We start from the raw sequence: 53,597 nt of genomic DNA on the forward strand, positions 1-53,597 counted from the left end.
GGCCGCCGCCCAGGCCGCCGAGGCTCCCGCAGCCGACGCCCCGGCTCCCGCGAACCTGCTCCAGCTGTGCTCCGAGGCGCTCATCGCCGCCGGTGCTTTCCCGTCTAAGTCCCCGTCGAAGCTGGCCACCGCGCTGGGCGACTCCGTGGACAACGTGCCGCTGCCGCCGAGCATGCGCGAGTCCACCGTCGAGCCGGGCTCCGCCGCCGCGGCCGTCATCGCCGCACTGCAGACCAACCGCGACAAAATCATCGAGTACGACCCCAAGGTCCGCGCCAACGAGTGGGACTCTGTCCACCAGATGCGCGTGGCCACCCGCGAGCTGCGCAGCCACATGGAGACCTTCCATGGCATCGTCGAGGGCCCGCAGATCGCGCACATTGAAAGCGAACTCAAGTCCCTCGCAGGCCTACTCGGTGTCGCACGCGACGCCGAGGTCGTCGAGGAGCGCTGGCAGTCCCTCCTCGCGTCTGAGGATTCCGACGTTCTCGACGAGGCCACCCGCGACCACATCGCCCACGACATGGGCCGCGAATACCGCCGCGCCCACCGCCACGTGATCGGCGCCCTCAACTCGGATCGCTACCTGGGCCTGCTCGAAGAACTCGACCAACTCCTGCTCGATCCGCCGGTCGTCGCAGACACCCCCGCCGAGGACACGACTACCGAGGACACCGCTGCCGCAACCCCCGTGCCTGAGGACGCACAGCTCGAGGCTGAGCCCGCCGCCCACGAGCAACCCGCCCACGACATGGAAACCGTCATGGCCAACCACCTGGGCGAGGCCTATGCGAAGCTGGTCAAGCGCCACAAGAAGGCCGTGAAGAACTGGAGCAATGACGAGCTCCCGCTCCACGAGCGCGAGAACTACTTCCACGACATGCGCAAGGCCGCAAAGAAGCTGCGCTACGCCGCAGAGGCCGCCGGTTCCGCCACGAACCTCAAGACGAAAGCACTCTACAAGGCCTGCAAGGATATGCAGTCCGTGCTCGGCGACTTCCAGGATTCCGTCACCTCGCGCGACAAGCTCCTCGAACTGGCTGAGGCCGCCCGCCGCCGCGGCGAGGACACCTTCGGCTACGGCCTGCTCTACCAGCGTGAGCGCATGATTGGTCTCGAAGCCCTCGCGGACTACCACGAAGCGTTCAAGGCTATTAAGTCCTCCTTCAAGCCGCTGCGCAAGAAGATGGACGCCTAACCGCGCGCCGAGCCGCAACGCAGAAACGGCCGCCGCCCCCATACGGGGACGGCGGCCGTTCGCACAGATAGGCGCAGCGCGGCTGCGCGCGGGAGTTAGTCCTCCCAGGCCTTATCGGCGGCATCGGCAGCAGCGTTGCGCTCTGCAGCGAGCTTGAGGGCGTTTTCGGCCTCTTCGCGGGTATCGTACGGGCCCATGCGATTATCCCAACCGGACTCGGGGCCTTCGGTCACCTGGCCGGTAGCAACGTCGTAGTACCACTTGGTGTTGCCTGCGTTCGTCATTGTCTTTGCTCCTTGTCTGCCGCGACGGGGACGTCGCGGCGCGTTCGTCGTAATCTGTGCCACCCAGGCTACCGCGAAACGCGGGCCGTGCGACCGGTAGAATGTCGACTGTTCCGCTTGGTCTCCCCGCAGCGCGCGCCTATCGCGCAGCGCTGGGGAGGCATGCACCCCAGTCCAAAGGAGTAATTCTTCATGCCGATGTGGCACCACCCCGACTCCCCCGCCGCTGACCGTGCCCGTGAGCTGCACACGCGCTTGACCGGCGCGCAGCCGCAGGCGGTGGCCAGCGCTCCTGCGACGTGGAATGTCATTGGCGAACACGTGGATTACTACGGCGGCGTGACCGTCATCGGTCTGGTGGATCTGCGCGCCGCCGTGGCCGTGAGCCCCCGCACGGATGACGTCATTCGCGTGACCATCGCAGAAAACAACGAGGAGACCACGGAGGACTCGTCCCTCGAGGCCCTCGCCGCCTTGGCAGCGGCGCAACAGCCCACCACAGATTCGGAGGGCCGCACCATCGTCCCGCCAGCGCCCACGGGCAACACGCACACCCGCGTGGCAGGCATGGTGTGGATGCTCATCAACCGCCAGCTCCTCTCCCGCGAGACCTCCGGCATGGACATCACTGCCGTCTCGGATATCCCACCGCACGCTGGCCTCGGCGCTCGCTCGGCCATGGACGTCGCCACGGCCCTCGCCCTCATCAGCGACCACGAGGAGCTTGCCGATGCCCCCATGCGCGCCCGCATCGCCGATGTATGCGCCCAGGCTGTCACTTTGTTCTCCGAGGTCCCACCCCTGCGCGCCCGCCACACGGCGGCGCTGCGCGGTGCCGCGGAGACCGTCTCCGTCATCGACTACGCGGATAACTCGGTCACCCAGGCGCCGCACCCGCTGGGCAAGGAGATGAGTGGCTTCGTCGTCTCCGCCCCCGCCGCGGGCGATATCGCCGCCCCCGTAGCCCACATTCGCGCCCGCCAGCGCTTCGTCCACGACGCCTGCCACGCTTTCGGCACGGACTCGCTGCGTCTGCTTCCCGATGCTGCCCCGCGCGTCGTCGACTGGCTCACGGCCGTCCACGAAATCGACGGTCCCGAAGGCCAGCCCACGCTTCCCGATGCCCGCAACTGGCTCGCTTTCTTCGATGATGAGACCACCCGCGCCCAGGGCGTCGCCCGGTCCCTGCGTTCGCGCCGCGGCACGGAGCTCCTCTCCGTCCTCGGGTCCTCGCAGACCGAACTCGCTGCCATCTACGGCCTGGAAAATGCGCAGCAGATCGCGGAACTTTCCGCTCTACGCGGCGCCGTCGGCACCCGCGCCGCCTCCGCCGGAATAGCTAACGCCGTCGTCGCCTACGTCCCCGCAGTCAAGGCAGACCACTTCGCCGACGATCTCTCCGAGGCTGGCCTCGATGTCATCGCCCTCCACCCCGGCGAGCCCGCCCGCCCCGAATAAACCGTGACGCACGAAGACCCCGAGCACCGCTCGGGGTCTTCGTCTAAAGCGGACACGCACGTTTAGTCGCGCACCCACGCTCCAATTACGCCCGGCACCGACGGCGGCACCTCACCGAGCAGCGCCCGCCGGTTCTGGTCTTGCTCCACCGCCGTCGTCACGGTCTTTACCTTCCCCCGTTTGTCTCCTTGACCGTGACCAGCGCCCATCATCGGCATCATGCCGCGATGCGCAGCGCCAGCACCACCGCCGACACCGCCCGCACGCACCCCAGCGCCCGTCGAACCCACGCCCGCAGCACCAGCACCTGGCGCGCCACCGGCCGCGACTCCACCTGCACCAGGCAGCCCAACGCGTCCTACACCCGCGCCGAGTCCCCCCGCTGCCGGCATGCCTACTCGGCTTCCGATGCCACCGCGCACACCTCCGCCACGACCCGCAGCCCCAGCCGCACCGCCGCCAGCGCCTCCGAGCGCACCCATCGGTGCGGCACCGATGCCTGAGCCACCCAGCCCTGAGTTCATTCCCCCACCCAGTCCTGCTGCCGCTCCAAGTCCCGATGCACCACCGAGATTCGCTGGCGACGCTCCTCCGCCCGACAACGCCCCGATACCCGGCGCGCCACCCGACAATCCACCCGCGGCACCACCCACTCCGCCGGGCAGACCTGCAGTCAACCCCGCCGCGCTCGGCAGCGTTCCGACCGATGCCGGCGTCGTCAGCGCCTGCGACAGCTCCGGCAATCCAGCTGCGTCATAAATCGCCGGAACGTACGTTTGCGCGGCCCTATTGAGCTGCGCCAGGTCCTCCGCCGACAACCCGATATCATTGACCGGCCGCAGCTGCCCATCGACAATCTCGAAGGACCCTGGTCCCACCGCACCACGCACAACCGCTTCCTCAAAGGACTTCGGCCATTCCACCTCATCGGTCGACAGACCAAACCCGCTCGCGTTGACCGCGTCCATGCCTGCCGTGAAGTCTCCTCCCGAGGCACGCATCTGCGGCTGCGCGATGCTCGCCACCGGCGGCAGCGAGACATCCACCATCGACTGCAGCGCGTTCTGCATCATGACCAGACCCGACTGCTCGACGGCTTCCCGGCTCACCGGATCCATCGGCAGAGACAACGTCGACGCCATGGACAGCGCCATCAACTTCGATACCTGGGACAATCCCAACATCGCACCCGTGCGTCCAGCCATCGCCCCTGCATTCGCCGCAATCTCCGAGCCCGTCCCTGCAATCTCACGGATCTTCGCCACCGCAGCGTCAATCGACTCGCCCTCGTTCGACTCTTCGAGCGATGCCGCCATCGCCTCCAACTGCGCCGCAGCTTCCCCTGCCGACGCGGAAACAGATTGCCACTGTTGTTGGGTCGCTAAGATGCTTGAGCCATCAAGTCCCAGGACTTCAGCGATGACCGACGGTGCATCCATTCCAACCGCCACTAGCGGCTTCACGAAATGAACCGTGCCATAGCTCGCATCAGGCTGCGGGTCCAACATGAAAATCTCATCCGGAGAAATCCCGCCCGTCTCAACGGCTTCTAGCGAATGCGCCGCAAGCACATCCTGGGCAATTGCTCCAACAGCAAACTTTCTTAGCTGTCCCCCAATCCAATCAACCTGGTCCGTGAGTTTATCAATCAAGGCTTTTGCTGAAGCCGGATCGTCTCCCAAGAGTCGACCATGGATCATCCCAGTTTCCCTAACGCCGCTAATCGATGACAAATTTGCAGACATGCCGTTCGACAGGCGCAATCCGTTGGCGTCAAGCAACATCGTGATGCGCTCTGCAGCACTTGCATCAGCAGAAATACGTTGAGTATCGAGTTTCACTTTGCATCACTTCCCTCAAAAAGATTTTCAAGGATTCGGATGGGCACGTCACAGAAGGTTTCACCACTGCCTTGACCCAAGCTATTGACATAGTTGACGGCAACCGTTCCTCGGGGAGTTTCTATCGCTGCGAAACAGGTAGTCTGCGTATCACCGCCGGTCTGCTGCATTACACGTGCATTACTCAATCTCGGAACAGTCTCGTCGGTCAGCTCAAATCGCCCCTCTTGAAGTTGACTAAGAGAGGCGCCGTACGAAGTAATGAATAGCAATCCAGAGTCATTCTTTATTTCCTGTTGCTCCACCAAATCGCATGTATAAGGTTGAACATCGGTAAGATTCATTGCCTTCTTTTTAAAGCCGAGTTGGGCCACGACATCTTCGGGCAGTTCCTCACATGGTTTGAATGGATTCTCGTAATACTCCCGCCAATCAAAAGGTCCCGGTTCAGGCATCGACCAGCCACCCAAATCAATCGATGCTTGGTCCTCTGACGCGTCGTCGTCACCGGTGTCTGGTGCAGGCGACGCGGGGCTTGCGACGGCGGCAGTTCCGACGGCAGGCTGTGGCTCGGCGTCGCTGACGGTGCAGCCTGCGAGAAAGGCTGCAACTATGCCAAGGCACGCCACATTATGCAGTGGTCTTAACATGTATTTTCCTTAAAACTTCGATCAACAAATAAACGTTGGGGAGTTCAAGGAGTTCAACGCCGTCGGCTGGGGCCCGAAAGGCGTCCCCCTCTGCCCACCAAGCATGCCCGAAACTCGATGATTTGTCGCGTTGGAAACCAAAAATTCACTTTGCGCCGACGGAAGGCTGAGCGGATACAAAGAAGCGTGGGACGAACACGTCGTTCGTCCCACGCTGTTGCACGCTGGCGTGGATGATTAGAAGAAATTCTTGTAACGAATCTGGAATTCTTCCTCGGTTTCGCACTCGCCGTCGCCGTTCATTTCCCGCATGCCCTGTTCAAGGATGGCGTCGTACTCATCGGGGTCGTCGGGCACTGGAATGGGCGTGATGGTGGCCAGACGGTTCTCATGGGCGCGGCGCTGGCGTTCACCTTCGACGACCTCGTCGATGTACTGAGCTTGGACCACCTCACGGGCCGCGGTCTCATTCATGCCAGTGGCGACAAGCTGGTTAAACGCGCCGCGGACGGTCTGCCGATACTCATCGACTTTGCTGTCATCACCGTAGAGTGCGGTGCATGCTTTCACGAGGCTGGCCGCAGATACTGGATAGTCCATCATCAATCCGGTCCTTTCTACTCGATGGGTAGATGGACCGACAGGCTAACAATCGCCCCTGACACGAAAGCCGGAAAGCTAATCCGCAGGCCAGGCGAAGGCAACAGAGCGCTCGGCGGGATTGGCGCGTACGAGGGAAATGGCCGTCTCGGCGCCCGGCTCGGGCGCACCGATGACGTCGGCGACGATGGGCGGCGTGGGGACGAACGCGCGGGCCTTGGACTTTTCCGGAGTCGAGTCGAGAATGATCGAATCGAAGTTGGTGCCCACCCACGGGGCGAGGACAGTGGCCTCGGTGAGCTTGAGACAGGCGCGGTCGACTTGGGAGGCGCCGGAGGTCGTGCGCTTCATTGTTTCCAGGAGATCATCTGCGCGGGAGGAGACCCATTCGGGCAGAGGTTCGCCGGCAGAAAGGGCGAGGCAGACCTCGGTGGCGAAGCGGTCCGCGAGACGGCGCAGCGGCGCGGTGACGTGAGCGTAGTAGCCGCCGATACCCGCGTGGACCTTAGGCTCCTCGTCAGGGGTGAGCCACTGGTAGCCGGCGCCGCGCAGGAGGTACTGGGCTTCGCGCATCGCAGCCATGCCACGCGGGGTATCGGGATCGACACTGAGCAGAAATTCCGAAATCGACTGGTCCGTGAGGTCGAAACCGAGTGCGGCGACTTCGGAGCGAAAGGAAGCCTCGGACTCAGGCGAAGCAGCCGGCAGGGTGCGCAAGAGCCCGACGCCGTGGGAGGCCATGAGCTGGCCCGCGCACATGCCGGTAAGAAGGGAGATCTCCGAGTTGAAGTCCATAACCTCATAGCGCGGCTCGGCGACCAATTCGAAAACAGTCTCGCCAGCCTCGGTGGTGGTCTCCTCCACGGACTGGGAGGGCACGCGCAGGTTGATGGCGGAGCGGCGCAGGCTCGAAGCCTGGCGCAGGGCGCCGACCTCGGGCAGGAGCGCGATGGAAGAATGCAGGTGGCCCGCCACGAGATCGGCGTGGACGCCCTCGTAATCGAGGCGGGCGCGGGATTGGACGAGGGCGCGCTCGACGTCGAAGGAGGATACCTCGCCGGCGGAGTCGAGCTGGAAGGTCCAGAGGACGGCGGGGCGGGGTGCATCGGGAAGCAAGCTGGCGGCATCCTCAGACAAGGCTGCGGGATGCAGGCGTGCAGGCTCATCCGGCAGGTAGATGGTTTGGCCGCGCTTGAAGCCCTCGACTTCCAGCGGCGAGCCCGGCGCGATGAACGCCATAACGTCGGCAATGGCGTAGTGGACGGTATAGCCGGTGGCGGTGGCCTCGATGTAAACAGCCTGGTCCAAGTCCATGGAGCCCGCCGGGTCGATGGTCACGAGAGGGATGTCGCGCGCGTCGCGACGGGTATCGGCGAAGCGGTCGTGCGCGTTGCGGGCCGCCTCCTCGACAGCGGGCGGGAAGGCACGCTCGATGCCGAATTCCTCGGCGACAGGGTGGAAATCAAGTGGGGCGGCATACAGCTTCATAGTGAGCCAGCCTAGCCGTTAAAAAGAGCGAATGAGTCGACCAGGCCCGCCCCAGAAGGTAGACACCTTAGGGTGAACAAAATGTAGGTGTGAGCCTATCAGACCTTAAGCGGCTTGGGACTCAAACTCGTCGGAAGTTTGGTACCCGCACCCAAGTGTGTCGGCGACACGTGTTGTAGCGCACGCGCCAGCGGAATACATCCCTAAGGCAGATCAGCTGATTGGCGAACGTCTTCATATCTTTGAGGACCTCTCGCTTCAACGCTGCGTTAAACGACTCAGCGAGCGAATTATCCGTGCTGGTTCCCACCGCGCCCATCGACTAGGAAACGCCCAAGCGCCTGCATGTTTGCCTGTCCCCTTCCCAACCGCACTGGCGGGAATCAGAGGTGTCTACCTAACGGGGATCAGGCCCCCTCCCCTCGTGTGGTGTCTTGTTCCGGTCGTGAGCCGGTGGCCACGCCCGTGGGTGTTAAAATCCGTGAATTGGATAGTTGGGGTTGGGTGGCGACAAGACTGGTTAAAACGACGAATACCCCGCCGGTGGCGGTTTAAGGGACATTTGTCCCTTAAGCCGCGGTGGCAGGGTATAAGTTGTCGTCGCGTCGATTATATTACACAGCGGGACAGGGAAACTTTTATTCTTCCGCATCTTCAAGGAGGTTTGACAAGTCTTCCAATTTAAGTGAAGTAATTTCACCAGGCTTCAACACACGATGGGCTTCAACGCTAAACGAAGGCTGCCGTCCCGGGATTACGCTCTTGTCAACCAGAACTACAATTCCAATCTTTTCTCTAACCCTAAATTCGGCTACGTCTGCGACTTCGTTGGGAATTGAGACTGCCACAACGTTGGGGAAATCGGCCGGAAAATCTTCTCCATGCCGCTTGTCCGTCAAGCGCAACTCAATTTGTTCCGGGGTTACACTAGAAATTTTTTGAATAGTTCCTTCAATGACTGCCACGTGGTTCGTAACATGAATGGATTCGAGCATTCGCCTGATTTGAATAGAGCGCCGCGAATCAAACTGGAGCCTAGTAGCACTGACCCCAGGGACCCTCCATTTGAAATCTAAGTCGATACGATTAGCCCCAAGTTCCGCGGAGAACATTGACATAGCGTTTGCTACGCGTGGTCCCAGCTCGTCGATTCTGGATACTACCAAGTCCGACCATTCAGAATCTTCAGAATCTTCTAGCTTAAGAAGGTTTACAAATTCACCGATCGCACGTTCAGCGAGGGGTGTGCTTTCATCGGCAGCAGCATCATCCACCCCTATTTCGAGTGATGTCTGAGACTCTTCTGCAACAAAACGGCTTTCCAAGCTACTCATCGGTGAGAAGTTCAAAACAACAGAACCCGGAGCTGGGGCAGCATCCAACAACATCTGTGTTTCTTGGACAACGAACTTCGGCAGCTTTCCTCGCGCCGACTTCTTCCCCTCGAGCGACGCACCTAATGAAGTAATAACAGCTTGAAAATTCTGCAAAATATTTCCAACAGCCATGAGCGAAACTGAGTTGCCGACCACTCCATCGCCTGTAAGACGTAAGGCCCCACTTGACGACTCAACGAAATCGGAACTGGTTTGCCTAAAGTGGCTTGCAATGTTAGCTTGAGCAACGTCTAAAGCATCACTAAAATTGGATGGCTCATTTTCAAGTCCTTGAGATGCAAGGTACTCAGTAAGATCAAGGGCAATTGCTGGTTTTTCGTTAGCTGTACCCATTAACAATCACCTCCAGATAGCCTTGCCTCGGTGCCGTCCAAGTTAGGTCAGGGTTATCCATTTTTCTTCCTTGACGTTGGCGTTGCCACCAATCGTCCCAATACCCTCGCTGTTGATTGTAGACGTTGGTATCTTCGCTTGGCTTACCGGTAATTAATGGATTCCAAGGCAAGAAATAGGCATCAATACGCAAGGCATTCTGCTTCAGGAATTCACGAAGGACAGCTTGATCTAAAAATGATACTCGCGGATCGCAAGCCTGAATCAATTGATTGATTGTCGCCCCATCAACGAGAACTGTGACATCAATATCTCCTGGAGAAGGTTTCGTTGTTAGAAAGCTTCCGCCTATCCAGATAGACCTGATATTAAATACGTTCTGAAAAGTCGCAGTGAACGTCCTTAACTCATCAAATAGTTCAACTCGATCAGAGGTAAATAGATATCTATTTGAATCAACATTATTCAGGCCGGAAACCATTACCCGACCAGCTGGATCAATCGGCGGAAAAACCCCAAACTTATTGGGCTGAGTCACTAGCTCTCACCCACTTTCTATCTACAATCGATTCAACTAACGAGTCTTCATGACTTTGACTGAGCAACACAAGCATATACCTCAGAATGAAGATAGATAGCTCTTCCACACTGATTTTTGCGACACGAGATCTTTTTCCGTCCGCCCCATTTTCTTAGTAATTCAGAGGTAACCGTATGTCCTTGTTGTCGGAATTTGTGGCAGATGGTTCGGGACCTGACCCCTGTTTGGTGGACACCTGATATCCAGCCCGGTTGGGTTGGGAAGAAAGGTAATCTACCACCATGCCTAGGTACTCCGAACAGTTCAAACGTGATGCTGTGGCCCTCTATGAAAACAATGAGGACCTTTCACTTCACGCGGCTTCAGCAGAGCTTGGAGTCAATCGTTCCTCGCTTTTCTCCTGGCTTCAGCAATACGGCACCGGCAAACGTGCCCGCACGAAGGCCATGCGCGACAACGCCAAGGAGACGACTGATTCCGAGCGAATCCGCCAGCTAGAAAAAGAGAACGCGAAGCTGCGCGAAGAACGCGATATTCTGCGCAAGGCCGCGAAATATTTTGCCGAAGAGACACGCTGGTGATCCGCTTCCAGTTTGTCTATGACCACCGAACCGAGTATTCGGTCAAGCGGATGTGCCATGTGTTAAAGCTCAATCGCTCCTCGTTTTATAAATGGGTCAACACCCGCGAAAATCGCAGGTTAAAGATGTATTCCGATGCCCTTATTGGTGCAAGAATCAAGGCCATCTTCGATGATGAGAACGGGCTTTATGGTGCTAAACGCATCGCTGCAAGCCTCAACGACGATACGGACTTCGGCCCGATCAACCATAAGAAGGTCGCACGCATCATGAAATCCATGGGGCTAAAAGGCTTTAGCAAACGGCGTCGATGCATCACCACTAGGCGTAAGCCTGGTCACCGTGTCATGCCAGATTTAGTAGGCCGTACATTCACCGCTGACGAGCCGAACCGTGTGTATGTCGGCGACATTACCTACCTGCCGTGTAAGGGCGGTAAGAACATGTACCTTGCCACGGTCATTGACACCTATTCACGAAAACTTGCAGGTTATGCACTCGCAGACCACATGCGTGTCTCACTGGTCATCGAGGCTTTGTCCCATGCCAGCACAGTCCGCGGAAGCCTTGACGGGGCTATTTTCCATTCTGATCATGGAAGTGTGTACACCTCACAGGCGTTTAGGGACCACTGCGCCCAACTTGGTGTGCGCCAATCCATGGGCGCGGTGGGAACTAGTGCCGATAATGCCCTGGCAGAGTCATTTAACGCCACCTTAAAACGTGAAGTGCTACGTGATCGGAAAGTCTTTGATAATCCCATTATCTGCCGGCAGGAAGTCTTCCGATGGTGCATGCGCTACAACACACGCAGACGACACTCCTGGTGCAACCTTCTAGCCCCCGATGACTTCGAAGCACTCACATCAGCTACACTGACCCAAGCAGCATAGCTAACCCCCGACGTGTCTACTTTCCAGGGGTCAGGCCCTCGTGCGGTGAGCCAGACTTCCCCATCGTCGTCCGCTGATGCTGGGGCATCGTGTGATCAGCAGTGACACCGATGACGCGCACCTGGTGCTCGAGTTCGTCCATCAAGTCCGATGTCCAGTCGAGTTCCGAGATGGCTTGGGTGTGGAAGGCAAGCTTGGCGCACAGGTCGACGGGCCCAGTCTCATTTTCACGTATTTTCACCCGCACATCACCAAGGGCGTTGAAGGCGACTTCGCGCAGGAGTGTGGATTGGTCGAGCCAGCATGCGACGTAGAGCCAGTTGCCGGGGGGATTTTGGTCCGGGTGTTGGCTTCATGGTGCGGACTTCGGGTGGTGCAGGCCGTGAGTATTTGAGGCTGTCGAGTTCGCGGTAGAGGTTGGCGAGGTCGCGCGCCAGCTGGCACTGGGGTTGCTCGTCGGTCTTCATGAGTTCTCCTCGATCTAGTTCTCGATGACTCGGCCTTCGGCTACGAAGAGACCGCGGGCTTATTGTTTGACTTCGTTTGGGCATACTCCGTTTTCGATGAGCAAGGCTAGGAATGCGGCGATGAGGCTGCTGCCGATGCCGGGGATTCGGGTGAGGCCGTTTTGCGGCGTTCACAGGTGTCGGGGGTATGCGGTAGCAATTAGGCGGTTTTGTGCGACAATCGCGCTTCTGGCCGGGTTTTCCGACGGGCAGGGTGTGGTCGCATTTGTAGGCCACTGGAGCTTTTGCTGGTGTGCCGGTGCCGGACGTGGCGCGGGTGCTGGGTCATACGCCGGCGCAATTATTGAAGACCTACACGCATGCGTTGCCGGGTAGTGGGGATCGTGTGGCGGCTGCTATCAGTGCGTCTGTGGGGTGCGGGATTTCTGCGGGATCGCCGGGCTTGCGGGTTGTGGGATAGTGACTGTGAGCTGGCCATTTATGTAGTTTTGGGAATGTGGGCGAATGAGTCGACCATAAGCCGGATTCTGTACGCCGCCCGTGTGGGTGGCGCGACGAACATCCATCTAGACCAACCGTTGCCAGTTGGTTCAAGCAGCTACCTTCAGGCTTAGGCGAGCAGCCCTCAATCACCTGAGCAGGCCCGCCAGTGGCGAGCCGTGATGCCTTGCTCCCAGTGGGGTTTACCCAGCTACCGCCATCGCTGACGGTACTGGTGCGCTCTTACCGCACCGTTTCACCCTTACCGGTTCCGCACAGCGTTCGTTTCCGAACGGAGTGAGGAAACGGCGGTCTACTTTCTGTTGCACTTGCCCGCGGGTCGCCCCGGGTTGCTGTTAGCAACCACCGTGCTCTGTGGAGTCCAGACTTTCCTCGGCGTCCGCTGGCCGCTGTGAAAGCGGTAGTTCGGCGCGTCGCGTTCGTCCGGTCGGCTCATTCGCGACTTTCTAGTCTAGCCCCAGGTGCGAGACATCGTTAATCGAGCGGACGAGCGAGCCCGAATCCCAGAACTCGACGACGGAGACGGAGGCCAGGTCGAGGAAGATGTGGTTTACGGTCGCGGCGCCGGTGCCGAGGGCCTGGCGCAGGAGATCCTTGATGGGGCCCACGTGGCTTACCACGAGGACGGTCTTTCCGGGGTACTCATCGACGAGGGCGCGGCGGGCTTTGAGCACGCGGCGGTGCAGCGCCTGCTGGGACTCGCCGCCCGGCGGGGCGATGGACGTGTCCTCGAGCCACTCGGAGTGTAGTTCGGGGTCGCGCTGGTGGGCTTCGTCGAAGGTGTGGCCTTCCCAGGCGCCAAAGTCCATCTCGCGCAGGTTGTCGGCGGTGAGCACAGGCAGGTTCACAGCGGAGCCGACAGCCTGCGCGGTGTCGCGGCAGCGTTGCAAAGGGCTCGAGACGNAGGAGCACTCGTGGTAATTGCCGATGGCGCCAGCGCCCGCGGCGAAGACGGCGGCCTTGACGGTCTCGGCATCCTTGGCCGGGACGTGGAATCCCCAGTGGTCGATGACCTCAGGGTCGACCGGCACGATGGGACGGCCAGGCTTTATGCCCACGAGCTCGGCGAGGCGATCGTTCACGCCCGGGCGGGCCTTGTCCGCGTTGGTATGCGCGGCGAAAAGGGCAACCCCTCCGGCGAGGAGGGTGTGGACGACCTTGCCCTTAGGGGTATCGGCAGCAACGCTTGTCACGCCGCGCAGCAGCAGAGGATGATGGACGATGAGCATGTCCGCGCCGATCGCCACGGCGCGCTCGGCGACGGCCTGCGTGCAGTCGAGCGCGAAGGCTACTTTCTTCACCTCGGCCGCGGGGTCGCCGCAGATAAGCCCCACCGCATCCCACTTCTCCGCCAGGTGCGGCGGGTAGGCCGCATCCATCACCGCGCGAATGTCGCCAACAGTAGTCATAATCTCGCTTTCTCGTTTCGGGCTCTGGCCCACTATCCTAGACGCCATGACCACACCTCATGTCGACTCCGGCGAGCCGGATAAGCGCCTGCACCTCGTCTTTGTTTGCACCGGCAATATCTGCCGCTCCCCCATGGCCGAGGTCATTGTCCGCGACGCCATGGAAAACGACATGCTCGATCTCGCCGCCCGTACCTCTTCGTGCGGCCTCGGCGGCTGGCACGTGGGCCAGGGCGCGGACGAGCGCGCTATCGCCGAACTGCGCCGCGCTGGCCACGACGGCGCCGCCCACCGCGCCGCCCAGCTGGGCGAAGAACACATGGACGCCGACCTCTTTATCGCCATGGACTCCGGCCACCGCGAGGAACTCCTCAAGCGCGGCGTTGATCCGGAGCGCGTCGTCCTCATGCGCTCCTTCGACCCGAATGCGTCTGGCCCCGATGTCGCTGACCCGTATTACGGGACGGAGGACGACTTCACGACGACCCGCAAGAACATCGAAGCGGCGGTTCCCGGGCTACTCGATTGGATTCGCGAGAACGCGTAGACTTCCCAACTGTGTTGAAGACGTTTCTCAAGCCCCAGTGGGTTCTGCTCACGCTCTTCGTCGTGGTCTTTTCCTACTTCGCATTCACCACGCTCGCGCCGTGGCAGCTGGGCAAGGACCACGACATCGTCGAGCGCAATCACGAGATCGAGGCCGCCTACGAGTCCGATCCCGTCCCGCTCATTGATGCGGTGACGTCCACCGGCGAAATCGCCAACAAGGAATGGACCCGCGTCACGCTGCAGGGCCGCTACCTCGCGGACAAGGAAGTCCTCCTGCGTCTGCGCCCCGTCGAGTCCGGCCCCACGTATCAGTCGCTCGTGCCCTTCGAAACGAACGACGGTCTCACCATGCTCGTTGACCGCGGCTGGGTCGCCGCCGGCGAGGGCAACGCTGTGCCGACCATCGAGCCGGTACCCACCGGCGAAGTGACGCTCACCGCGATGCTGCGCACCGCCGAGCGCGTCCACACCTCCGCCCCCATCGAGGACCAGGGCTACACGCAGGTCTACTCCATCAACCCCGGCCAGGTGGGCAAGCTTGAGAACCTCACGCTGGGCACGGACTACGTCCAAATTTCCCACGACGACCAGCCCGGCGTGCTCAACCCCATTCCGGTCCCCCAACTCGACCGCGGCTCGCACCTGTCCTACGGCTTCCAGTGGATCGCCTTCGGCATCATGGCTCCGCTAGGCCTTATCTACTTCGTCTACGCCGAGCTGCGTGAACGCCGCCGCCTGCGCGAAGAAGAAGCCGCCATGGCTGCCGCCGCGACGACCGACGCCGAGGCCGCGGGTTCCGCGCCGGAGCCTTCGCCAGAACCGGCTGAGTCCTCTGAGTCTGCGGAATCTGCTCAAACAGCTGCAGCGCCTGCCGAGACCGCAACACCCGCGACCACCCCCGCTGCGCCCGCGTCGCGCCGTTCCCGCACGCGCTACGGCGACGCGAAGCCGGACTACTACGAGAAGTTCAACAAGCGCGGGCGCGAGCGCTTCTAGCCAGACTCTGGGACGCCCTCGCCACGTCAGTTGATTGAACCTAAGGACGGCTTTCGCGACGGCGGACCGGATTAAGTTCAAGGAAGTGTGCGGCTCATACACGAAACCCCGTTCTGGGAGCCAGAACGGGGTTTCTTGTGGTGCGGCATGAGGTGTCTGGTTCCGTGACATCGATCCGCTATGTCTCGCGACATCGATCCGCCCACCCACGCCCCTGATGTCCGACAACACCGTTCCGCTGTTCCACCCAAACTAAGCCGGCCTGCACAAATGAGTCCAACTGAAGCCCCCGGCGATGTAGCGAGACATCGATCCGCCCATTTCCAGCCACAATCAGCACATGGGAAAGCAACAAACCTCCAACTGCGTCATCGTCGAGACCATCCTTATGACCGGCATGAAACACACCGACGCAGCCGAACTCTTCGGCGTAAGCACCCGATGGATCCGCACCCTCCTAAGCGCTACCGCCACGGCGGCCTACAAGCCCTAGAACCCCAATCCAAACGCCCGCACACCAACCCCCGAGCAACCCCGACACAGATCGTTAAACGCATCCTCGAACTGCGCCAGGAACTCACCGACACCGGCCAAGACAACGGCGCCCACACCATCCGCTGGCACCTCGAAAAAGAAGGAACTGAAGTGCCCCGAGTTTTGTTCCTAGGCATTTGCCTTGATTTCTATTATTTCCTGTGGCGGGATCTGCTTCCAAAAGGTCAAGTCCGCGTCCGTGGTTCGGGCGCTTGCCCGCATCCACATGTTGTTTTCGTCCTACGCCGCACCCCTGCAGGCGCTGGTAGCGTTTATACATACCGCAACCGACAGCCACGGGAGACCTATTCTATGAACGGCGATGTTACTGTGCTGCTTGTATGCGCCGGGTTAGTGCTTGTCATGGTGCTCTACTGGACCTACTACATCCGGTGCGTGCGGAGGCAACCCAGATCGGAAAAGTGGTACGACGACGTCGACTTTGTAGGCGCAGAAAGTGATGGGGTCCTTTTCATTTATCCTTACTGCTCGCTCATTATGGGCGCTGGCGGCGCCATGGGGTTGGTCGCAAGTGCCAACCCTCCCGAGTTTGTCTACACGGTGCTGAAGGTTCCGCTCGTGGCAGCTTTCGTTGTCGGAGTCATTGGATTTACGGGCGCGGTTGGGGTTCCACTTCCGTGGCCTTTTGTTCCGCGTTGGGTCGTCGATATCCGCAAAGCAAAGCGTGCCCAAAGGCGTGAGCGCAGACAAGCCAGAAAAAGAGAAAAGGAAGAATAGGCCTGGCAGCTTTTCCCGTGTTCGAAGTTCGTCGGAAATCTCCGCTATCTGGCTGCAGGTTCTCCAGCCCAGTAGCAAAGCAACTGAAGATGGTTTGAGGCGTTTGGGGCCAAACTCTGCTTTGGTGATGTACATCAACACGGAGAGGAATCCGTAGATGAAGGCCGCTAGAGCAGTAGTCGTGGTAGTCAACGGGTTTGAGTATTCAGAGGTTGGAGAGCCCGATTCTCCTTTGGATGGGGCTTTAACGGCGCACCGTGATGCAAAACAAAGCTTTGCGTGACCTGGGTACGGGGCTAAGGAATAGAAGGGGATGCGGACGAAATCTTAGATGTCGACGGGCACTATTCCACGGTCGTGTTTCCCGATTGGGTCATTGAGCCCACCGGCGTCATGGGTGAGATGAGGCAAAGTAACCCTCAGATGGAAAGGGCAACTGCGCAAACTCTACGTCGGACGAAAACACGCAACAGCCGACATCAACCTCGTATGCATCAACAACAACATCACAGCAGTAGACCCTCACACCGGAGAAATATGGGACAAACACAAACTCGACGAATCAAAGAAATACCACCCAAACTTACTGGGTCAGGACCCACCAAATGAGGCTTAAGGGACATTGTCCCTTAACCCATGAACCCCCGAAAAATAATTAAAATCTCGCGACATCGATAGGAACGATTTCGCGAGACTTCAGAGTGGTGCGGCATGAGGGGCTCGAACCCCCGACCTACTGGGTGTAAACCAGTTGCTCTCCCAGCTGAGCTAACGCCGCGTGAATGCCGGCCGCGCGGAGCGCGTCACAACACTCAAGAAAGTGTATAGGACGCGCGACGCCGGACAAAATGGGGGTTATTTCTTGGTGTAGCCGCGGCCGACGAGGCAGGAGCCTTGCCAGTCGCCGAGACGCTCCGCCTTGGTCTGGACGAGGCCGGCGAGCTGCGCGGACTCGGCAATCACGCCAGGGGCGATGGTGCCAGACAGGCCAGCACCCGGGGTCAAAAGCCAAATGGTGCCGTGGTCGGCGAGGGGGCGCAGTGCATCGACGAGGCCGTCGACCAAGTCGCCGTCCTCCTCGCGCCACCAGATGACAACGACGTCACACAATTCATCAGTTTCTTCATCGAGGAAATCGTCACCCAAGACATCTTCAATGGCTTCGGAGATGGCAGGGTCGCAGTCTTCGTCCCAACCCAGTTCCAGGGCGACCTGCCCCTCTTCGATGCCTAACTTGCGTGCGTAATCCTCCAATTGAGTGGTCATATCTGGGCACTTTAACGCATTATTAGGGAAAATTCTCGTTGTCCACGCCACTTTCGGTGGTTGCGGTGGAGAGGACACGGTGGGGCGAGAGGGCATCGGAAAGCGGGGCCGCAAAGGTAAAGGCCACAAAGTTAGCAATATTCACAGGACGACCGGGATTAAGCTGCAGGATTTAACACGAGAGATTCTTCACTTATCCTTAGCAAAGCTCCGGGGTCGTTTACGCGTATTCTGGAACGTACTGTTTTAAAAGCCCACCATTTGGAGGAATGCACCATGGCAGAATTGGAATCGCTCGGCAGCGACTCTAACTTCCCGCTCATCCGCGACGGCGTCGCGTCGTACATGCACGACACTGACCCGGAAGAAACTCGTGAGTGGATGGATTCTCTCGACGGTCTGCTGGAGGACAACACCCCGGAACGCGCGCGCTACCTCATGCTGCGCCTGCTGGAGCGTGCGTCTGCGAAGCGCGTGCCCATGCCGTCGCTGACCTCCACTGACTTCGTGAACACCATCCCCACCACCCTCGAGCCCGAGTTCCCTGGTGATGAGGAACTGGAGAAGCGCTACCGCCGTTGGATCCGCTGGAACGCGGCCATTATGGTGCACCGCGCGCAGCGCCCGGGCGTTGGCGTGGGCGGCCACATCTCCACGTACGCAGGCGCAGCTCCGCTCTACGAGGTCGGCTTCAACCACTTCTTCAAGGGCAAGGACGATCCGTCCGGCGGCGACCAGGTTTTCTTCCAGGGCCACGCCTCCCCGGGCATGTACGCGCGCGCCTTCATGGAGGGCCGCCTGTCCGAGCATGACTTGGACGGCTTCCGCCAGGAGCACTCCCGCGGCGAGGGCGAGGGCCTTCCCTCCTACCCGCACCCGCGCGGCTTGCCGTGGTTCTGGGAGTTCCCGACCGTGTCCATGGGTCTCGGCCCGATTAACGCGATTTACCAGGCACGCTTCAACAAGTACCTGGAGCAGCGCGGCATCAAGGACACCTCAGACCAGCACGTGTGGGCATTCCTGGGCGACGGCGAAATGGACGAGCCGGAGTCTCGCGGTCTGCTGCAGATGGCGCCGCTCTACGGCCTGGACAACCTCACCTTCGTCATCAACTGCAACCTGCAGCGCCTCGACGGCCCGGTGCGCGGCAACACGCAGATCATCCAGGAGCTCGAGTCCTTCTTTACCGGCGCGGGCTGGGACGTCATCAAGATCATCTGGGGCCGCGAGTGGGACAAGCTCATTGAGGCCGATAAAGACGGCGCGCTCATCAACATCATGAACACCACGCCGGACGGTGACTACCAGACGTTCAAGGCGAATGACGGTGCGTACGTGCGTGAGCACTTCTTCGGCCGCGACGAGCGCACGCTCAAGTTGGTCGAGGACATGTCGGATGAGGAAATCTGGGCGCTGCGCCGCGGCGGCCACGACTACCGCAAGATCTACGCCGCCTACTCCAAGGCGCTGGAGAACCGCGGCACCGGCAAGCCGACCGTCATCCTGGCCCACACGATTAAGGGCTACGGCCTGGGCCACAACTTCGAGGGCCGCAACGCCACCCACCAGATGAAGAAGCTCACGCTGGAGGATCTCAAGCTCTTCCGCGACAAGCAGGGTATCCCGATTCCGGATGAGGTCCTCGAGGCCGATCCGTACAACCCGCCGTACTTCCACCCGGGCATGGATGCACCGGAGATCAAGTACATGCTCGAGCGTCGTAAAGAGCTGGGCGGCTTCCTGCCGGAACGCCGCGCGGACTTCGAGCGTCTGCACGTGCAGGACATCGACAAGCTGCGTTCCGTGCGCAAGGGCTCGGGCAAGCAGAAGGTCGCCACGACCATGGCTCTGGTGCGTACCTTCAAGGAGATCATGCGCGACAAGGAGATTGGCAAGCGCATTGTCCCGATGATGCCAGACGAGGCCCGTACCTTCGGCCTGGATTCCTGGTTCCCGACGCTGAAGATCTGGAACCCCAAGGGCCAGAACTACGTGCCGGTCGACCACGACCTCATGCTCTCCTACCGTGAGTCCGAGACGGGCCAGATTCTCGCCGAGGGTCTGACCGAGGCCGGCGCCACCGCGTCGTTTACCGCGGCGGCGACGTCGTATGCGACGCAGGGCGAGGCCATGATCCCGCTCTACATCTTCTACTCGATGTTCGGTTTCCAGCGCACCGGCGACGCATTCTGGGCGGCGGCGGACCAGATGGCCCGCGGCTTCATCATCGGCGCCACGGCTGGCCGCACCACGCTCACGGGCGAGGGCCTGCAGCACATGGACGGCCACTCCCAGGTGCTCGCGTCCACGAACCCGGCGGTCGTCTCCTACGACCCGGCGTTCGCGTACGAGATTGCGCACCTCGTCCACCGCGGTATTGACCGCATGTACGGCGACAACGACGAGGCCATCATGTACTACCTCACCGTGTACAACGAGCCGGTCCACCAGCCGGCCGAGCCGGAGAACCTCGACGTCGAGGGCCTGCACCGCGGTATCTACCACTACTCCACCCCGGAGAAGGGTTCGATTCCGGCCAACATCCTGGCGTCCGGTGTGGGTGTCCACCAGGCGCTGCGCGCCCAGGAGATCCTGGCGGAGGACTACGACGTCAAGGCCTCGCTGTTCTCCGTGACCTCGTGGGTCGAGCTGGCCCGCGATGGCGCCGCCAAGGCCAAGGCTGCTCTGCAGAAGGGCCAGGAGCCGGAGAAGGCGTTCGCCACGCGGCAGCTCGAGGGCTTCGACGGCCCGTTCGTGGGTGTCTCTGACTTCACCACGGACCTGCAGGAAATGATCCGTCCGTACGTCCCGGGCACCTATATCGCGCTGGGTACCGACGGCTTCGGCTTCTCCGATACGCGTGAGGCGGCTCGCCGCTTCTTCAACTCGGATACCGAATCCATCGTCGTGGCCGTGCTCTCGGGCCTGGCCCAGGACGGCACGATCGACCGCTCCGTCGCCGAGCAGGCTGCGAAGGACCTCCACCTGGATGATCCGACGAAGACCTACTCCACGAGCACCGACGAGGAGTAATTCCACGCCGCGCTCATGAAAAGCCCGTCAGCAGTTCTGCTGGCGGGCTTTCGGCATACGCGGTGCGTATGTCAGCGTTGAGCGAGGACCGGCTCGATAAGCTCGGCGAGCGCTTGGGAGACGGCCTCGGGTTCTTCGAGGATGACCATGTGGCCGGAGCCGTCGACGACGCGGAGCTCGGCCTCGGGCCAGTGGGAGCAGATGAGCTCGGACTGGGAGCGCGGGGTGACGATATCCATGGAGCCGACGAGGACGATGCCGGGCAGGCCGGCGAGGCGGTCCGCGGCGGCGAGCTCGGAGTGGTCGACAAGGTCGTCGAAGAAACCTACAAAGGAATCGAGCGGGGTGTCGAGCAGCATGTCGACGTGGAATTCGAGGCGTTCCATGCGGGGATAACCGGTCACGCCGGCGGCGAAGATGGGCGCGATGATGCGCGCGATGCGCTGGCGGGCGCGGTTGACCTTGTTGGGTAGGCGCTGGGCGGCGTCGTAGAGGGCTTCCGCGGCGTGGGTCTGGAGAAGCGCCGCGACGCCAGTCTCTGCGAAGGGACGCATGGACGTGGAGATAAGAAGCACCCCGGCGATGCGCTCGTAGTCCTCAACAGGCAGGCGGCGAATGAGGTTTTCGACGACCATGCCTCCGAGCGAATGGCCCACGATAATGAGCGGCCCAGTGGGTGCCTGGGCGGTAAGGATGGCAGCGACGTCATCCGCGGCGTCGTCGACGGTGCAGTCCTCGGCCGGGACGCGGTCCGAGCTGCCGTGCCCGCGAAGATCGAGCAGCACCGCACGCACGCGCGGATACGACGCGCGCAGGAAGTCAACCTGGTCGTAGAAGCTCTCCGCCGCGAGACCGTAACCGTGAACGAAGATAACGGTGACGGGGGCATCGGAAGGCTCGGGGCCCGAGGTATACCAGGCGATGCCATCGGACATGTCGTGGGAGTACGGCTGTGTGAGGCCGGGGTGGCGGTCGTGAGTGTGGCGGCGGCGCCAAACCTGGGTGGCGGTGCGCACACGGCGGCGGGATGGGGTGGACATAACACGTCTAGTCTAGTCGCTCACTTACACTGGTACGCATGGCCGATGGACAAGACTTTGCCGCGCAGCTGCGCGCAGCGCTGGGAAGAGAAGAACACGAGGATAAGCCCGCCGCGACGGATACGTATGGGGAGCTCGCGCGGCTCATCACCCAGGTCGCGGGGGTGGAGGAACCGGCGCGTGAAGACCGGCTGGAAGATGTGGGGATTACGTCGCTCAACCTGATTGAGCTGACGGTGCGCGCGGAAGAGCGCTTCAAGGTCCGCTTCGATGAGGGCACCGCCGCGGCCTTTGAGACCGTGGGCGAGGTCGCCGACTACATCGACACGCGGACCGAGAAGCAGTAGCGCTGCGCGAGATCGCGCACCGCCGTCTCCAGCGCGTGCAGCTCCGCTTGAGTACCCGTGAGTACCTGGCGGCAGCCAATGCCCGGCGGCACGGCGTCAAACTCGCTGCCTGCACCTGCGGCAAGAGCCGCGAGATCCTGGCCCGGCCAGTCCTTGTACCAGCGGGTACACCACTGAGCCGTGAGGGGATCATCGCCCGGGATCTCCCACGTCGACGCGCTGGGCAGGCACGTGACCATGAGCTCTTCCACGCGCGGGCGCAGTCGAGCAGGCATACTCTCAATGATGAGCACGCCGGAGGTTATCGGGCGCACTGGCGCCGAGGGTTCGGCGGCAGTGGTTTTCACGCATGTTTCCACAAGCCGAATACCTTTCATTTCCTGTTACAAGACGAGCATCGTCTTCCCCAACGAACCGACTCGAACAGTTTTGTGAAATGACATCGGATGTAATTACCGTGCGTAACGCAACCCATTTTGTTCCCCTCCAGTCACACGAGCAACCCTAAACCCCTGCTTCAACCCCCATTTACTGAAGTTTCACTTGAGACTTAGAACTTCCCTGTGACCGCGCCCCGCAGATCGTTACAGCGCAACGAAATCATCACAAAAGTTAGGGTTTCGATACCTTGCCCCGCTACTCTTAGACCTCATGTTGAAGACTTTTGCTACTCGCGTGGCTGCCCTCGCCTCCGCCACGGTTCTGTGGACCTCCGTCGGCCTGCCCGTCGCGAACGCCCTCACGAGCTCGGACATGAGCTCCACCTCGAGCAAGGGCTCGAGCAACGGCTCCTCCATCTCTGACGCGTTCACGCTGTCGTCAAAGTTGGGCCAGGCCCTCACCATGGGCAATGGCACGACGACCCATTCCACAAAGCAGGTTTCCGTCTCTGGCCAGGGCACGCGCTCCTACGAGCTCTACGTCCCCTCCGACTATGACTCATCCCGCGACTACCCCGTCGTCTTCGCTTACTCCGGCATGGACTTCGATGGCTCAGACATGCACGGCCACTCCCACTTTGAGCGCGCCACGGGCTCCGATGCCATCGTCGTCTACCCCAACCCGCGCGCGAGCGTCAACGGCGGCCTGGCGTGGGAAGGCCCCAACTACGCCACGACGAGCCGCGGCGAGGACGTCGCCTTCACCAAGGCCATCCTCAATGACGTAGCCAATAGCTACTCCGTCGACCGCAGCCGCATCTACGCCACCGGCCTGTCCAACGGCGGCGGCATGGCGCTCGCCGCCGCGTGCCAGGCCCCGGAGACCTTCGCCGCCGTTGCCGGCGTCTCCACCGCCGCGTACACGCGTATCTTCGACGGCTGCACAGGCCAGGTGCCCACGCTGCTCATCCACGGCACCGACGACAAGATTGCGCCGTACTACAACGATGGTTCCAACGGCCACGGCGGTTCCTACTACGCCACCCGCGGCGCCTGGGAGCGCATCGGCAAGCGCAACGCCTGCGACACCTCCGGCGCGTCCATGCGCACCGGCTCCGGCAACGGCTACAACTCCTTCAGCTACTCCGGCTGCCTCGCTGAGACCACGCTCTACCGCGTGAACGGCGGCAGCCACACGTGGTTTGCCTCCAACCCCAACGCCACGCGCGAGGTGTGGAACTTCTTCCAGCGCCACTAGCTTCCCGCTAGCCTGTCCGTGCCCCGGTCCTGCCGGGGTATTTTTATGCCTCCAGCTTTTTATGACTGCAGCTCGCTCCAGATCGCCGAGTTCGTCTCCGCCCACAGCGGCTTGGCCCAGTCCCCGAAGTCGTGGTCAGTGAGCATGACCATAGCTTTCCCCTCCGCCAGCCAGAGGTAGGTTCCCGACATACCAAAGTGCCCCGCAGCCTCCGCGGGCAACGAGCCCATCCAGTGCTCCTTGTCCCCGTGGAGCTCGAAGCCCAGGCCCCAGGAGCAGTCCTTAAAGGAGCCATAGCCTGGCACGAGGCCGCGCAGGCCCGGGAACTGCGGCGTGAGCATTTCCTCGACCGTTGTGGGGTGCAACAACTGCGGGTCGAGCACCTCGCGGGCGAACCGGACCAGGTCGTCCACCGTCGTGTCAAGGCCGTGTCCCGCCGAGCCAACCAAAGCCGAATCCTTCATTCCCAGTGGTTCGAAGACGCCCTCGCGCAAGTACTCCGGAAACTCCATGCCGGTGGCTTCCGCCACGATATCCGCGGCCCATTCATAGCCCGCTGAGGAATAGATGCGCCGCTCCCCCACGGGCTTCTGCGACTCGCGCGTATCAAACCCCACACCAGACGCGTGCGCCAACAGATGCCGAAGCGTGGAACCGGAAGGCCCCGCCGGCTGGTCGAGCTCCACCGCCCCCTCCTCGACGGCGAGCATGATGCCGTAGGCCACCACAGGTTTGGTCACCGAGGCAATCGAATACACGCGGGACGTATCCCCCAACGTCCGAACATCACCGTCTACAAGCAACGCGGCGGAGACATGGTCAGCCGGGAAATCGGCCACAGAATCAAAGGCAGTCATAGGACCCTAGCCTAGCGAACCCGCCCGCACGCCGACGCACATCAACTGAATAAAAGTACCGCTCGGTCTAGTCTTTTGAGCGTGTCCTGTCGCACAATCAATGGCAACACATTCCTCGATCTCTCTTGGAGGCCCCGCGATGTCTGCGACCACCGCACCCAGCTCGACCTACGTCCAGGACCCCACGATGGCAAGCTCCCACTCGACGTTTGGCTGGGCCTCCACGCTTTTTGGCACCGCCATCGGTGCGGGCATTCTCTTCCTGCCTCTGTCCGCCGGCGCCTATGGATTCTGGCCGCTGCTCATTGCCACCGTGCTCATCGGTCCGCTTACGTATCTCTCCCACTACGCCTACGCGCGCATCATCGCTCGCTCCCCGCAGCCCGGCGCGGATCTCCTCGCAGCGCTTACCAGCTACTTCGGCCAGAGTACCGGCGCATGGCTCGCCGTGGCCTACCTCATCATGCTCTTTCCCGTGCTCCTCGTGTATTCGGTGAGCATCACCACCACCGTCGATAACTTCATCGTCAACCAGCTCGGCGGCCCGGAGATCCCGCGGTGGATACTCGCACCGATCCTCATCGGTCTCCTCGTCGCAGCCCTGGCCTTCGGCGAACGCATCATGCTCGCCGCCGCAGAGCTTCTCGTCGTCCCGCTGCTCATTGCACTCGGCGCCTTCTCGCTCTACCTCATCCCGCAGTGGGACTTAGGCTCCTTCCTCACGGTCTCCTCCGAGCACTCCTTCTGGGAATCCCTGGTGCTCATCCTTCCGGTGCTGGTCTTCTCGTTTACCTTCATCGGCTCGCTGTCCCAGTTCGCCGTCTCCACCCAGCGCAGTCACGGCGAGTTCGCCGAAGCTCGCCTCTCCCGAGTCATTATGCTCACCACGGTCCTGCTCACCGTTTTCACGATGTTCTTCGTCTGGTCCTGCGCGCTCGCCCTAGGCGCAGACGGCATGGCTCAGGCCGCCGCGGATAACCTGCCGGTGCTCTCCTACTTCGCGAACACCACGGGCACCCCGTTCCTGGCGCTTGTCACCCCGATCGTCGCCATCTGCGCCATCGCCTCCAGCTTTATCGGCGTAGCCCTAGGCGCGCGCGAAGGCTTGCAGTTCCTCGGCGCTCGCTTGAATCCCTCCCAGCGTGAGCTTTCCGATGCCCCCGTCTACCTGTTCATCTTCACCGTCGCCACCTTCGTGGCCATCGTCGAGCCCTCCGTCATGGACCTCATCACGGTCGCCGACGGCCTCCTCATCACCATCTTCCAGTTCGGCGTGCCCATGCTCGCCGTCTACGCTGTCGCACGCCTGGCGCCGCTGCGCCGCAGCCCCGGCAACGCCGTCATCATCGCCTTCGGTGCGGTCGTTCTCGGCTCGACCATCTGGGGTTTCTTCTAAAACCCACCTCGTTCTAGGCCCACCGGGACACACGAAAGCCCACGGCACGGTTGCACACCTGCGCCGTGGGCCTTTCTCGCGCCTTAAGCTACGGAGTTGGGAAACCACCCGTCGCGCCGATGGTCTCACCCGAGACGAAGCTCGCCTCCTCCGAGGCCAGGAAGACGTACGCACCGGCCATCTCCACCGGCTGCCCGGCGCGGCCGAGGAAGGACTTCGTGTCGAATTCCATAACACCCTCGGTTGGCTGGCCACCCGCGGGCTGCAGCAGCGTCCACACGGGGCCGGGCGCCACGGCGTTGACGCGAATGCCGCGCGGCGCAAGCTGCGTGGACAGGCCCTTGGACATCGAGTTCATCGCCGCCATCGTGGGCGTCGTCGTGGCCCCGATGTAAAAGTCGCAACCTCTAAGCGTTAGCCCCTGGCTGACGCTTATCGTATTTTTCCACCAGCTTGTCAATGAGCTCGTCCGTGAGCTTGTCGTCCGCAAGAATCGCGTCGAGCATGCGCTGATGGTCCGGCTTGTCCTGATAGGAGTCGCCGGCTAAGTCCATGCCGATGTCGTTGGCAAAAGTGCTCAGCACAGTCGAGCCCGTCTCCGCCGCGCTTTCCGATGCCCCCTTCTCCCCCGCGTCGGCCGCTACCTGCGAGGCTTCGCTCAGCTGCGCGACCTCGGAGTTGAACTCCTCGAGGAACTCGTTGGCCGCCGCCTGGGCTTCGGCGGGACGCTTGCCCTCGCGGATCTCGCGGGCGATACGCCGCTCGAGGGCATTTTCCATCTGCTTGTGCCGCCACGAACGCAGGCGGCGCGGCTCGAGGCGGCGGCCCACGGCACGCGACTTGTCCTCGGCCTTACGCGCGAGGACGGCAACCTGCGCTGCAGTCTCGTTGACCGGCGCCCACTCTTGGTCCGTGGACACGCGCCAGCCGGTCCAATACCCCAAGAGCGCGAGCGCAAAGCTCGCCACGGGTCCGAGTATCATGCCCCACGCCAGGAAACCGAGCCCATTGCCGGCGAGCACGATGACGGAGCAGACAGCTGCCGGGATGACGATGGGCTGGTTGCCACCAAAGACAGCGGGCTCACGGCCCATGCACACGTCGCGAATCATGGAGCCGCCGGTCGCGGTGAACACGCCCATCATGATGCACGGAACGACGGGCAGGCCATAGGTAAGAGCCTTCACCGTGCCAGTCCCGGCCCACAGTGCGGAGACGAGGGCGTCGCCGTGGGCTTGCAGGTGTTCCCACGTTTTACCCTTGAAATAGACGAAGCGCGCGATGAGCGCACCGGCGAAAGCGAGGTAAAGGTATTCGGGCTGGCTCATCGCCGCGACGGTGCCGCGGTTGATGAGCACGTCGCGGATCATGCCGCCGCCCAGCGCCGAAAACATCGCAATGAAGAAGAACCCGATGATGTCATAGCCGCGTTGGCGCGCAATTGTGCCGCCGATAATGCCCATGAGCAACACGCCGCTCACGTCCGACCAGCGATAGATCGATTCGATGAGCGGGTCAACCTCGGAAACCATGGTCGCTATTGTAGCCAGCGCCTTGCCCCGCCGCCCACGTGGCTACGGGGCAGCTGCGCGCCGCGCGANCGGCGCGTTCCCGACGCGCCGTTGTGGTTGTTTGCTCCGCGGTGGTGCCGTTCTCCTGCGCCGCGGTCGGCTCGTCAATGGCCGTGTCCTCGGACGCGTCTGTGGGCTGCTCGACGGTCTCCTGCGTCGGCTCGACGCTCTCCTCCGGCTGCGTTGCCGCGGTCGGCGCAGGCGCGGTTGTCGCCGCACTTTCCGTCTCACTGGACTTCGACGTCCAGTAGGACGGCGAGAGCCAGCCAGCGTCCGCGTCCTCCGGGTTCGCCGAGAAGAGCAGCAACAGGCCGGTCACGGCGAGCCCCACAAAGAGGCCCGTCGTCGAGCCACGCACGCGACCGCCAAGCGTCCACAGCTTGTCCCAGCGCGTCGTGGGATGGTCATCGCGCCAGATGGTACGCGGTGCCGCGTCGACGGCGTTCATGACCTCAGTCTGTGAGGCATCCGGGTGCTGCGCCGCCACATCCGGGTCCGACTCGGACGGCCGGCCCGGTCCTTGGTCGCTCGGGTCGTGCGTATCGCGCGCGGCCGCATGAGCCACAGCGTCGCGCACCTCCGCCTTGTCGGTTCCTGCCGCAGCCGGCATGACTTCGGTCGGCGCGCCGGCTCCAGCCGACCCTGCGGGGGCGGGCGGAGCGGCGGTGACGGGGGCATCGGCTAGCGGGGCGGCCGAGGACAAGTTGTAGTGATCCCAGAAGGCCGCGACGAGGGCGGAGCGAATGCCGCGCTCGACGGCCCACTGGCGGGAGGGATTGACCACGACCATGACGCGGTACTTGATCTGCCACGGCTGACCGGCGACGGTGGGCTCGATAAGGCCAGTGACCGGCAGAATCTCGATCTCGCCCGCGATATCTTCGGCGATGGCTGCGTCCTGCGCCGCATGCGAGGAAATCTCCTCAACCTTGCGGGTGACCTCGGCCAGCGTCTCGCCTGCGCGCACCGGCACCTGCAAGTCGACGACGGCGCGCGACCAATCCTGTGAGTAGTTCGTCACCACGCCGCCCGAGCCGTTAGGCACCATGACGACCTCGCCCGTCGGCGTGCGAACCTTCGTCGTGCGCAGCGTCAACGCCACGACGGTGCCTTCCACCGCCCCAGACGTGCCGTCGAAGCTCACGTAATCGCCCACACCGTACTGCTTCTCGCTCAAAATGAAGAAGCCCGCCAGGAAGTCGCCGATGATCTTCTGCGCACCGAAACCAAGCGCGGCCGAGACGACCGTCGCGGGAATCGCCGCACCGAGCGCCGGCACGCCCACGTTGGTGAGCGCCGCGATGGCAAGCAGGAAATACGCCACCGCCTGCGCAACGTAGACCAACGCGCCTGCCAGGGCGAGACGGGTCTTCGTGGATTCCTCATTGTCATCCAGCCGCGAGTCAATAAGCCTGATGACCAGGCGCCCGACACGCGGCACCAAAATCGCCATGAGCAACAACGCCGCCAACGGCAACGCGTGGTCGACGATAAGTTGCCAGAACTGGAAGAAGAAATACCGGACGTTCATACTCTCCGATACTAAAACCACCGCCGACACGGCGGGCGTGGCAGCGGTGGATTAATAGCGTTTTCTACGATTGGCGCGAGCGTTAGGACGCTGCGGGGAAAGGATCATCTTCGCGGTAAAGATACCGCGCGCGCCCGCGTCGCCTCGGTCAACAAGAAATACTCTCACACTCACAGCACCCGTGCTGCGGCGGTATTCAATGAGAAACGCTGGGAAACTATTCATTACCGTTCCCCCTTCCCGCTGGACCCCTTGCACGTATTCTTCCAGTTCCTGTAACAACGCGCTATCAGGACGCGTTTTAGGGGGACGCGTTGGAACTGCGCAGGACGCTATTACCAGGTATACGCGCAGTTCAACGACTACAAAGTGGGGCCACCGGGGCTCGAACCCGGGACCAACGGATTATGAGTCCGTAGCTCTAACCGACTGAGCTATAACCCCTTAAAACGCACCGTGCGAGGTGCTGCGAAGTATCTTATCGTGCCCTGCGCCGCGGACTGCAATTGCTCCCCCGTGGGTGCATAAAGCGAGTCCGTCGGACGCTGGGCGCGTCACCCTCGACGGCATCGGAAGCCGGTGGTACGGTACAGATGTTAATTAGAGTGACTGTTGTGACAACAATCTCGTAACCTAGGGCGTCGCGACAGTCCGTCTTCTCTAGGAGCCTCTATGTCGTCCACCTCGCATTCTTCCGTCCACTTCAGCCGCCGCAGCCTCCTGCGCGCGGGCACGATTGCCCTCGCCGCGGGTGCCGTGGGCACGGCCGCCCCGCAGGCGTTTGCGCTCGGCCCAGTGCTCGGCACCGTTGTCGACTTCTCGGCGGGTGTTCCCTCCTCCGCCGCACTCAAGGCCGCGGGTCAGATGGGCGCGGTGCGCTACGTCTCCAAGCCGCGCGCAGGCTGGATGGCCGGCAAGCCGGTCACCCGCGCCCAGGCTGCTGCCGATGCCGCCGCCGGCCTCGCCGTTGCTTCCGTCTACCAATACAACGGCTCGGACAATCCGGACTGGGCGGGCGGGGCGACATCGGCAGCCCAACACGCGCCGCAGGCCATCGCCATCCATAAGGCGGCGGGCGGCCCCACGGGCCGACCGATTTATATCGCGATCGACAACAACCCGTCCCGCGCACAGTACGACGGCCAGATTAAGCCCTACCTCATGGCGTTCTCCACCGCACTCAAGGCGGCGGGCTACCAGGTGGGCGTGTACGGCAACTACAACGTCATCGATTGGTGCGTACGCGACGGGATTGGCAGCTTCTTCTGGATGCATGACTGGGGCTCGGGCGGCCGCATTCATCCGCGCACGACCATCCACCAGCTGCCGCAGAACCGCCAGCGCACCATCGGCGGCGTGGTCTGCGATATCAATGACGTCTACGCGAAGGACTGGGGCCAGTGGACGCCGGGAGGCGCTGCAGCGCCGGCACCGGCCGCGCCCGCCGCCCCCGCCCACAACAGCAACCCGCTGAACGCCGTCGGCCAGATGTCCTCGCAGGTCCAGAACGCCGTGCCGGGACTCAACCTGCCGCAGGTCTCCCCTGAGGGCGTGAGCTTCAACGGCTCGTCCGTCGACTCCAAGCAGATTCAGGCGGGCGTGGACCTCGTCCAGACCGTCCTGGGGGCGATGCGCTAGGACTTCTGCCCTTCAATAAATTTCGTCGTCGCCTCGTTAAGGGCCTTGACGGTGACTTCTTCCTTCACGAACTTCGTAAGATCCTCCGCCGAGCCCGACACCGAGGCGGCGACGATGAAGTTTTTCCCGAAGCTCACGGAGGAGTGCAGCGTCTTATCGTCGGACCAGCCCCACTTGGAGCCCAGCACATTCGACAGCCGCGCCGTGCCGTAATCCTGACGGTAGCCATCTTCCGCCGTGGTCGTAGCCTGCGCCATCGCGACGAGGATGGGATGCGTGGGTGATTCCTCGCGCAGCGCCTTGATGAAGTTGACCACGTCGTAGACGGACGTCACAGACTTGCCCCACTCGCTTCCCGCGCGCGTGGATTCGAGCTCATAGTCTTCCGCCACCGTGTCGATGGACTCCGGGTAGCGCTTGAAGAGATCCGACGCGGAGACGTCCGATGAATCCGCAATCATGCCGAGCGCTTCGTACTGGTCTTCCAGCGTGCCGTGGTCAAGCACGTACTTGGCGAGATAGAGCTTGATAAGGCTCAGTGCCGGCATGGCGTTGCGCTCCCCGTCGGTGCCCATGCGCATGCCGTCCATGCGGTAATAGGACAACTCGCGGGCCTTTGCGTTGGCGACGAACTTCACTTCGCCGTCGAGGTCCGCGGCGATATTCTTTTTCGACGGCGGGGCTTCCACCGTAAGCGTTTCCACGGGGCGCGGCGCCGACAGCCGCGCGGCGGTCATCTCCCCTGTTTCCTGAGCCGCGTCCGCAGGCTTTTCATGCGGCGGTGTACACGCCACCAGCGTCCCCGCCAGCGCCGCGGCGAGGGCCAGACTTATCATCCGATTCACTCACCACATATTACTAATGCCACCGCCTTCTTCAGAAAGAAGGCGGTGGCATTCAGCGTATGCGACGGGGCGGGCTACCCCTGCGGGTGTGAGCGTTGAGAAGCTAACCGTTGCGTGTTCGACCTTTAGCGGTCCCCTTTAGTGGTCAACCGGAGCCTCAACGCCCACGCCGGTGAGGGAACGAACTTCCATCTCGGCGGAGAGCTCTTCGAAGTTGTCCGGCTTGGTCATGAGCGAGACAGCCCAGCCGACGAAGAATGCGAGCGGGATGGTGACGATACCCGGCGAGGACAGCGGGAACAGTGCCCAGTCCGCGTTGGGGAACATCGAGGTCTCGGTGCCGGAGACTGCCGGGGAGAAGAAGATGAGGACCAGGCAGGAGATGACACCGGTGTACATGGAGGCCACAGCACCCGCGGTGTTGAAGCGCCTCCAGTACAGGGAGTACAGGATGGTGGGCAGGTTAGCCGAGGCCGCGATGGCGAAGGCCAGGGAGACCAGGAAGGCGACGTTCTGGGTCATGGCCAGGATGCCGAGGATGATGGCGACGACACCGAGGACAACGACGGTCATCTGGGAGACGCGGACCTGCTCAGCCTCCGTGGACTGACCGTTACGGATAACGGAGTGGTAGACGTCGTGGGCGATGGACGCCGAGGCGGTAATCGCCAGGCCAGCGACGACCGCGAGGACGGTTGCGAAGGCAACGGCGGAGATGACCGCCATGAACACGGAGCCGCCCAGCTCGAGGGCCAGCAGCGGTGCGGCGGAGTTCGCGCCACCCGGCGCGGCGAGGATGCGGTCCGGACCAACCAGAGCGGCGGCGCCGAAGCCCAGGATGAGCGTCATGAGGTAGAAAGCACCGATGATGACGATGGCCCAGGTCACGGAGCGGCGAGCTTCCTTCGCAGTCGGAACCGTGTAGAAGCGCATGAGGACGTGCGGGAGTCCACCGACACCGAGGACGAGGGCGATACCCAGGGAGATGAAGTCAATCTTCGTAGTGAGGGACTTGCCGTACTTCAAGCCCGGCTCCATAATCTGGGAGGCCTCGTAGCCCTTCTGCGCCAGGTACTCAGAGCCAGCGTGCGCCTGCACCGCGCCATCGAAGAGGGCACCGAAGCCACCCTTGATGGAGATGAAGACCATGGCGCACATCGCAACAACACCGGTAACAAGCAGGACGGCCTTAATCATCTGAACGTAGGTCGTGCCCTTCATGCCGCCCACGAGGACGTAGACAATCATGAGGACGCCCACGATACCAACGACGACGGCCTGCCAGAAGAAGTCGTGGATGTTGAGCAGGACCGAAACCAGGGAGCCGGCGCCGGCCATCTGCGCGATGAGGTAGAACAGCGAGACGAAGAGCGTCGCGATAGCGGCGGCCACACGGACCGGCTTCTGCTTGAGACGGAAGCTCAGCACGTCAGCCATGGTGAAGCGACCCACGTTACGCAGCGGCTCAGCCACGAGCATGAGCGCCACGAGCCATGCGACGAAGAAGCCCACGGAGTACAGGAAGCCGTCGTAACCGGTGAGCGCGACGGCGCCGACGATACCAAGGAAGGACGCGGCGGACAGGTAGTCACCGGAGATGGCGAGGCCGTTCTGGCGGCCAGAGAAGGAGCCGCCACCGGTGTAGAAGTCTGAGGCTTCCTTCGTCGACTTGCCGGCACGCAGGACCACCCACATGGTCACGACAAGGAAGACGACGAAGACGGAAATATTGAGAATCGGGTTGCCCGCGGCGGCATCGGCGCTCGCGGCGGCGAGGTGGAACGTAGTCATTGTCTATCCCTCCAGTTCTTCACGAATCTTGGCCGCACGCGGCTCGATGTTCTTATTGGCATACTTCACGTAAACCCACGTAATGATGAACGTGGTCGCGAACTGAGCAATACCGAAGGCCAGGCCAACGTTCCAGCCGCCCGGCAGCTCGGTACCCATAAAGCCCGGCGCGAAGACCGCGGCCAGCACGTAGACGATGTACCACGAGAAGAACGCGACGGTCATGGGGAACGTAAAGTTGCGGTAGGCCCCGCGCAGCTTGCCAAATTCGGCGCTCTCGCGCATGGCGATGAATTCCTCCGCAGTCGGCTCCCGGCGTTGCGCCGGGGCCGTCATGTTGGAGTCGGCAGAGAGTGCAGACATTGCATGTGCTCCTTCCAAAAGGGCGAGGGATAGGTCAAAAATTTAAGCCCGACCCCGCCGCACCGGCTCACACCGCCTGAGGCAGAGGTCACATTTTTTGCTTGATGTGTAAGTTACAGAGGATTATGTGCAACGTTGTAGCTGTCGCTAAAAATTCATTCTTTGCAAGAATTAACTACCCCCATACCCACCCTCAACATGTATATTTACAGCTTGCAAAACTACCCCCAACTTGCATACAAGCGCCTTTTGCCAACTTTGCAAACCCCAATGTGTCACACGTCTCACTAGGAAAACCGCACACAAAAGGCCGCTGCCCCACCAGGGACAGCGGCCTCAACGTTCGCGGCCGGCGAGTGCGAACTAGCCTTCCGCACCCGGAAAGTCGCGCGGATCATTAAACATGCGCCCGAATCCCTCACGTCCGTCGAGGGAGTTCATGACGTCCATCTCCGCGCGCGTGAGCGTAAGCTCTGCCGCCGCGAAGTTCTCCGCCAGCCGCTCCTTGCGCGCGGACTTGGGGATAACCGAGATGCCCAGCTGTAGCAGGTACGCGAGCACCACCTGGCCCGTGGTCACCTCATACTTCGCAGCGATCGCCTTGATATCCGGATTAGTGAGCACCACACCGCGCGCGAGCGGCGACCACGCCTCGGTGATAATGCCGTGTTCGTCGTGGTACGCGCGCAACTCCGGCTGTGTGAAGCCCGGGTGCAGCTCCACCTGGTTGAGCACCGGCACAATGCCGGATTCCTTGATGAGCGTATCAAGCGTCTCCTCGTAGAAGTTGGCCACGCCGATGGATGCAATCTGGCCCATGCCTTGCAGGCGCGCAATCGCATTGAACGTCTCCACGTACTTGCCACCCTGCGGCCACGGCCAGTGGATGAGGTAAAGGTCGATGTAGTCCAGCCCCAGCTTGTCCAGGGACTCATGGAAAGCCTGCGGCGCGAGATCCGCGCCGTGGTGATCGTGCCATACCTTCGTCGTCACAAAGATCTCATCGCGGGTGACGTCGCCGGCATCCATGGCCTGCTTCAAGGCCTTGCCCACGGCTTCCTCGTTCTTGTACAAGGTCGCGGTGTCGAACTTGCGGTAACCAATCTCGATGGCCTCGCGGATGGTGCGCACGCACTCGTCGTCGCGCAGCTTGTAGGTACCCAAGCCCAGCTGGGGCATCTCACGGTCGTCATTAAAAGAAACGTTCTCTACAGTCATGTCCCCCATTGTGCCCTACCGCGGCCTGCCGCCGCCGCGTTTCTCACACTAGGCAGGGACAAGAGCTCGAAACGTGAATGAGTCACGGGAAAATTTCAAGAAATCGACCAACTCATTCACACTAGGAACCCCAGAGATCGCGAAAGCCCCCGAGCCCGCCGTAAAGACAGACCCGAGGGCGCCACGAAATGAGGCCGTGTGGCTTAGGCCGCGCGAATGAGGTCGATGATGAAGACCAGGGTGCGACCGGAGAGCGGGTGTCCGCCGCCCACGGGGCCATAAGCCTTCTCCGGCGGGATGGTGAGCTGGCGGCGGCCGCCCACCTTCATGCCCGGAATACCTTCCTGCCAACCGGCGATGAGGCCGGTGAGCGGGAACTCGATGGATTGTCCGCGGTCCCAAGAAGAATCGAATTCCTGGTTCGTCTCATAATCGGCGCCCACGTAGTGGACCTCCACGACGCCGCCCGGCTGCGCCTCGGCGCCGTCGCCGACCACGATGTCCTCGATGACGAGTTCCGTCGGGGCCGGGCCGGTCTGGGCTTCGATCAGTGGCTTTTCCATGGGATGCACCTCTCCTTGGAGCGAATTGTTAAGCGAGATTTAGCGGTAGCGCTGCGGCCGCACAGTGGACTACAACAGCTATGAGAAAACCGCACTAGCAGCCCATTATACGGGACACCGTGCGGTTTCTCGCTATTTATGCAGCGAAGACGCCACAAAAATTAGGGATTACTTACGCTCCGAGCGCGGGGTGAAGGCGCGGAGGGACTCACCGGTGTAGATCTGGCGCGGGCGGTTGATCTTCGTGTTGAGCTCCAGCTGCTCGCGGTACTGAGCGATCCAGCCCGGCAGACGGCCGATGGCGAAGAGCACGGTGAAGAAGTCCGTGGGGAAGCCCATGGCGCGGTAGATAAGGCCGGTGTAGAAGTCGACGTTCGGGTACAGCTTGCGGGAGACGAAGTAGTCGTCCGAGAGTGCAATCTGCTCGAGTTCCATGGCCAGGTCGAGCATCGGGTCGCCGCCGAGGTGCTCGAGGATCTCATGTGCGGTCTCCTTGACGATGGCCGCGCGCGGGTCGTAGTTCTTGTAGACGCGGTGGCCGAAGCCCATGAGGCGAACGCCCTTTTCCTTATTCTTCACGCGGTTCATGAAGTCGGTTGCGTCGCCGCCGTTGTTCTTCTGGATGTCCTCGAGCATCTCCAGGACGGCCTGGTTGGCGCCACCGTGCAGCGGGCCGGACAGGGCGTTGATGCCACCAGCGATGGAGACGAACATGTTGGCCTGGGCGGAACCAATCATGCGGACCGTGGAGGTAGAGCAGTTCTGCTCGTGGTCTGCGTGGAGGATAAGCAGCTTGTCCAGAGCCTTGGAGACGACCGGGTCAACCTCGTAGTCCTCGGTCGGGTAACCGAACATCATGCGCAGGAAGTTCTCGCGTGCGTTGAGGTTGTTATCCGGGTACATGTAGGGCTTACCTTCCGAGGCACGGTAAGCGTAAGCCGCGAGCATCGGCACCTTGGCGAGCAGGCGGACGGTCGCCTTGTCGAGCTGCTCCGGGTCCAGCGGGTTGAGCTGGTCCTGGTAGTAGGTGGAGAGAATGTTCACGGAGGAGGCGAGCACAGCCATCGGGTGCGCGTCGCGCGGGAAGATGGAGAACTGCGCCTTGAAGTCCTCATCGAGGAGGGTGTGGTGGCGGATCTCAGTGTTGAACTTGGTGAGCTGCTCCTGGTTCGGCAGTTCGCCGTTGATGAGCAGGTAGGACACCTCGTTGAAGGTGGCGTTCTGCGCCAGGTCAGCAATGTCGTAGCCACGGTAACGGAGGATGCCCTCTTCGCCGTTGATGAAGGTAATCTTCGACTCGGTGGAGCCGGTGGCGGCGTAGCCCGGGTCGAACGTGACGAGACCGGTCTCGTTACGCAGCTTGGCGATGTCAAAGCCGGAGTCGCCTTCGGTGGACTGCTTGATGTCCATCTCGTACTCGCCACCCGGGTAGTGGAGAACAACCTTGTTATTGTCGGTAGCCACGTTGGTTCCTTTCTTTGTTAAACCAGTGAATAAAGCATGTGCCATCGCTGGAGGCACCTCATAAGGCTCTCGCAGTGCGCGCTTTAAGGATTACTTTACTAGTAAACAGTACGCGCATTTCGGTTTTGCCAACTCCCCACCCTACCAGGAAATGTGACCACTACTACAACCTGCGGTCGGGGTGAATTAGTCCCCTTTTTCTAGTAAGCAACCGAAAACCCGTGAGTGGTGGCTATTATAACCGCATGAGCAACCCCAGCATTCAGATTCCTGCAGAGTTTATCCCGTCCGATGGCCGCTTTGGTTGCGGTCCGTCCAAGGTTCGTCCGTCCCAGATCGAGGCCATCGCCAACCACGGCATCGACACCATCGGCACTTCCCACCGCAAGCCCGCTGTTAAGGACGTCGTCGGCCGCGTCCGTGACGGCCTGTCTGAATTCTTCTCTCTGCCCGACGGCTACGAGATCATCCTCTCCCTGGGCGGCGCCACCGCCTTCTGGGATGCCGCCACCTTCGGCCTTATCGAAAAGAAGTCCTCGCACCTTACATTCGGTGAGTTCTCCGGCAAGTTCGCCAAGGCCTCCAAGCAGGCTCCGTGGCTCGACGAGCCGAACATCACGGATGCCCCCGTCGGCACCGCCCCCTCCTCCGCGGATCTCAACCTCGAGGGCGCAGACGTCGTCGCGTGGGCACACAACGAGACCTCCACGGGTGCCATGACTCAGATCAAGCGCCCCAACTCGGACGCCCTCGTTGCTATCGACGCGACCTCCGGCGCCGGCGGCCTGCCTGTCGACATGAAGGAAGCTGACGTCTACTACTTCTCCCCGCAGAAGTGCTTCGCCTCGGACGGCGGCCTGTGGCTCGCTGCCATGAGCCCGGCCGCTCTGGAGCGCATCGAGAAGATCAACGCCTCGGACCGCTTCATCCCGGCCTTCCTCAACCTGCAGACCGCCGTGGACAACTCGCGTAAGAACCAGACCTACAACACGCCGGCCGTCGCTACCCTGCTCATGCTCACCGACCAGGTCGAGTGGATGAACGCCAACGGCAAGCTGGACGGCATGGTCAAGCGCACCACCGCCAACTCGGATGTCCTCTACAACTGGGCCGAGGCCCGCGAGGGTGCTACCCCGTTCGTCGCCGAGAAGGACGCACGCTCCCTCGTCGTCGGCACCATCGACTTCGATGACTCCATCGACGCCGCCGCTCTTGCCGCCGCCCTGCGCGCCAACGGCATCCTAGACACGGAGCCCTACCGCAAGCTCGGCCGCAACCAGCTGCGCATCGGCATGTTCCCCGCCATCGAGACCGAGGACGTCGAAAAGCTCACGAAGGCTATCGATTACGTGCTCGATTCGGGCGCGGCAGCCGCCAAGTAGCTCCTTTCCTGCGATATGGTGGACACCACAGTCCGCCATCGCGACAGGAATTAAAGGAGAGCGATCATGCGCGAATTATTCGTGGTCGACAACGAGTCGACCGAGACCTCTTTGGTGCTGCGCACCGAAGACGGAGAGGAATTCTTCCTCGATCTCGGCGCCCTCGCCCCGGATATTCGCGCCCAGCTTGCCGCCCAGCCTGACGATGCCCCCTCTACCGCACCGGAGTCCCAGGCTCCGGCCGAGCAGGATGTGCCGGAGGCACCGGCGGCATCGGAAGCACCCGCAGCACCTGCTCCTGCCCCGCGGCTGACGGCCGTCGGCTCCGCGCCGCGCCGTCCCACCACCGAGAAGCTGAGCATGCGCCCGCCGGAGATTCAGCACCGCATCCGCGCTGGCGCCACCGTCGCCGAACTTGCCGAGGAAATGGGCGTCGCCGAATCCCGCGTCGAGCCCTTCGCACACCCCGTGCTCATGGAGCGCTCGCGCATCGCGGAGCTCGCCAAACAGGCCCACCCGGTCCGCGAGGACGGCCCAGCCAAGCTCACCATCTACGAGGTCCTCGCCACCGCCTTCGCCGCCCGCGGCCACTCACTCTCTGACGCCGCGTGGGACGCCTACCGCGAGAAGGGCCAGCCCTGGACCGTCCGCGTCACGTGGAAGACGGGCCTGAGCGAAAACGAGGCCGAGTGGACCTTGCGTGAGTCCTCCGGCTCCGCGTCCACCCTCGTCGCCCGCAACACCGTGGCCGCTGACCTCACTGACCCGGACTTCGTCCAGCCGGTACGCTCGCTCACCTCCGTCGGCCGCGGTTCCCGCCGTGTCGAGGCACTCGACGCCCGCGAGGACGAGGACTTCGATCCGTATTCCTACGGCGAGCAGGACGAACTGGACGCGCTGCGCCACTCCCGCCGCGCCGACGCCTCCGAGGAGGACGAGACCGTGGTCGAGGTCACCGACGTCACGGACCTCACCGCTCCTACCATCGCGCCCGTGGGCACCCCGCACGACTCCGAGGATGCGGAGCCCGCTGAGGAAAAAGCCAACGCAGCGTCCGAGTCCAACGACAAGGACGAGGAGTTCCTCCAGCATCCGTCGCCCGCGCCCAAGCCGTCCAAGCGCCGTCGTCGCGCCTCGACGCCGAACTGGGAAGACGTCCTCCTCGGCGTGCGCGGCAACACGAAGCGTCCCCGCGACTAACCTCCCAGTCCAGCTCTAGACGTTCACTCAAGAAAGATTCCCTCTCATGAACATCTCACGCGCAGTCCTTACTCTCTGGTACGTCACCGTGGGCGACAGCTCCGAGCCCGCCGCTGACATCGCGAAGGTCCTCAACGCCGATCCCAAGGCGGACCGCGGCTTCGGGCGCAAGTACTTGAGCCAGCTCAATCCGGCGTTCCCCGTGACGCCCATTGGCCAGTTCCCGCTCGGCCGCTCCGCGCAGGCTGACGTGGGCGAGTTCTACATCGGCGGCTACCCCGGCGTGACCGTGGTCCAGACCGTCATCATGGACGACGCCCTCACGCTCTCCAAGCTCTCCCCGCTCCTGCTGCGCGCCATCAACGCCAAGCACATCTTCGCCTTCGCGTCCAACGAGGAGGAGGGCTACGCCGGCATGGCACACTGGGAGAACTACGAGCTCAAGCGCTCCCTGTGCTCGACGCGCACCGAGTTCATCGAGGACATCGGCCTGCCCGAGCCTTACGAAGGCCCCTACTGGGCCGGCGAGCACCGCCCCTCCACCTTCGGTGCCATCACTCTGCCCTTCGTCCCCCAGGAGCTCATGCAGGAAGCCGAGCGCACCTGGCTCGGCGTGGAAATCGGCGAGAACGGTCCCAACCTCGACGTCGTGGGCTACGCCATCGACGGCCGCCCTGAGCCCAAGGTCGACCCGACCCCCGCACCTAAGTCCACCTCCGAGCTCGTCGAGACCTCCGCCGCGAAGCTGGGCGTCGGCCCCGCCAACGGCGCTTACGACGACTACGCAGACCCCGAGGCCGAGCCCGAGTCCACCATCGCCGAGTCCGCCCAGCGCACCGCGCACGACCTCGCGGACCTCGGCCGCACCATTGCCTCGCGCGTCGTCACGTTCTTCAAGAACCGCCGCCGCTAGCCCCTCCGCGCGCGCTGAAAATTGACACAAAAGTCCCTTCAGGACATATAAGCCCCTCCCCGAGCGCCCACACGGTGCCCTATATGTCCTGAACGTAGATCCAGCCGCGGCCAATCACACTCCAAGCCGACTGTGCCCTCCGCGTGAGCCGAAAATCGGCACATCTCGGCCTGAAGCGTAACAATGCCGCCAGGACTGGGGAGCGCGGGGCTAGAAGTCGAGCAGCGAGCGCTGGCGCTCGTAGAACGCAATCGCCGCGGACGTCGCCACGTTCAAGGAATCGGTTCCCGGGGCCATCGGAATGCGTGCGCGGACGTCCGTGGCCTTCATCGCGTGTTCGGTAAGGCCGGGGCCTTCGGCGCCCACGAGGAGCGCGACCTTCTCGGCGCCCTTAAGAGCTTGGGCCAGGTGGACCGCGTCCTCGCTGGGGGTTAAGGAGACGAGACGGAAGCCGGCATCGGAAAGCTTGGCCAGCTTATGTTGCCAATTGGTGTAGCCGCCCTCGAAGCGAGCCCACGGCAGGCGCAGGACGTGGCCCATGGACACGCGGACGCTGCGTCGGTAGAGCGGGTCCGCGGTGCCGGAGCCCAGCAGCACGCCGTCGACATCCATACCCGCGGCGTTGCGGAAGATGCCGCCGATATTCTCGTGGTCGCCCACGCCTTCCATGACGACGAGCGTCTGTGCACCCTCGATGACCTCGTCGACCGACCAGGCGTCCAGGCGGTCCGCGGACGCGAGCAGGCCGCGGTGCATGTCAAAGCCGGCGACCTCAGTGAGCATGTCGCGGGTGACCTCGTAGATGGGCACGTCGTCGGGCACCTCGTGCTGCGACAGGTAGGTGTCGATCTTCGCCTTGAAGCCCACAATGCAGCGGGTGGGGTACGCGGAGGCGAGCAGGCGCTCGACGATGATGGGGCCCTCGCCAATGACAAGACCCTCGCCGTGGGCGTCGGACTTTTTCAAGTTCCGAACGTCATCCAGGCGAGGGTCGTTGACGTCTTCAATTACGTAGCGCATGTACCCGACACTACCGTGTCGGGAATGCAGCGAACTAAACGATAACGGAGGAAATCGGTCCCATGCCGAAATAGACCACGAACATCGCGGCCACGAGCCACATGATCCAGTGGACCTGCTTGGCCTTGCCTGCGAAGACAGCCATGGCAGCGAAGGCGATGAAGCCCACGCCAATGCCGTTGGCGATGGAGTAAGTAAACGGCATGACCACGATGGTGAGGAACGCCGGGATGGCGACCTCCATCTTGTGCCACTCGATCTCGGTGATCTGGGAGGCCATGAGCACGCCCACGATGACGAGGACCGGTGCGGCGGCCTCGATCGGGACGATCTCATAGAGCGGGGTCAAGAACATGGCGAGCAGGAAGAGCACACCCGTCGTGATGTTGGCCAGGCCGGTGCGGGCGCCATCGGCGATGCCCGCAGAAGAGTCTGCAAAGACGGTGTTGGAGGAGGCGGAGCCCAGGCCGCCGGCCACGGCGCCGAAGCCCTCGACGACCAGGGCCTTCTTCATGTCCGGCAGAACGCCGTCCTCGTCGACGAGGTCGCCCTGCTTGCCCAGGCCCGTCATGGTGCCCATGGCGTCGAAGAAGTTGGTGAGCAGCAGCGTGAAGATGAGTAGCACGGTGGCGACGACGCCCAGCTTGGTGAACGCGCCGAAGAGGCTCACCTCACCCACGATGGAGAGATCCGGCATGCCGCCGAGCGACGACGGGGCGCCCGGGGTGGCCATGCCCCAGTCCTCGTTGGGGAAGAGAGCCTGCAGGATGATCGCGATGACAGTCGTGATGACAATCGCCAGGAACAGGCCGCCCGGGACGTTGCGGATGACGCAGAAGGCGCAGATGAGCAGGCCGATAACGAAGACGAAGGCCGGCCAGGTCGCAATGGAGCCGTTGATACCCAGGCCAACCGGCACGGTGGTGTGCGCGGCGTCCGGCACGCGGGTGACAAACCCGCCGTCCACGAAGCCGATGATGGCGATGAACATACCAATACCGACGCCCATCGCGGCCTTCATGGAGTGCGGGATGGCCTCAAAGACGGCGGTGCGGAAGCCGGAGACGGCCAACAGCACGATGATGATGCCCTCGATGACCACGAGACCCATGGCCTCCTGCCAGGACAGGCCCTTGGTGGCGACCATCGTGACCGCAACAAAGGTGTTCATACCCAGGCCCGCCGCCATGGCGAATGGGTAGCGGGCGATAGCGCCGAAGGCGATGGTCATAATGCCGGCGATAAGCGCCGTGGCGGCGGCGACCTGCGGGATGCCGAGCGCGTGGCCGTTGACGTCGGGTGTGGTGCCCAAGATGAGCGGGTTGAGCAGGATGATGTACGCCATCGCGAAGAACGAGACCGTTCCCGCGCGGACTTCGGTTCCTACAGTGGAACCGCGTTCAGAGATATGGAAATACCGATCGAGAGCAGTCTTCACGAGCAAGAGCCCCTTTACCTAGTGCCAGGAGGATTGAGTTTTACCTGCAAAGATTCCCCCACCACAGGCAAAAACGCAAAACTGGACTAGATCAGAAGATGGGCTTTTCGTCGTCGAAGGCGCGGCCGGGCTCGTTGTCGGTCTCTGTGACCGTGGTTTTTGAGTGCGCGCCGCAGCCATACGTGGCGTGGACCACGCGGCCATCGGCGGAATATGCGTTTGCACACACTCCGAAGTTGGGCATGAACGGAACCATGAAAGCGCACGTCTTGCACTGCAGCGGGGCCGCAGCCGCCATGGCGGAATTCGGGCCGAACTCGCCGGTGCGCCAACGTGTGCGGGCGTCCTGGACGGCGGCTTCGGTGAGGTTGCCAAAGTCGTCGAGACGGTCATCGTCAGGCACCGGCATGAGGTCACCCGGGCCGAGGTCGCCGGGACGCACGCGCTCGGCATAGGGCACCCACTCGGGTGCCTGGAGGGCGTCGCCGCCGGGCACGAGCGCGACCTCGTTGACGGTCACGTCCTCCGAGCCCGCCGCGCACGCGAGCACCGCCTGCCACTCCCAGCCCGGGTAGCCAGGCATGTCGGCCTCAAAGCGGTGCGTCGCGACGTTGCGCGTGAGCCCGGCGACGCCAATATGCTTGCCGATGCCCCCTTCGCCCAGCTCGGCAACGGCCTCCCGCGCCACCTCCACAGCGCGCGCGCCGAGGAGCGGGTTGCGGTGGGTGGACTCTCTCTTTTTGCTTGACACGCTTCCTATTATGGGTCATCCGCGCCGTGGTAGCGTCCTTAGGTATGCTTCGCTCTCTCACGGCCCGATTTTCCTCTCCCCCTGCGACCACTCCACGGTCGCAGGTCGCCGCCGGGGTCGCCGCGCTCATCGTGCCCGCCGCGCTCCTCGCCGCGTGCGGCACTGATGGTTCCTCCTCCCCCACCTCCGCCGCCCCGGCCGAGGTGGAGAAACTCACCGCGGTCGTCCACGAGACGCTGCCTTTTGATGCGACGTCGTTTACGCAGGGCCTCGAGACCACCGAGGANCCACATCTAGGTGTGTAAAAGAGACGGGGGGGTGGGCACCGGCCAGTACGGCGAGTCCCGCCTCTACCGCTTTGATCCGGTCACGGGCGACGAGCGCGCGTCGGTCGACCTGGACCCGCAGCTCTTCGGCGAGGGCATAACCCAGTTTGAGGATTCCATCTGGCAACTCACGTGGAAGGCCGGCGAGGCCATCCGCTACAACGCGGCGACGCTGAAAGAAACCGGCCGCGCCCACTACGAGGGCGAAGGCTGGGGCCTGTGCGCGCTCGACAACGAACTCATCACGTCGGACGGCACAGCGGAACTGCGCCACCTCGACCCGGATAACTTCGAGGAACGCTCGCGCGTCACGGTCACGCGGGACGGCGCACCGGTCAACGAGATTAACGAGCTCGAGTGCGTCGACGGCCACGTCTATGCCAACGTGTGGTTTAGCACGGACATCCTGCGTATCGACCCGGCCACCGGCAAGGTCACCGGCGTCATCGACGCGTCGGGCGTGAAGAATAACGCGGCGGACGATCCCAATAACGTGCTCAACGGCATCGCGCACATCAAGGGCACGGACCAGTTCTACGTCACGGGCAAGCGCTGGCCGGATCTGTACCGAGTGAGCTTCGAGCCCGCTGCGTCCGACACGTAGTGTCCGTCGAGTAGTATTTTGCACCATGGCAACGCGCAAAGAGGCTAAGAAGAAATCCCTCCTCCAATTACTGGCGGTCATCATCGCCGTCGTCGTGATCGTCGTGGCGGTCGTACTCTTCCAGAACTGGCGCAGCAATAAGCCAGGGGCGCAGCCGCAGGATATTAAGGTCACCGCATCCGTCGGTGATGAATCCATGGAGGTCGCCCCGTACATGGTGTGCGAGCCCGGCGCGGACTGCCCCGAGGGCGAGGTGCCCAACCTCGTCGTCGGCGAGAATGACACCTTGAAGATCGAGGTGCCTGACGATATCGCGTCCAACCAGTGGCAGCTGCTCACCATCTACGACGACCCGGCGGCCAACGATGAGCAGCTCCACGGCGCCGGCGAGACGACGGTGGTGGAAGTTCCGGGCTCGGTGGAGGGGGCATCGGAAGGCAAGAAGGCGCACCTGGCCGTCGTGGAGATTTCTGCGGTGCTGCTGGGCACCAATGAGGGCGGCGAGGAAACGCCGTATACGGCTGTATGGTCCCTGTCTACTCTTGCCCCGGATGAGCTCGCGGCGGCGACGGCGACGTCTTCTGCCCCGGCTGAATAATCTTCTCCCCAATAACAAACGCGCGTCACTGTGGTCTCACGGTGACGCGCGGTGCGTTTTTTATGAATCAAGCTCCTTGGCGATGGCGCGCAGGATGGCGGCGACATCGCGTCCGGTCTTGCGGTCCGGGTAGTGCCCTGCGGTGAGCGAAGGCTGCACCTGGGACTCGAGGACCGTCATGACGTCTGCAATCATGGAGCCCAATTCCTCGGGCTTGCGGGACGGGGTGCGGCGACGCGGCTTGTCGAGCACGTTCACGCGCAACGCCTGCGGGCCGCGGCGGCCGGCCGCGAAGTCGAACTCGATGCGCTGGCCTTGCACCAGCTCCTCAACGCCCTCCGGGAGTACGGAACGTCCAACGAAGACATCCTCGCTGCCGGGATTGGAGACAAAGCCAAAGCCCTTCTCCGCGTCGTACCACTTCACTTTGCCGATAGGCACGAGGCTCACCACTTTCTTGTGTCTTAGGGATAAAAGAGTATTCAGGGGAAGATGTCATTTTACTACGCGCCCGCCGGTTGCGAAATCACAGCACAATCGTGGCGCGGCGACCCGTGTGGCGCGTCTCACAAAATTGGATGTAACGCTTCTCAAAATCCGTTCACCTGGGATTTTTCATTAGGCGGCCGGCTCCGGCGAGCGGACATTGTCACGAAAAGGTCAAAGAACGTGACACTTTCGTTATAAACCGGTACCGTGTCCCCCAAGCGCTTAAGTCGGAGCACCACGGCTCACGGCCGGCAACCACCCGCTTATCAATCCAAACGGTTGCAGCCTGACCCAGCCCGACACTTTTGACCGACGCGCATTCAGTACTTATAGCGGGAAGAGAGAGGAACACTCAATCATGGGACGTCATTCCGCTAAGAAGCACACGGCCGCTAAGTTCGCCGCCACCACCGTCGCCTTCGGCGCCGCTGCCACCCTCATGGCCCCGACCGCCTCCGCGGCCCCGGATTCTGACTGGGACCGCCTCGCACAGTGCGAGTCCGGCGGCAACTGGGCCATCAACACCGGCAACGGCTACCACGGCGGCCTGCAGTTCTCCGCTTCCACCTGGCAGGCCTACGGCGGCGGCGAGTTCGCCCCGACCGCCAACCAGGCCACCCGTGAGCAGCAGATTGCTGTCGCCGNCTGCTCCGCGCCCCTGGGCCTGAACCCCGCCCCGACGCCGCGCAATCTCGATGCCACCCCGGCTCCGGCTCCGGCCCCCGCCGCTCAGCCTGAGGCTGCTGCCCCGGCCGCTCCGGCACAGGCTTCCTCCGAGTCCGATGACCTCGCCGTGGACAACCTCTACGCGCTGATCACGGACACCGCCACTAAGTACGGCTACCAGCTGCCCGCCAACTTCAAGGAGCAGTACAAGGCCAACCGCGAGTCCCTCAACAACCTCTACGCGGCCAACCGCAACTCGGTCGACCCGATTGCCGCTGTCATCGCTTCCCTGTAAGCACCGATAGCGTTCAGCCCACGCGCTCCCCTGCGGAGCGGCGTGGGCTTTCGTGGTTTTGGGGTCGCGTAGCCACGAACAAAAGTCGCCACAATCTGCGCCCAGTGAGGCTCTGCAGCCACGAAGTGAGGCAGATTCTGCTCGCCTGCTCCACCCGAAAACGATGAAAGGCACCCCGAAGGGTGCCACGCGTGCGCCGAAACCTTAGCGGTTGATGCGCGTGTACGGGTGAACGTAGTTCAGCTTCTCAGCCGGGAGAGGCAGAACAGTGTCGTCACCGTACGGGCTCGAAGCGCCGGCAAACGGAGCGGAAATTTCGGTAATTGCGTGCTCGCGGGCGTCGTTCTTCGGCCAAGCCGGGGACACGTGGCCCTTCTTCTCTACATTCGACATGCCCTATATTCTGCCAAACCTGCGCGGAAAACGTAACTTAATCGGGGTTAGACTTGTCACCCGATATGGTTTCTTCTCACACGCTGGCCACCCCAGCCACTGATTTCCGTTCCTGGCTGGGCAAACGCAGCGACGATGAACTCGCGCGCATCCTCACTCACCGCCCCGATGCCACGCATCCGCTACCCCCAGGCATTGCCCCGCTCGCCACGCGCCTGCTCCTGCGCACCTCCCTCGCCCGCGCGCTCGCCACGTGCACCGCAGCAGAACTGGCCACACTGGAACGACTCGTGGCAGCCGGCGCAGAATTCGAACCCGTGGAGTTCGCTCCTTCAGGCACCGCCGCGGTCATCGACGCGTTGAAAGACAAAGCCCTCGTCTTTAACACCGACGACTCCCGCGTCATGGTCCCCCGCGAGGTCATGGCGGCACTTCCCGCAGACTGGTCGCTGCTCGAACAGCACACCGTGGACCCGGCGGATATCGAGAAACTCGACAATGAACAACGCCGCGTGCTGGAGACNGCTCCGAGGCCAAGCGCCGCTCAACATCCCGCTGGAGCCGTCCGGCCGCCAAGGTGGGCCGGTACAGGACCAGAAGACTAACGAAGCCGGCGCCGCCGCGGGCCTCGACGTCGTGCGTCTCATGGGCCGTCTCATCGACATCCTGGGACAAGAGCCGGTCGAGCTGCTCAAGGACAAGACGGTGGGCGTCCGACCCCTCGCACACCTGGCCAGGAAACTCGACACGGACTACGTCAAGGAACTCATCGCGCTAGGCTTCCACGCGCGCCTCCTCGGCCGCGGAGAACCGAAGGGCGGTCCGGAGGGCAACTTCCTGGCTCCCACGCAGGCGGCACAAGAATGGGCCGACGCCCCACTCCCCGACCGCCTCCAGGTCCTCCTCGACGCGTGGGAGACCTCCCCGTGGGCCGCGTGGGAGTCGCAGCGCGGCCTCGACCAGGAGACCGCTCACGACTATCTGCCGCGCCACCGGGCGAGAATCCTCGACGTCTACAGGAACAGCAGCCAACCGCTCAACCTCGAAGAGTTCTGGGAAGACCTCCGCTTTGCCAGTCCTCTCTTCGCCGCGCACACGCAACCGGCCACCATCGAGCGCCTCCACGCCGAGGCCCAGTGGCTGGGCGTTACCGCCCGCGGCGCCCTCGTCCAGGAGCGCCCCGTGCCCGAGGCCGTCGAGCAATTCATCATGCAGGCTGACATGACGGTGCTCACCCCGGGCCCGCTCGTCACGGAGCTGCTGCGCACGCTGGAGAATCTCGCGGATCTCGAGTCACCGGGCCTGGCCAGCGTCTACCGCATCTCCACCGAGTCGCTGCGCCGCGGCATGGACTCCGGTATGACGGCCCAGGAGATCAAGGACTTCCTCCAGGCCCATGCCCTCGGCGAGGTCCCTCAGGCCGTGGAATTCCTCATCGACGACGTCGCCCGCCGGCACGGCACACTGCGCTCCGGCACGGCGCTCGCTTACGTCCGCTGCGAGGACGAGGCCCTGCTCGCCCAAGCCGTCGCCGCCGTGGACTCCCTTAGGCTGCTTGCGCCCACCGTCGCCATCTCCCAGCAACGCTTAAGGCTCGTCCTCGAAGAGCTACGAAGCAACGGTTTCGCCCCCGCCGCCGAAGACGAGCATGGCGCCTCCATCGCTGTNCGCACCGCCGAGCCCAATCAAACTCCAGAAGGACCGGACATCGTACTCATCGAGGCAGCCGCCCGCGGCTCCCGACTCATCGTTGTGGGCTACGCGGACCGCAACGGCCGCCCGCGCGAGGTCACCGTCACCCCGCTCACCGTCGCCGGCGGCCAGGTCGACGCCCTCGACCGCGACGGCCACCCCGTCCGCTTCCCCCTCCACCGGATTATGAGTGCGCGGCTTAAGGACTAAACTGGGCCGAATGAATGGCCCGCTTATCGTCCAGTCGGATAAGACCGTCCTCCTTGAGGTCGACCACGAGCTTGCCGATGCCGCCCGCGCAGCCCTGGCCCCCTTCGCCGAGCTCGAGCGCGCCCCGGAGCATATCCATACCTACCGCATCACCCCGCTCGCGCTGTGGAACGCCCGCGCCGCCGGCTTCGACGCGGAGCAAGTCGTCGACGTCCTCGAGACGTATTCGCGCTTCCCCGTCCCGCAGGCGCTGCTCATCGACGTCGCGGAGACAATGTCGCGCTACGGCCGCGTGCGCCTCCAGGCCCACCCGGCCCACGGACTCATCCTCGAATCCGATGAGCCTGCCATCCTCGTCGAGCTCGAACGTCACAAGAAGGTCGGCGGCATGCTCGGCGCGCGCATCGACGGCAACACCATCGCCGTCCCGCCCTCAGAGCGCGGCCGCCTCAAGCAGGAGCTGCTCAAGGTCGGCTGGCCCGCAGAGGACCTCGCCGGCTACGTCGACGGCGAGTCCCACCCCATCGCGCTCACCGAGGATGACTGGCACCTGCGTGACTACCAGCAGTACGCCGCGGACTCCTTCTGGGCCGGCGGCTCCGGCGTCGTCGTGCTGCCCTGCGGCGCCGGCAAGACCGTCGTGGGCGCGGCCGCCATGTCCAAGGCCCAGGCCACCACGCTCATCCTCGTCACTAACACCGTCGCCGGCCGGCAATGGCGCGATGAGCTGCTCAAGCGCACCACGCTTACCGAGAATGAAATCGGCGAATACTCCGGCGAGAAGAAGGAAATAAAACCCGTCACCATCGCCACCTACCAGGTCGTCACCCGCAAGACGAAGGGCGAATACCGCGCGCTCGAGCTCTTCGACTCCCGCGACTGGGGCCTTATCATCTACGACGAGGTCCATCTCCTGCCCGCACCCGTGTTCCGCATGACCTCGGATCTCCAGTCTCGCCGTCGCCTCGGGCTTACCGCCACTCTCGTCCGCGAGGACGGCGCCGAGGGTGACGTCTTCTCCCTCATCGGCCCCAAGCGCTACGACGCGCCTTGGAAGGAGCTCGAACAGCAGGGCTTTATCGCCACCGCCGACTGCGTCGAGGTTCGCGTCGACCTCGGCCCCGAGGAACGCATGCTCTACGCCACCGCCCAGCCGCGCGACCGCTACCGCATCGCCGCTTCCGCCGAAGCCAAGGACCATGTCGTCGAAACCTTGCTCAAGCAGCACGAAGGCCAGCAAGCCCTCATCATCGGCGGCTACCTCGAGCAGCTCGAGGGCATCGGAAAGCGCATAGGCGCACCCGTCATTCATGGAAAGACCTCCAATGCCAAGCGCGAGAAACTCTTCCAGCAATTCCGCGACGGCGAGATCCACACCCTCGTTGTCTCCAAGGTCGCCAACTTCTCGATCGACCTTCCCGAGGCCGCCCTGGCCATCCAGGTCTCCGGCACCTTCGGCTCCCGCCAGGAGGAGGCCCAGCGGCTGGGCCGCCTGCTGCGGCCTAAGTCGGACGGGCGCGAGGCGCACTTCTACACGCTGGTCACCCGCGATACCCTCGACGCCGAATACGCCGTCCACCGCCAACGCTTCCTCGCGGAGCAGGGTTACGCGTACCGGCTCGTGGACGCACTAGACTTGGAGGAACTATGAAGATCTTCAAATTCGACGTCGACGAGGCGTTCGCCAAGAAAAACAACGAACTTCTCCGCGACTCCGTACGTCTACGCAATTCGGGTCTCGTCATGGGCCTCGTGCTCATCCTCGCCGGCATCGCCGTCTACGTCCTCGTAGACGCCATCTGGTCCATCACCATCGGCATCGGCCTAGCGCTCTTCGGCATCATGATGGCCATCGTCGGCGTCGTCGCCTCCCGCAAGGTCGGCACCGCCCAGGAGCTCTACAACGCGTATCCGCTCGCCCCCGCCGTCATCGCCGAGGTCAACGAGCGCGACATGGTCCTCATGGCTCTCGTCAACACCAACGTCGACCCGAACCTCCCACCGCGTTGGGGCGCAGCACTGCGCACCGTCACCACTATCCCGGGCCTGGCGAACCGCACCGTCGGCACGAAGATTCCCGTCGCCGCCGTCTCCGGCCACCGCGTCAGCAGCGACCAGGACCACTGGCAGCAGATCACCCCCATGCCCATCGCCTGGGGCACGCCTGACCAGGACATCGTCAAGATCGCGCGCACCTCCATCCCCGAGGAAGAGTGGCACCGCCTCGACCGCGCCCGCAAGCGCCTCACGGACGTCAAGGCCACCAAGTTCGATTTATTGGTGCTCTAATGACAGTCCAGCGCCTCCAGCAGTGTGGCGAGACCGTCTTCTCCACCATGACCGCCCTCGCCACCAAGCACAACGCAATTAACCTTGGCCAGGGCTTCCCAGACACCGACGGCCCCGCCCGCATGCTCGAGATCGCCCAGGAGCAGATCGCCACCGGCCATAACCAGTACGCGCCCCTGCGCGGTGTGCCCCAGCTTCTCGATGCCCTCTCCGCCCACTACGGCGTCCCCACCGGCCACCTCGTGGTCACCGCCGGCGCCACGGAGGCCATCACGGCCACCGTCCTCGGCCTCGTCGAGCCCGGCCAAGAGGTCATTGTCCTCGAGCCCTACTACGACGCCTACGCCGCGGCCATCGCGCTTGCCGATGCCACCCGCGTCCCCGTCCCCCTCACCCCTACCGCCGGCACGTGGGACCTCGACGTAGACGCCGTGCGCGCCGCCGTGACGGACAAGACGGCGATGATCATCATCAACTCTCCGCATAACCCGACGGGCTCCGTCTTCTCCCGCCCCGCACTCGACGCCCTTGCCGAGCTCTGCGTCGAGCACGACCTCCTTATCCTCGCTGATGAAGTCTACGAGGACCTCGTCTTCCACGGCTCCTTTACCTCCGTGCGCGACTTGCCGGGCATGGCCGAGCGCACCATCAAGATCTCGTCTGCCGCCAAGTCCTTCAACGCGACCGGCTGGAAGACCGGCTGGGCTATCGCGACTCCGGAGCTACTCGACGGCGTCATCAAGGCCAAGCAGTTCATGTCCTTCGTCTCCACGACGCCCTTCCAGCCCGCCGTCGCCCACGCCCTCACCCACGAGCAGCAGTGGCAGACCAACATGGTCACCGGCCTCGAAGAGTGCCGCGACATCCTCGCTGAAGGCCTGGCCTCGCTGGGATACGAAGTCTTCGCTACCCCTGGCACCTATTACCTGGTGGCCGACGTCCACGAAGACGCCATCGAATTCTGCACCCGCCTACCTGCCGAGCGCGGCGTCGCCACCATCCCTTTGTCCCCTTTTACGGACAACCCCGAGCCGTGGAAGAACTTCGTGCGCTTCGCCTTCTGCAAGCGCCCCGAGGTCATCCGCGAGGCCGTTAAGCGTTTGACCGCTTAATCTTTTCCATTGCTTTGCCCTTCGCCAGCTCGTCAATGACCTTGTCGAGCTGGCGAATCAGTTTCATCAGCGGGTTTTCCAACTCCTGAATCTTCACGCCGCAGATGCTGCCCGTCACCAGTTCCCTGGCAGGGTTGAGCGCCGGCGCCTTCTCAAAGAACTCCCGCATGGTCGTGCCATCAGCACGCACCTCGTCAAGGCCGTCATCGTCGTAGCCCGTCATCCACTGGATGAGCTCACGCACCTCCGACTCCGTGCGCTCCTTCCGCTCGGCCTTCGCCACATAGGCGTCGTAGATGTCACCAAACGCAAACGAGTAAATCTTATGCTCTGCCATAGAGAATGAGCCTACACGCGACCATCTCTCCCAACTGAAAGTCTTCCGATGCGCACAGTCACACGCAACACCCTCGTCGCCGTCGCGGCAACCCGAGTGGTGACTGCCGTGGCCCTCCTCATCACCGTGCACGCCTTTAACCGTCTCGAGGTCTACTCCCTCACCTCCCAAGCGCACAGCCAGGACTACGAGCTCATCATTCACAACCCGGTGCTCTATACCTATAGCTTCCTGCCCGAGTAGCCTCTGCCGACCGCGACTTCACCGCTGCAGACCTTGTGTCACCGCCCCTATGTTTTGCCACTGTGCCGGTAAAAGGCCATTTAGTTCTGCGGCTTACGGCCCAGTTGCGAAAAAGCTTCGACGGTTGACAGTGGTTTTTCTTGTCCGCACAGTGTGGCCGCTTCCGACTGTCTGATTCGTCGGGCCAAGAAAAGACGTGCCGAAGCGCGCCCTCGTCGTCATGGGCGCTAGAACTTCAACGAAGGCCGCCATCCTCAGGAGCCAGGCCGGTGCGACTTACCCGCGTAGGCGTTGAAGTGTGAATGAGTCGTCCAAGAATCAGGGGAAGTTGTGTGACTCGTGTATTTTTCGGAGGCTGTAGCCCGTGCGCCGGCGTTGCGGTCGGCGTCGCTGTAGCCGATCGCGTGTGCCTGCCCCTCCTCGAAGTCGCTGGCACCTGGCCGCCGCGCGTGAGACTTGAAGGAAAGCACGGTCACGACAGACAATCGGGGGCTAAAACGACTGTAAGCCCAGGCACCACGTGGTGGTGTCTGGGCTTGCAGTGTGTATGTAGTTGTTGTTTGTTGTTTTTATGTCGGCGGTAACTTACTCTCCCACACCCTCCCGAGTGCAGTACCATC

The 53,597-nt window shown here is 62.7% G+C and carries 48 protein-coding genes, 2 tRNA genes, 1 other RNA gene and 4 pseudogenes; 23 read left to right on the forward strand and 32 right to left on the reverse strand.

Going from position 1 to position 53,597, the window contains the following annotated elements:
• Window positions 1-1,198: CHAD domain-containing protein (locus BN9444_RS11340; protein ID WP_141681592.1), on the forward strand; the 1,198-nt coding region annotated here is incomplete at its 5' end.
• Between the two features lie 95 nt (window positions 1,199-1,293).
• Here BN9444_RS11340 and BN9444_RS11345 read toward each other — a convergent pair.
• Window positions 1,294-1,482, reverse strand: coding sequence for a hypothetical protein (locus BN9444_RS11345; RefSeq protein WP_066488506.1), 189 nt, complete (start codon window positions 1,480-1,482; stop codon window positions 1,294-1,296).
• Between the two features lie 192 nt (window positions 1,483-1,674).
• On the opposite strand from BN9444_RS11345, the gene BN9444_RS11350 reads away from it, so the two are divergent.
• On the forward strand, window positions 1,675-2,940 hold the full coding sequence (locus BN9444_RS11350) for a galactokinase family protein (RefSeq protein WP_066510503.1): 1,266 nt from the start codon (window positions 1,675-1,677) through the stop codon (window positions 2,938-2,940).
• Between the two features lie 62 nt (window positions 2,941-3,002).
• Here BN9444_RS11350 and BN9444_RS11355 read toward each other — a convergent pair whose 3' ends face one another.
• From BN9444_RS11355 to BN9444_RS14360, 7 genes and pseudogenes are all read right to left on the reverse strand, one after another.
• Window positions 3,003-4,781: a hypothetical protein gene (locus BN9444_RS11355; protein ID WP_141681540.1), complete on the reverse strand. Its 1,779-nt coding sequence runs from the start codon at window positions 4,779-4,781 to the stop codon at window positions 3,003-3,005.
• Window positions 4,778-5,431, reverse strand: a complete 654-nt coding sequence (locus BN9444_RS11360; protein WP_066510509.1) for a DUF3558 family protein — start codon at window positions 5,429-5,431, stop codon at window positions 4,778-4,780. Before BN9444_RS11360 ends, BN9444_RS11355 begins: the two co-directional genes overlap by 4 nt.
• Before the next feature lie 237 nt (window positions 5,432-5,668).
• Complete coding sequence (locus BN9444_RS11365) at window positions 5,669-6,034, reverse strand: hypothetical protein (RefSeq protein WP_068801942.1); 366 nt, start codon at window positions 6,032-6,034, stop codon at window positions 5,669-5,671.
• A 75-nt stretch (window positions 6,035-6,109) separates the two neighbouring features.
• Window positions 6,110-7,519, reverse strand: a complete 1,410-nt coding sequence (locus BN9444_RS11370; protein ID WP_066510045.1) for an RNB domain-containing ribonuclease — start codon at window positions 7,517-7,519, stop codon at window positions 6,110-6,112.
• A 105-nt stretch (window positions 7,520-7,624) separates the two neighbouring features.
• Window positions 7,625-7,865, reverse strand: a pseudogene (locus BN9444_RS13705) (integrase core domain-containing protein); the annotation flags it as partial.
• 292 nt (window positions 7,866-8,157) lie between these two features.
• The gene (locus BN9444_RS11375; protein ID WP_141681541.1) at window positions 8,158-9,249 is read right to left on the reverse strand and encodes a hypothetical protein; all 1,092 of its coding nucleotides are present in this window, start codon (window positions 9,247-9,249) and stop codon (window positions 8,158-8,160) included.
• Complete coding sequence (locus tag BN9444_RS14360) at window positions 9,236-9,787, reverse strand: DUF6932 family protein (protein ID WP_141681542.1); 552 nt, start codon at window positions 9,785-9,787, stop codon at window positions 9,236-9,238. The genes BN9444_RS11375 and BN9444_RS14360 overlap by 14 nt, the downstream gene beginning before the upstream one ends.
• Before the next feature lie 284 nt (window positions 9,788-10,071).
• Here BN9444_RS14360 and BN9444_RS11385 point away from each other — a divergent pair.
• Window positions 10,072-11,264, forward strand: a protein-coding gene (locus BN9444_RS11385) for an IS3 family transposase (RefSeq protein WP_369814861.1) whose coding sequence is annotated in 2 segments (ribosomal slippage) — window positions 10,072-10,354 and window positions 10,354-11,264 — 1,194 coding nt in all. Because the reading frame shifts where the segments join, the coding sequence is not laid out codon by codon here.
• Window positions 11,265-11,280: 16 nt separating this feature from the next.
• Here the strand turns inward: BN9444_RS11385 and BN9444_RS11390 are convergent.
• From BN9444_RS11390 to BN9444_RS13710, 3 genes are all read right to left on the reverse strand, one after another.
• Entirely contained in the window at window positions 11,281-11,505 is a 225-nt protein-coding gene (locus tag BN9444_RS11390) for a hypothetical protein (RefSeq protein WP_066513105.1), read from the reverse strand.
• A gap of 727 nt (window positions 11,506-12,232) precedes the next feature.
• Window positions 12,233-12,667: RNase P RNA component class A (gene rnpB, locus BN9444_RS11395), an RNA gene on the reverse strand.
• Window positions 12,668-12,678: 11 nt separating this feature from the next.
• Complete coding sequence (locus BN9444_RS13710) at window positions 12,679-13,641, reverse strand: Nif3-like dinuclear metal center hexameric protein (RefSeq protein ID WP_077210083.1); 963 nt, start codon at window positions 13,639-13,641, stop codon at window positions 12,679-12,681.
• 46 nt (window positions 13,642-13,687) lie between these two features.
• Between BN9444_RS13710 and BN9444_RS11405 the strand changes: the two genes are divergently transcribed.
• From BN9444_RS11405 to BN9444_RS11415, 4 genes and pseudogenes are all read left to right on the forward strand, one after another.
• Entirely contained in the window at window positions 13,688-14,188 is a 501-nt protein-coding gene (locus BN9444_RS11405; RefSeq protein WP_066488471.1) for a low molecular weight protein-tyrosine-phosphatase, read from the forward strand.
• A gap of 11 nt (window positions 14,189-14,199) precedes the next feature.
• Complete coding sequence (locus BN9444_RS11410; protein WP_068801943.1) at window positions 14,200-15,186, forward strand: SURF1 family cytochrome oxidase biogenesis protein; 987 nt, start codon at window positions 14,200-14,202, stop codon at window positions 15,184-15,186.
• Window positions 15,187-15,526: 340 nt separating this feature from the next.
• A pseudogene (locus BN9444_RS15230) lies at window positions 15,527-15,828 on the forward strand (helix-turn-helix domain-containing protein); the annotation flags it as partial.
• A 204-nt stretch (window positions 15,829-16,032) separates the two neighbouring features.
• On the forward strand, window positions 16,033-16,458 hold the full coding sequence (locus BN9444_RS11415; protein ID WP_066510294.1) for a hypothetical protein: 426 nt from the start codon (window positions 16,033-16,035) through the stop codon (window positions 16,456-16,458).
• A 702-nt stretch (window positions 16,459-17,160) separates the two neighbouring features.
• Here the strand turns inward: BN9444_RS11415 and BN9444_RS11420 are convergent.
• Both BN9444_RS11420 and BN9444_RS11425 read right to left on the reverse strand, forming a co-directional pair.
• A tRNA-Val gene (locus BN9444_RS11420) sits at window positions 17,161-17,236 on the reverse strand.
• Between the two features lie 77 nt (window positions 17,237-17,313).
• Complete coding sequence (locus tag BN9444_RS11425; protein ID WP_066488459.1) at window positions 17,314-17,724, reverse strand: DUF3052 domain-containing protein; 411 nt, start codon at window positions 17,722-17,724, stop codon at window positions 17,314-17,316.
• 276 nt (window positions 17,725-18,000) lie between these two features.
• Here BN9444_RS11425 and aceE point away from each other — a divergent pair, with 276 nt between their 5' ends.
• Window positions 18,001-20,757 (forward strand): pyruvate dehydrogenase (acetyl-transferring), homodimeric type, encoded by a 2,757-nt coding sequence (aceE, locus tag BN9444_RS11430; protein WP_068801944.1) that lies wholly within the window; start codon window positions 18,001-18,003, stop codon window positions 20,755-20,757.
• Window positions 20,758-20,828: 71 nt separating this feature from the next.
• Here the strand turns inward: aceE and BN9444_RS11435 are convergent, their stop codons facing one another.
• On the reverse strand, window positions 20,829-21,797 hold the full coding sequence (locus BN9444_RS11435; protein WP_066510289.1) for an alpha/beta fold hydrolase: 969 nt from the start codon (window positions 21,795-21,797) through the stop codon (window positions 20,829-20,831).
• 38 nt (window positions 21,798-21,835) lie between these two features.
• Here BN9444_RS11435 and BN9444_RS11440 point away from each other — a divergent pair, with 38 nt between their 5' ends.
• Window positions 21,836-22,144 (forward strand): acyl carrier protein, encoded by a 309-nt coding sequence (locus tag BN9444_RS11440; protein WP_066488436.1) that lies wholly within the window; start codon window positions 21,836-21,838, stop codon window positions 22,142-22,144.
• Here BN9444_RS11440 and BN9444_RS11445 read toward each other — a convergent pair.
• On the reverse strand, window positions 22,114-22,491 hold the full coding sequence (locus tag BN9444_RS11445) for a hypothetical protein (protein ID WP_066488431.1): 378 nt from the start codon (window positions 22,489-22,491) through the stop codon (window positions 22,114-22,116). The genes BN9444_RS11440 and BN9444_RS11445 overlap by 31 nt on opposite strands.
• Window positions 22,492-22,795: 304 nt before the next feature.
• Between BN9444_RS11445 and BN9444_RS11450 the strand changes: the two genes are divergently transcribed.
• Window positions 22,796-23,782, forward strand: coding sequence for a CE1 family esterase (locus BN9444_RS11450; protein ID WP_068801945.1), 987 nt, complete (start codon window positions 22,796-22,798; stop codon window positions 23,780-23,782).
• A gap of 59 nt (window positions 23,783-23,841) precedes the next feature.
• On the opposite strand, the gene BN9444_RS11455 is transcribed toward BN9444_RS11450, so the two are convergent.
• Window positions 23,842-24,639, reverse strand: a complete 798-nt coding sequence (locus BN9444_RS11455; RefSeq protein ID WP_066510285.1) for a serine hydrolase domain-containing protein — start codon at window positions 24,637-24,639, stop codon at window positions 23,842-23,844.
• A 139-nt stretch (window positions 24,640-24,778) separates the two neighbouring features.
• Here BN9444_RS11455 and BN9444_RS11460 point away from each other — a divergent pair, with 139 nt between their 5' ends.
• The gene (locus BN9444_RS11460; RefSeq protein ID WP_068801946.1) at window positions 24,779-26,035 is read left to right on the forward strand and encodes an amino acid permease; all 1,257 of its coding nucleotides are present in this window, start codon (window positions 24,779-24,781) and stop codon (window positions 26,033-26,035) included.
• Window positions 26,036-26,123: 88 nt separating this feature from the next.
• Here BN9444_RS11460 and BN9444_RS11465 read toward each other — a convergent pair.
• The 4 genes and pseudogenes from BN9444_RS11465 to BN9444_RS11480 all read right to left on the reverse strand — a co-directional run.
• Window positions 26,124-26,405 (reverse strand): annotated as a pseudogene (locus BN9444_RS11465) (SDR family oxidoreductase); the annotation flags it as partial.
• 37 nt (window positions 26,406-26,442) lie between these two features.
• A complete protein-coding gene (locus tag BN9444_RS11470) occupies window positions 26,443-27,567 on the reverse strand; it encodes a trimeric intracellular cation channel family protein (RefSeq protein WP_066488409.1) in 1,125 nt (374 codons plus the stop codon).
• The gene (locus tag BN9444_RS11475; RefSeq protein WP_068801947.1) at window positions 27,551-29,137 is read right to left on the reverse strand and encodes a mechanosensitive ion channel family protein; all 1,587 of its coding nucleotides are present in this window, start codon (window positions 29,135-29,137) and stop codon (window positions 27,551-27,553) included. The genes BN9444_RS11470 and BN9444_RS11475 overlap by 17 nt, the downstream gene beginning before the upstream one ends.
• A gap of 370 nt (window positions 29,138-29,507) precedes the next feature.
• Window positions 29,508-29,581, reverse strand: a tRNA-Ile gene (locus BN9444_RS11480).
• 228 nt (window positions 29,582-29,809) lie between these two features.
• Between BN9444_RS11480 and BN9444_RS11485 the strand changes: the two genes are divergently transcribed.
• Window positions 29,810-30,775 (forward strand): DUF1906 domain-containing protein, encoded by a 966-nt coding sequence (locus BN9444_RS11485; RefSeq protein ID WP_068801948.1) that lies wholly within the window; start codon window positions 29,810-29,812, stop codon window positions 30,773-30,775.
• Here the strand turns inward: BN9444_RS11485 and BN9444_RS11490 are convergent.
• From BN9444_RS11490 to BN9444_RS11515, 6 genes are all read right to left on the reverse strand, one after another.
• Window positions 30,772-31,611 (reverse strand): hypothetical protein, encoded by an 840-nt coding sequence (locus BN9444_RS11490; RefSeq protein ID WP_141681544.1) that lies wholly within the window; start codon window positions 31,609-31,611, stop codon window positions 30,772-30,774. The genes BN9444_RS11485 and BN9444_RS11490 overlap by 4 nt on opposite strands.
• Before the next feature lie 147 nt (window positions 31,612-31,758).
• Window positions 31,759-33,411 carry a solute symporter family protein gene (locus tag BN9444_RS11495; protein WP_068801950.1) on the reverse strand — a complete coding sequence of 551 codons (1,653 nt, stop codon included), beginning with the start codon at window positions 33,409-33,411 and terminating at the stop codon, window positions 31,759-31,761.
• 3 nt (window positions 33,412-33,414) lie between these two features.
• Window positions 33,415-33,747 carry a DUF485 domain-containing protein gene (locus tag BN9444_RS11500; RefSeq protein WP_066488599.1) on the reverse strand — a complete coding sequence of 111 codons (333 nt, stop codon included), beginning with the start codon at window positions 33,745-33,747 and terminating at the stop codon, window positions 33,415-33,417.
• Between the two features lie 390 nt (window positions 33,748-34,137).
• Entirely contained in the window at window positions 34,138-35,001 is an 864-nt protein-coding gene (locus BN9444_RS11505) for an aldo/keto reductase (protein WP_066488396.1), read from the reverse strand.
• A 194-nt stretch (window positions 35,002-35,195) separates the two neighbouring features.
• Window positions 35,196-35,555 carry an FKBP-type peptidyl-prolyl cis-trans isomerase FkpA gene (fkpA, locus tag BN9444_RS11510; RefSeq protein WP_066488386.1) on the reverse strand — a complete coding sequence of 120 codons (360 nt, stop codon included), beginning with the start codon at window positions 35,553-35,555 and terminating at the stop codon, window positions 35,196-35,198.
• A 168-nt stretch (window positions 35,556-35,723) separates the two neighbouring features.
• A complete protein-coding gene (locus tag BN9444_RS11515) occupies window positions 35,724-37,019 on the reverse strand; it encodes a citrate synthase (RefSeq protein ID WP_077210084.1) in 1,296 nt (431 codons plus the stop codon).
• Window positions 37,020-37,264: 245 nt separating this feature from the next.
• On the opposite strand from BN9444_RS11515, the gene serC reads away from it, so the two are divergent.
• The 3 genes from serC to BN9444_RS11530 all read left to right on the forward strand — a co-directional run bounded on the left by serC (window position 37,265) and on the right by BN9444_RS11530 (window position 40,514).
• Window positions 37,265-38,401 (forward strand): phosphoserine transaminase, encoded by a 1,137-nt coding sequence (gene serC, locus BN9444_RS11520; RefSeq protein WP_068801951.1) that lies wholly within the window; start codon window positions 37,265-37,267, stop codon window positions 38,399-38,401.
• A 66-nt stretch (window positions 38,402-38,467) separates the two neighbouring features.
• Window positions 38,468-39,601: a septation protein SepH gene (sepH, locus tag BN9444_RS11525; protein ID WP_068801952.1), complete on the forward strand. Its 1,134-nt coding sequence runs from the start codon at window positions 38,468-38,470 to the stop codon at window positions 39,599-39,601.
• Window positions 39,602-39,647: 46 nt separating this feature from the next.
• On the forward strand, window positions 39,648-40,514 hold the full coding sequence (locus tag BN9444_RS11530) for a DUF6928 family protein (RefSeq protein ID WP_068801953.1): 867 nt from the start codon (window positions 39,648-39,650) through the stop codon (window positions 40,512-40,514).
• Between the two features lie 210 nt (window positions 40,515-40,724).
• Here the strand turns inward: BN9444_RS11530 and BN9444_RS11535 are convergent, their stop codons facing one another.
• From BN9444_RS11535 to BN9444_RS11545, 3 genes are all read right to left on the reverse strand, one after another.
• Window positions 40,725-41,534: a TrmH family RNA methyltransferase gene (locus BN9444_RS11535; protein WP_066488370.1), complete on the reverse strand. Its 810-nt coding sequence runs from the start codon at window positions 41,532-41,534 to the stop codon at window positions 40,725-40,727.
• Window positions 41,535-41,568: 34 nt separating this feature from the next.
• Complete coding sequence (locus tag BN9444_RS11540) at window positions 41,569-42,972, reverse strand: NCS2 family permease (protein ID WP_068801954.1); 1,404 nt, start codon at window positions 42,970-42,972, stop codon at window positions 41,569-41,571.
• Window positions 42,973-43,063: 91 nt separating this feature from the next.
• Window positions 43,064-43,723 carry a DUF3027 domain-containing protein gene (locus tag BN9444_RS11545; RefSeq protein WP_068801955.1) on the reverse strand — a complete coding sequence of 220 codons (660 nt, stop codon included), beginning with the start codon at window positions 43,721-43,723 and terminating at the stop codon, window positions 43,064-43,066.
• A 44-nt stretch (window positions 43,724-43,767) separates the two neighbouring features.
• Here BN9444_RS11545 and BN9444_RS11550 point away from each other — a divergent pair.
• Together BN9444_RS11550 and BN9444_RS11555 are read left to right on the forward strand one after the other, a co-directional pair.
• Window positions 43,768-44,653: pseudogene (locus tag BN9444_RS11550) on the forward strand (glutaminyl-peptide cyclotransferase).
• A 25-nt stretch (window positions 44,654-44,678) separates the two neighbouring features.
• Entirely contained in the window at window positions 44,679-45,251 is a 573-nt protein-coding gene (locus BN9444_RS11555; RefSeq protein WP_066510266.1) for a DUF2771 domain-containing protein, read from the forward strand.
• A gap of 60 nt (window positions 45,252-45,311) precedes the next feature.
• On the opposite strand, the gene BN9444_RS11560 is transcribed toward BN9444_RS11555, so the two are convergent.
• A complete protein-coding gene (locus tag BN9444_RS11560; protein WP_066488595.1) occupies window positions 45,312-45,692 on the reverse strand; it encodes a cold-shock protein in 381 nt (126 codons plus the stop codon).
• A gap of 406 nt (window positions 45,693-46,098) precedes the next feature.
• On the opposite strand from BN9444_RS11560, the gene BN9444_RS11565 reads away from it, so the two are divergent.
• Window positions 46,099-46,701, forward strand: coding sequence for a resuscitation-promoting factor Rpf1 domain-containing protein (locus BN9444_RS11565; protein ID WP_068801956.1), 603 nt, complete (start codon window positions 46,099-46,101; stop codon window positions 46,699-46,701).
• 204 nt (window positions 46,702-46,905) lie between these two features.
• Here BN9444_RS11565 and BN9444_RS11570 read toward each other — a convergent pair whose 3' ends face one another.
• The gene (locus BN9444_RS11570) at window positions 46,906-47,094 is read right to left on the reverse strand and encodes a hypothetical protein (protein WP_066488345.1); all 189 of its coding nucleotides are present in this window, start codon (window positions 47,092-47,094) and stop codon (window positions 46,906-46,908) included.
• A 1,221-nt stretch (window positions 47,095-48,315) separates the two neighbouring features.
• Here BN9444_RS11570 and BN9444_RS15695 point away from each other — a divergent pair.
• From BN9444_RS15695 to BN9444_RS11590, 4 genes are read left to right on the forward strand one after another with little or no spacing between them, the layout of a single operon-like run.
• The gene (locus BN9444_RS15695) at window positions 48,316-48,996 is read left to right on the forward strand and encodes a helicase-associated domain-containing protein (protein ID WP_478219571.1); all 681 of its coding nucleotides are present in this window, start codon (window positions 48,316-48,318) and stop codon (window positions 48,994-48,996) included.
• A gap of 10 nt (window positions 48,997-49,006) precedes the next feature.
• The gene (locus BN9444_RS11580; protein WP_066488334.1) at window positions 49,007-50,647 is read left to right on the forward strand and encodes a DNA repair helicase XPB; all 1,641 of its coding nucleotides are present in this window, start codon (window positions 49,007-49,009) and stop codon (window positions 50,645-50,647) included.
• Window positions 50,644-51,285 (forward strand): DUF3239 domain-containing protein, encoded by a 642-nt coding sequence (locus BN9444_RS11585; protein ID WP_068801957.1) that lies wholly within the window; start codon window positions 50,644-50,646, stop codon window positions 51,283-51,285. The genes BN9444_RS11580 and BN9444_RS11585 overlap by 4 nt, the downstream gene beginning before the upstream one ends.
• The gene (locus BN9444_RS11590) at window positions 51,285-52,397 is read left to right on the forward strand and encodes an aminotransferase class I/II-fold pyridoxal phosphate-dependent enzyme (RefSeq protein ID WP_068801958.1); all 1,113 of its coding nucleotides are present in this window, start codon (window positions 51,285-51,287) and stop codon (window positions 52,395-52,397) included. Before BN9444_RS11585 ends, BN9444_RS11590 begins: the two co-directional genes overlap by 1 nt.
• Here BN9444_RS11590 and BN9444_RS11595 read toward each other — a convergent pair.
• Window positions 52,378-52,734 carry a DUF2200 domain-containing protein gene (locus BN9444_RS11595; RefSeq protein ID WP_066510255.1) on the reverse strand — a complete coding sequence of 119 codons (357 nt, stop codon included), beginning with the start codon at window positions 52,732-52,734 and terminating at the stop codon, window positions 52,378-52,380. The two genes, BN9444_RS11590 and BN9444_RS11595, sit on opposite strands and share 20 nt — an antisense overlap.
• 48 nt (window positions 52,735-52,782) lie before the next feature.
• Here BN9444_RS11595 and BN9444_RS11600 point away from each other — a divergent pair, with 48 nt between their 5' ends.
• The gene (locus BN9444_RS11600) at window positions 52,783-52,977 is read left to right on the forward strand and encodes a hypothetical protein (RefSeq protein WP_068801959.1); all 195 of its coding nucleotides are present in this window, start codon (window positions 52,783-52,785) and stop codon (window positions 52,975-52,977) included.
• Window positions 52,978-53,597 lie beyond the last annotated feature (620 nt).

This window comes from Corynebacterium phoceense, from assembly GCF_900092335.1.
Classification (GTDB): Bacteria; Actinomycetota; Actinomycetes; order Mycobacteriales; family Mycobacteriaceae; genus Corynebacterium; species Corynebacterium phoceense.

Coding starts and splice junctions, on each gene's coding strand:
- BN9444_RS11345 (WP_066488506.1), bottom strand. CDS start 1,482: ATGACGAACGCAGGCAACACCAAGTGGTACTACGACGTTGCTACCGGC.
- BN9444_RS11350 (WP_066510503.1), top strand. CDS start 1,675: ATGCCGATGTGGCACCACCCCGACTCCCCCGCCGCTGACCGTGCCCGT.
- BN9444_RS11360 (WP_066510509.1), bottom strand. CDS start 5,431: ATGTTAAGACCACTGCATAATGTGGCGTGCCTTGGCATAGTTGCAGCC.
- BN9444_RS11365 (WP_068801942.1), bottom strand. CDS start 6,034: ATGATGGACTATCCAGTATCTGCGGCCAGCCTCGTGAAAGCATGCACC.
- BN9444_RS11370 (WP_066510045.1), bottom strand. CDS start 7,519: ATGAAGCTGTATGCCGCCCCACTTGATTTCCACCCTGTCGCCGAGGAA.
- BN9444_RS11375 (WP_141681541.1), bottom strand. CDS start 9,249: ATGGGTACAGCTAACGAAAAACCAGCAATTGCCCTTGATCTTACTGAG.
- BN9444_RS11405 (WP_066488471.1), top strand. CDS start 13,688: ATGACCACACCTCATGTCGACTCCGGCGAGCCGGATAAGCGCCTGCAC.
- BN9444_RS11415 (WP_066510294.1), top strand. CDS start 16,033: ATGAACGGCGATGTTACTGTGCTGCTTGTATGCGCCGGGTTAGTGCTT.
- BN9444_RS11425 (WP_066488459.1), bottom strand. CDS start 17,724: ATGACCACTCAATTGGAGGATTACGCACGCAAGTTAGGCATCGAAGAG.
- aceE (WP_068801944.1), top strand. CDS start 18,001: ATGGCAGAATTGGAATCGCTCGGCAGCGACTCTAACTTCCCGCTCATC.
- BN9444_RS11435 (WP_066510289.1), bottom strand. CDS start 21,797: ATGTCCACCCCATCCCGCCGCCGTGTGCGCACCGCCACCCAGGTTTGG.
- BN9444_RS11440 (WP_066488436.1), top strand. CDS start 21,836: ATGGCCGATGGACAAGACTTTGCCGCGCAGCTGCGCGCAGCGCTGGGA.
- BN9444_RS11450 (WP_068801945.1), top strand. CDS start 22,796: ATGTTGAAGACTTTTGCTACTCGCGTGGCTGCCCTCGCCTCCGCCACG.
- BN9444_RS11455 (WP_066510285.1), bottom strand. CDS start 24,639: ATGACTGCCTTTGATTCTGTGGCCGATTTCCCGGCTGACCATGTCTCC.
- BN9444_RS11460 (WP_068801946.1), top strand. CDS start 24,779: ATGTCTGCGACCACCGCACCCAGCTCGACCTACGTCCAGGACCCCACG.
- BN9444_RS11470 (WP_066488409.1), bottom strand. CDS start 27,567: ATGGTTTCCGAGGTTGACCCGCTCATCGAATCGATCTATCGCTGGTCG.
- BN9444_RS11485 (WP_068801948.1), top strand. CDS start 29,810: ATGTCGTCCACCTCGCATTCTTCCGTCCACTTCAGCCGCCGCAGCCTC.
- BN9444_RS11490 (WP_141681544.1), bottom strand. CDS start 31,611: ATGATAAGTCTGGCCCTCGCCGCGGCGCTGGCGGGGACGCTGGTGGCG.
- BN9444_RS11495 (WP_068801950.1), bottom strand. CDS start 33,411: ATGACTACGTTCCACCTCGCCGCCGCGAGCGCCGATGCCGCCGCGGGC.
- BN9444_RS11500 (WP_066488599.1), bottom strand. CDS start 33,747: ATGACGGCCCCGGCGCAACGCCGGGAGCCGACTGCGGAGGAATTCATC.
- BN9444_RS11505 (WP_066488396.1), bottom strand. CDS start 35,001: ATGGGGGACATGACTGTAGAGAACGTTTCTTTTAATGACGACCGTGAG.
- fkpA (WP_066488386.1), bottom strand. CDS start 35,555: ATGGAAAAGCCACTGATCGAAGCCCAGACCGGCCCGGCCCCGACGGAA.
- serC (WP_068801951.1), top strand. CDS start 37,265: ATGAGCAACCCCAGCATTCAGATTCCTGCAGAGTTTATCCCGTCCGAT.
- sepH (WP_068801952.1), top strand. CDS start 38,468: ATGCGCGAATTATTCGTGGTCGACAACGAGTCGACCGAGACCTCTTTG.
- BN9444_RS11530 (WP_068801953.1), top strand. CDS start 39,648: ATGAACATCTCACGCGCAGTCCTTACTCTCTGGTACGTCACCGTGGGC.
- BN9444_RS11535 (WP_066488370.1), bottom strand. CDS start 41,534: ATGCGCTACGTAATTGAAGACGTCAACGACCCTCGCCTGGATGACGTT.
- BN9444_RS11555 (WP_066510266.1), top strand. CDS start 44,679: ATGGCAACGCGCAAAGAGGCTAAGAAGAAATCCCTCCTCCAATTACTG.
- BN9444_RS11570 (WP_066488345.1), bottom strand. CDS start 47,094: ATGTCGAATGTAGAGAAGAAGGGCCACGTGTCCCCGGCTTGGCCGAAG.
- BN9444_RS11580 (WP_066488334.1), top strand. CDS start 49,007: ATGAATGGCCCGCTTATCGTCCAGTCGGATAAGACCGTCCTCCTTGAG.
- BN9444_RS11585 (WP_068801957.1), top strand. CDS start 50,644: ATGAAGATCTTCAAATTCGACGTCGACGAGGCGTTCGCCAAGAAAAAC.
- BN9444_RS11590 (WP_068801958.1), top strand. CDS start 51,285: ATGACAGTCCAGCGCCTCCAGCAGTGTGGCGAGACCGTCTTCTCCACC.
- BN9444_RS11595 (WP_066510255.1), bottom strand. CDS start 52,734: ATGGCAGAGCATAAGATTTACTCGTTTGCGTTTGGTGACATCTACGAC.
- BN9444_RS11600 (WP_068801959.1), top strand. CDS start 52,783: ATGCGCACAGTCACACGCAACACCCTCGTCGCCGTCGCGGCAACCCGA.